The organism is Parasediminibacterium schistidii, assembly GCF_046546515.1.
Lineage (GTDB): Bacteria > Bacteroidota > Bacteroidia > Chitinophagales > Chitinophagaceae > Parasediminibacterium.
This window is the reverse complement of the sequence record NZ_JBKHKJ010000002.1, coordinates 1-57,671: the sequence shown is the minus strand read 5'-3', so window position 1 is coordinate 57,671 and position 57,671 is coordinate 1. Positions and strand designations below refer to the sequence as shown.

Below are 57,671 nucleotides of genomic sequence, written 5' to 3'. Positions count from 1 at the left end.
CTAACAAGGATGCTGAATGAAGATGAGTTCCTGTCTGATGGCGGCATACGGGCATTGTCTAAACGGTATGAAAAACAGCCTTATTCTGTTACTTTAGACGGAAGGCTTTATTCCATTGCCTACGACCCCGGTGATTCTACTTCTAACCTATTTGGTGGCAACTCCAACTGGCGTGGCCCCGTTTGGATGCCGATAAATTACCTCATTATCCGCTCTATCCGCAAGTATGCGAGTTTTTATGAAGATACGTTGACTGTAGAGTGCCCAACAGGTACTGGCAACATGATGAACCTGGAACAAGTAGCGGACGAGCTCACCCGCAGGGTAACCAGCTTGTTCCAAAAAGGGGAGTCGGGCAATCGTAGATCCAATGCAGAATACACTAGCTTTTACCGCCAGCCCGGCAATGAAGACTTGTTATTGTTTTACGAATACTTTCATGGCGACTCAGGCAAAGGCCTAGGCGCCAGCCACCAAACAGGATGGACAGCAGTGGTAGCAGATTTGATACACCAAATGTATAAGAAAACCCCGAGGCCAGATAGTGCGCCGATTGTAGTGGCAGAAGACGAGGATTGATGGTTTAGTTATTTTCGCTACGTTTCATACTCATTCGAATAAAAGAAGCATACTAAAAATGAAAAAAAACATTCTTATTGTCCCCGGAGATGGGATTGGGCAGGAAGTAACTGCCGTTGGTAAACTAGTATTAGACAAGATAGCTGCCCGTTTTGGGCATGAGTTTACTTATGACGAAGCCCTGATTGGTCACGTGGCCATTGAAGCAACAGGAAACCCATTGCCAGATGAAACATTGGCAAAAATGAAAGCAAGCGATGCTGTTTTGTTTGGTGCAGTAGGCCACCCCAAGTACGACAACGACCCCACAGCCAAGGTAAGACCAGAACAAGGCTTGCTAAAAATGCGCAAGGAACTAGGCTTATATGCAAACCTTCGTCCCATTAAATTATTTGACGAGTTGCTAAGTGCTTCCAGCATTAAGCCCGAAATATTGAAAGGTGCCGACATCTTGTTTTTCAGGGAACTGACGGGGGATATTTATTTTGGCGAGAAAGGCCGCAAAAACAATGGCGACACGGCTTATGATGTGGCAGAATACAGCCGCTACGAAGTAGAACGCATTGGCCGCAAGGCATTTGAAGCTGCCCGTACCCGTAGGAAAAAATTATGCTCTGTTGACAAAGCAAATGTTTTGGAAACCAGCCGTTTGTGGCGCGAGGTAATCCAAAAACTAGCGTTGGAATATCCTGACGTAGAAGTGGAGTACCAATTTGTAGATGCTTTGGCAATGATGTTGATAAAATCCCCAGCCCGTTTTGATGTAGTGGTTACCGCCAACTTATTTGGCGACATACTTACCGATGAAGCCTCGCAAATTGCAGGTTCCATGGGCATGTTGGCTTCGGCCTCTATTGGCGATGGCACTGGCGTTTACGAGCCTATCCACGGTTCTGCGCACGACATTACAGGCAAAGGTGTAGCCAACCCATTGGCTTCTATCTTGTCCGCAGCTTTGCTGCTAGATATTTCTTTTGGCATGAAAGAAGAAGCTGAACTGGTTATAGCCGCAGTGGATAAAGTATTGAAAGAAGGCTACCGCACCCGTGACATTGCCGATGCTGCCACAGCAGCAGACAAAATACTAGGCACAGCAGCAATGGGCAAAGAAGTATTGAAATTTTTATAAAGAGGGGAAGAGGTAATAGGTAAATAGGCAAGGAGATAGATTGGTTTGGTTTCTATTTTCTTGCCTATTGTTTTTATTGTAATTGGTTTAGAGGCCGTTTATAGCTTAATAATGAAATATGGACAATGTAAAAGCGTATCAAAATCTGGGTTAAAATTAAACAATTATTATAGCCTTAAAAAATTACGGCTCAAATACTTGTTTCCCATTTTTTGCCAAAATAAATTATCCGATTGTGATAGCAAATATTTGAATTGCACTCGAAATTTACGCATGTAATGCTTGCTTCTTTTTCTCAGTGCTTCTTTTAGCTTTCGAGCCTTTGTAGCAAAGCAAAAACTTTTATCCCTTTTCCCAAACAAACTATTTTTTTGTTCAATAGAAATACATAACCTTGCTTTTCATAAGCAAAAGCTTTTGGGCCTTTCCATTCAAAATTTCAAACACAAAATTTCAAATAATAAAAAATGCGTAAGCAAATTATCAATACCCCTCATGCACCAGCCCCAATAGGCCCTTATAACCAAGCTATACAAGCGGGCGACTGGGTTTTTGTCAGTGGGCAGATAGCCATTGATGCTGCAACAGGCAATTTAATACTGGATAATATACCAGCAGAAACAACACAGGTAATGGAAAACCTGAAAGCCATCCTCACAGAGGCCAATATTGGTTTTGCCAACGTGGTAAAAACCACCATTTTCCTAAGCGACATGGCTTTGTTTACCGAAGTAAACGAAGTTTATGGCAATTACTTCACAGGCGACTACCCCGCTCGTGAAACCGTTGCAGTGAAAGGATTGCCAAAAGGAGTAAACGTAGAGATTAGCATGGTAGCTATCGGGGCGAAGTAGAAATTTAGTTACTACTCAGGTGCAAGTTTGGTTAATCTGCCACAAAGGCACGAAGACACAAAGAGGCACAAAGTTTTAAGGGAAGAAGAAAAAAGAAAAAAGGAGAAAATGATGTTATCAATAGCTTCTAACCTTCTTTTTCTTCGTGCTTTTGTGCCTTCGTGGCTAAAAAAGCATATTCAATGCGGCGAGCTAGCAACAAAAATTTACAAGCCCCTCATTTGAGGGGTTTTTCAGTTGCACAGCTTATGCCATATTTGCAATATCAAAAGGAAAAAATAAGCACACGATAAAAATCAAAAAAAGCATGAAAAAATTTATCATCCCACTTTGTTTCTTGGCTGCGATTGCTGCTTGCAAAAAAAACGATTCTATTTCGGGGGGCAACACACCTGTTGGCAAAGTTGCACCAGATGGCTTTACTTATAAAACGACAAAGCCTGTAAACGTGGATGTTACTTTGCTAAGCAATACAAATAATGCTCTGAAAGGGGTGATGGTAAATGTGTATGGCTACCGGAATGGCAGCCTTGGCGGGCAGGTATTAACAGGCCTCACTGATAGCAGTGGCAAGTTGAATGCCAGCATATCGGTTTCTTCCTATTACGATACATTGGTGGTAGATGCCAATACCATAGGTGTTATCCGCAACGCGAAAGTTTTTTTAACTGGCAATGCCCTGAAATGTACAATAGGCGGCACAGAAGGGTTTGCTGGCAACGTAGCAGGCACTTTTTCAAAACTCGAAAGCCACGCACCCACTGTGTTCAATACTGGGCGTGGCGGCGTAGGTACGTTTAATATAAATGGTACAATAACCAATACCAATTTTGTTTACCCAATACCTACCCTTACAGGTGCAACTTCTGCAGATGCACTGGGCAAACCAACTTATCTAGAGCCAACAAATGACACCATTTCTTCTGATCTTTTGGCCAATCTTAGTTATTCATTGCCAGAAAGCAAGGCGTTGCCAGGTTCTAAAGGGCAGTCATATCTAGACAATAGTGCCACATCGGATATAATCATGTCTGATACTGCTACTGTTTGGTTAACCTTTGTATCGGAAGGGGCCGGAAACAGGAACACGTTGGGGTATTATACCTACCCTACTGGCAACCCCCCTACCAAGCTTGCTGATATCACCAACATTACTTATATTTTCCCTAATACTAGTTTTAAAGGGAGCGGGGGCAATTTGACCTCTGGCAACAAAGTAAAACTAGGCAACTTTGGCAAAGGCACAACCATTGGCTTTGTGTTGTTTTCGGATGGATGGTATTCCAGCAAAGGATATGGCTATGTAAATACAGCTGCAAAAGCATTCTTTACAGATGCTTATTTAAACCCAGAAACGTTGCCGGCGTTAAAAAAACATACCGTATTGTTGCAATACAAAAACCTTTTGCTTATTGGATTTGAAGACCTAGATAGGAGCGCAGCTAGTTGCGACCAAGATTTTAATGATGTGGTATATTATGTTTCTGCTAACCCTATCAGTGCCATACAAACGGCCAACGTAAAACCGGTGGATGTACCCGTGGATACCGATGGCGATGGCGTGAATGATGTATTGGATGCATACCCTAACGATGCTAAAAGAGCTTACAACACTTATTTCCCAAGTGCTACACAATATGGCACATTGGCTTATGAAGACAACTGGCCATTGCAAGGCGATTATGACATGAACGATTTAGTAGTGAGCTACCGGTATAAAATGGTACTGAATGCCAAAAGCCAATTAGTAGAAATAGATGCCGATTTCGCACCAATTGCAGCAGGGGCAAATTTTCAAAATGGTTTTGGTGTAAAATTCCCATTTACTACCGCTACTGTTCAAAGCGTTAGCGGGCAAAAATTGGCTAATGGATATATTAAGCTGAATGCCAATGGCACAGAAGCTGGGCAAACCAATGCAGTAATTATACCTTTCGATGGTGCTAAACAATTGATTAGTAACCCTAGTGGGGCATCATTTGTAAACACAGACCCTAATCAGGCAAAAGTAGTAGGCGACACGGCACATATTGCTATTGTTTTAACCGCCCCCATTACTTTAACGGATCCTTCAACATTTGATCCATTTTTAATTAGTAACTTGCGGCGTGATTATGAAGTACATTTGCCTGGCTTTGCCCCCACGGCACTAGCTAATGCTAAATTACTAGGCACAGGCAATGATGCGAGTGTGCCAGCTGCAGGAATTTATTATGTTACCAAATTAAATTACCCATTTGCCATTAACTTTGCTGATGGTTTTAATTATCCAGTAGAACAAGCGCCAATAAATACAAGTTATTTACACTTTTTCGACTGGACATTGTCTGGTGGCACGAATTATGCAGATTGGTATAAAAATAGTGCGGCAGGCTATCAAGTAGCTAGTAAAATTTATTCAAAATAATTTATTAAGCATATTTAGGTTTTGGTTTTGGTTTTTATAGGATAACGGCTGCCGGTTTCTACTGGCGGCCTTCTTTTTTTTGATGGCTTTTTCATTTGTATCGTAATCAAAAACGATACCCATCAAATCGGATTATTTAAATTTGTACTATACATCTTATTTAAAAATAGAAAGATTATGAAAATTGATATTGGGATACCCGAAAAAAATGCGCAAGCAGTGGCTTTTGAACTAAACAAAGTATTGGCAGACGAAGTATTGTTGGCTGCAAAAACACGCAACTATCATTGGAACGTGGAAGGGCCTAGTTTTATGGAGCTACATAAGTTTTACGAAGGGCTTTATGACGAGCTTGATGAAGTGATTGACGAAGTGGCTGAGCGTGTGCGGGCTATAGGCCATTATGCAGAAGGCAGGCTTGTGGATGTGTTAAAACTAACCAGCCTGCTTGAAAATGAATATACCAACGACTCCAAAAAACAATTGGCAGATTTGCTTAGCGACCATGAAACCATGATAAGGACATTAAGGAAGCTAATAACTGTTTTTGCCGATGATTATAAAGACCTAGGCAACAGTGATTTTGTAACTGGCTTGATGGAAAAGCACGAAAAAACGGCCTGGTTTATACGGTCTTATTTGAAATAAATTTGTTACTAATCACTACATAGGCAAATAGTAGATATAGGTAAGAAAAAGAAAAAGAGAGGAAACATAGTGTCTTTCTTGTGTTTTTAGTTCCAATATAGGAACATAAGAAAGCTAGAAATTAGGTAAATAACTAAGTTTTCTTTCTTTACTCGCTCAAAATTATTTATGCTAGGTGGTGAGTACTATCTTTTTGTAGTAATCCTTTGTGCTGCTTTGCGCCTTCAAGCCTTTGTGGCAAATCCCACTTAAGTTTTAGGTATAAACTTCTGTAATGTCTGCGAATAACTAAGGTATAATGTACTATTCGTACTGCTTGTTTTTTCGTAATCTTCTATCCTTACTATCCCAACACCGGGCGATACATATTGAACGATTACTTCAGTTGAGCTGCAGTCTGAATAATAAGTTATGTTTCTTATGCAGGAAAACCCATTGACAACCGTTTTAGTTGCAAATCCATATTGCAAAAAAACATGGATACAGGTAGGGGTAGTAAAATCATTTGATTTGCCTAGGTATTGGTTGTCTATGGTTGCTGTTTGGAAAAGGGTATAAGGCAATCCATTCGCGCTGTCCATCTGAAATATATAACCACTTGTTTGGTCTATGGCCGGGGCTAAATAGGCGTTTTTACCAAACCAACCAATGCTGTCGCAGAAATTGTAAAAAGTAATGCCTTGCAAGGATGAGGAGGTTGCCGTTTTGGCAGTAATAACAGCAGTGTCGGCAAATGTGCTGTCCACCACATTGGCACTTTTGAACACCGAGTCCTTATACACCCATTTATTGCCCGCTTTTACTGGTAGCAGCGTAGCCCCTGTATAGGCCGTGGAGTCGGTGGCGGGAGCTATCGGTACATAATTTGTTTTGGAACAGGATGCCATGCTAAGCACAAGTACTGCTAAAATAAATGATAATGCCTGTAATGTTTTTATACTTTTCATAACATTGTATTTTGCCTATTAGACACGCAAATATTACGCTGTGTTTACTATGCAATCGTTAAAGGGGCATTAAAATAGGGCAATGGCTTGTTACTACTCGGTGAACTTATACCACTAGTTAAATGATTTGCATGATTTTAATGATTAAAGCCCTGAATATGAAAGTGGCTTTATTGAAATGACTTCCGCAAGTAATTTTTTTTGTGTTTATCAGTACAATTCTTTTTTGGGTGCATAAAAGTTTTTCGCTTTTTAGTGAAAAAATACCCTACTATAATCCTGCCCGCCACTTATCCCAAAAAGCCGGAACAAACACCCCCAGGGGCAAGAAGATGGGATGCAAAACGAGGACACTTATACAATTTCTATACTATTGCTTTTTCTGGGTTTTTTATTAAAATAGTTTCAGTTTTGACAATTTTTGGTTTTTTTCCTATTTGCGATTTTTTGAAAAAACGTCCCCTCGCCTTTAAATCATTGATTATCAACAATAACGGCAAATTTTAATGCGTATTTTGTGCCTATTTTGTGCCTATTTTTTGAGTGATTCGTGCATACTTTTTGCGTATTTCATGCTCATTTTGTGCGTAATTTTTGCGTATTTTACAGCCATCAATACAAGGCTAATTTTTAAGCTAAAACTATCTTAATATTAATAAAAAAAGAACATTGATGCAAATACTAGTTGATAACTTGTAAAATGTGTTTAACCTAGGTTTTTAGCAAGGGCATTTCTGGCACAAAGATAAAGTTTTTAAAGATTAAGGAATATCGCCACAAAGCGAAAAACTTTTATGCACCCTCTTTTTTTGAGGTGCTATGAGTTTATATCTGTTATTTTAACTTAGGCTTTCTCCCATCATAGGGGCATTTTTGGGCACTCATGGGGGAATTATGCCCCCATATAGGATTATACTTTTGCATGTGTTATAAATCAACCCCAAATTTGCAGTATACGGCTTCTTGTTTTTTGTTGGCACAATCCCTGCTGTTGCCTTAACCTTGGTCCGTTACCCGTGGGATACTAATTTCAATACACAACTAAGAAATCATTATATGTTCATTTTTCACTCAAAAAAACACGAAAATACACACTTTTCACTCACGAATCACTCACTTTTCACTCATAAATCACTCACAAAACACTCATGAAACACTCACTCCAGAAAAACATAAATTACTGTATTTCAATGAGTTATGACAAAAATTGACCTCAAAATTAAATTTCGGGTTTCAAAAGCCAGCAAAACCAAGCGGGAAACGCCCCTAAAAATGAATCTTAAAAGTCTTGTCTTTCCCGTCAAGGTTGCAGGCAATGCTAGGTTGGTACCCACCAGCACCTCAAAAAAAATTAGACAAGAAATTATTTTTTCAACTATTTCCCCACAAACCCTTACCTTCGCCGTCCTTTCACAAATAGTGGTGATGGTGACTACTATAAAGTTGAAAAATATTTTTTGGGTCCGTAAAATTTTTAAACATGAAACAAACATTCCAGCCACATAAAAAGCGCCGTAAAACCGTGCATGGTTTCCGTAAGCGTATGCAAAGTGCCAATGGTCGCAAGGTATTGGCAAGCCGCAGGGCAAAAGGTCGCAAGAAACTTACTGTTTCTAGTGAAAAGGGTTTAAAATAAGATAGCAACATTTTTTATAAACCATATTTATAAAGACTGTCCCTGCAAATTGGGACGGTCTTTTTTTGTTGTTTTGCTTAAACGAAAAGGGCACCAAGGTTTTCGCAAAGAGCACGATGACAGTTAGTATATTGTGATTGTTTATTGATTTTGAAGGATTATATAAATTTATTTTGACAGACACACCTTTATATACTTTTAACAAGCAAGAAAAGCTAAAAAGCAGGAAACTGCTGGAAGCTTTGTTTGCCAATGGGAAAACATTCTTGGTCTTCCCAGTAAAAGTGTTGTACATGGTGGTGGAAGAACCGCTAGATTTTCCTGTAAAAGTGGGCGTTGGCGCAAGTAGCAAAAAATTTAAGCGGGCAATGGATAGGAACAGGATAAAAAGGCTGCTGCGCGAAAATTACCGCTTGCAAAAACAGCCCCTGCACCATTTTACTACTGCGCATAACAAGCAGGTAGCAGTTTTTTTGATGTATATAGACAAGGCATTGCCCGACAATAAATTGCTGCAGAAGAAAATGCCCATGCTTATTGATAAATTAATAACTGCGCTAGGTGAAAACAATACTGTGGCTCATTAGCCTGCCTTTTATAGTGCTGATAAAAGCATACCAATATATCCTGTCGCCAATTTTGGGGCCAAAATGTAGGTACACGCCAAGCTGCTCTAACTATACCTTAGAGGCACTTAGGAAATATGGGCCATTAAAAGGTGGATGGCTGGCCTTGAAACGCATAAGCAGTTGCCACCCATGGGGTGGGCATGGCCATGACCCTGTGCCATGAGTTATACTTAAAGAAGTAAAGAATTAGCCTACTTTTACCCCGTGAGAAAGTACAAGAAACCGGTTATCTTAGAAAATGTATTGGTAGAAAGCTATGCTGCCGAAGGCAAGAGCCTGGCACGGGTAGATGGGAAAGTGATTTTTATTGAAAGCACCGTGCCCGGTGACATTGTGGACATACAACTTGGCAAAAGCAAGAAAGACTGGGCAGAGGCATACCCCCTCGCCTTTAAAAAATATGCAGCAAACCGAGTAGCGCCTTTTTGCAAGCATTTTGGCGTATGCGGCGGCTGCCAATGGCAAATGCTGCCTTATGACCAACAATTGATATATAAGCAACAACAAGTAGCAGACAATTTATCCCGCATAGGCAAGGTACAATTGCCAGAAATGCTGCCCATTGCTGGGGCAACCCAAACTACTGGCTACCGCAACAAACTGGAATATACGTTTGCCACCCGCCGTTTTATACCCAAGGAAGAATTTCAACAGTTGCGGGCAGCTGGCACCGCTGCCGAGACAATAGAAAGCGAAACAGGTGCTGCTGGCTTCCACGCAAAAGGTCAGTTTGACAAGGTTGTGGCCATAGATATCTGCCACCTGCAAGAAGAACCCACCAACCAGATACGCAATTTTATTGTGGCTTATGCCAAGCAGCATGGATGTAGTTTTTATGACATTAAAAACCATGAAGGCTGGCTTCGCAACATGATGATACGCATGGCCACCACAGGCGAAATAATGGTGAACATGGTACTGGGTTTTGAAGACAAAAAAATGCGAGAAGGGTTGTTAAATGCATTGCTGCAACAGTTCCCTGCTATTACTACCTTGCTATACACCATCAACCTAAAGTTCAACGATAGCATTTACGACTTGCAGCCCATTGTGTATCATGGCAATGGCTACATTATTGAAAAACTGGAAGGCTTCCAATTCAAAATAAGCCCAAAGTCATTTTTCCAGACCAACACCAAGCAAGCAGAAAAGCTGTATGAAATAACCCGTGAGTTTGCCGAGCTGGATGGCGCACAAACGGTTTATGACCTGTATTGCGGCACAGGCAGCATTGGTATTTTTTGCAGTGAAAAGGCAAAAAAAATAGTTGGGGTAGAGTTAATAGAAGACGCCATAAAAGATGCGAGGGAGAATGCAGCGTTAAACAGCATAAACCACTCTTTTTTTACAGCAGGCGATGTTATAGACATTTGCAATGATGATTTCTTTTTAGAGCACGGCAGGCCAGATGTGGTTATTACAGATCCCCCCCGTGCAGGGATGCACGAAAAACTGGTAAAGAAATTACTAGATATAGCAGCCCCATTGGTAGTATATGTAAGCTGCAACCCTGCCACACAAGCAAGGGACTTAGCATTGCTGGACGAAAAATATATGGTAACAAAAATTCAGCCCGTAGATATGTTCCCCCATACACACCATATAGAAAATGTAGTGCAGTTGAAGTTGAGGCAGTCATAAGTCATAAGTAGTAAGCGGTAAGTTAGATAAGTGTAAAAGTATTAAAAATGCGGTGCATTTGCTACAAACACTACAGGGGTTGAACAATAGTAGCCATTGGTGAAACCCATGGTAAGCTGTAACTAGAAACCTTGCAACTTGTAACAATTAAAAATAAATATACCCCTACGGGGAAAATAGGTATGAAAGAATTTAGGCCGGGCAGATTTGAAGTGTTACCCATGGTGATTAAAAATTTACTCATCATCAACGGGTTATTTTTCTTGGCACAGAATACTATTGGTAACCAGTTTTCTTTTGACGATTGGTTTGCCCTCCATGCATGGAAAAGCCCATTGTTCAAACCATGGCAATTGGTTACACACATGTTTTTGCATGGGGATGTAGGGCATATATTTGGGAATATGTTTGCACTATGGATGTTTGGTTCCATACTGGAAAGCTTGTGGGGCGGGAAAAGGTTCTTAACATTTTACCTTATTTGTGGCCTAGGAGCAGCTTTGTTGCACTTGCTATTCTTGAATTATGACATTTCAAACCTCAACAGCCAATACATTCAAATAGCTTCCATGCATGTAAACCATCAGGCAGGAAGCATACAGGCTATGCTTGCATTTGCAGACTATCACCATGTCTCGGGCGATTTAGTAGAGTATCTTAGAAATAGCCCAGATGACGTTGCAGCCTCTGATAAATTGATGGAAACGCTTTCTGCTTATTATACATCCATTTTAAATACGCCCACCATTGGTGCCAGCGGTGCCATATTTGGCGTGCTGGCAGCATTCGTTTATTTATTCCCCAATACCTATTTATATCTGTACTTTTTTGTGCCTGTAAAGGCAAAATGGGCAGGCTTGGCTTATTTTGCTTATGAGTTGTTTTTTGCTGTGAAAAATTCTGCCGGCGACAATGTTGCACGCTGGGCCCACGTGGGTGGAGCAATAGTGGGCTTGTTAATTGTAATAACTTGGAATAAAACAAACAAAAAAACATTTTATTAGTATTAGCCACAAAGGCACAAAAACACGAAGAAGCACAAAGAAAAAAAGTTGGAAGGTTATATTACAACACAAAGCCCCTTATTCTTTTCTTTCTTTTTTGTAATTTTCTTCGTGCCGCTTTGAGCCTTAGTGGCGAAAAAAATACCGCCTATTTTTGTTTTAGCATTTGGGTAACCTTGCACTTGTTAACTTTACAAAAAAATAGTACACTGTGGGCTTTAGAGACAATAACAAGAGAAGAATGCCTTTGCTAGGGGAAGACAATAATGCCCTCACATGGCTCATTATCATCAACAGTACCGTGTTTATACTGCTCAATTTCCTTAAAATCGTTTACTTTTTTTCCGATATACCGCAAATATTTTTCCAGCACCAAATAATAGACTGGTTTTGCTTGCCTGCCTCGTTTGAAAAACTGGCTACCAGACCATGGACGGTATTTACTTATATGTTCAGCCATTTAGGCGTAATGGATTTAATAAGCACCCTCCTTTGGGTATGGGGTTTTGGCTATATACTTCAAGATTTAACTGGCAACACCAAGCTGATACCCATTTACCTGTATGGCGGTGTGGTAGGGGCATTATTTTTCTTGCTTACCAATAATATTTTCCCAGTGCTGGCGCAAAATGTTGGCAATGTGTCTATGATGGGTGCAGGCGCATCGGTAATGGCAGTAGCCGTAGGCACTACCACATTGGCACCAGACTATCGTATATTCCCATTAATTAATGGCGGCATCCCGCTTTGGGTACTTACCTTGGTTTTTGTAGCTATAGATTATGCCACCGTTGCAAGTAGTAGTGGGGGCATGGCAGTTGCCCACCTTGCAGGTGGGGCAATGGGTTTTATTTACATCAAGCAATTGGGCAAAGGGAACGATTGGGGGCAATGGATGTACAGTTTTGCAAACTGGATAGATGGCCTGTTTAACCCGGAAAAGAAACAAGCTGCTACGCCACAAAAAGATAAGTTGTACTATAAAAGCAACCAGCCCCCCTACACGAAAACGCCCAACCTTACCCAGCAAAAACTGGATGATATTTTAGACAAAATTAACCAAGAGGGCTACCACATGCTTACAGATGATGAAAAATTGTTCCTTAAAAAAGCAAGCAAAGAAGAATTTTAAAAATTAGTATGGCTAAACTTTATGCTTTTGTAAAGGCTGCAACCGTTATTGGCATTTCGGTGTACTGTTTTGTTTACCTGCTAAGCTGTGCAACGCCTTTTATAAACCCTATATACTGCTATTTTTTTACTTTCTTGGCTTTAGGTTTTCCTTATTTACTGACAGGCATGTTGGCTGTTTTGTTGTGCAGCCTTTTTTTTTATAGAAAGTATAGCTTTGTTTTTTTGTTTTTAATATTGTTGGGGTATAAAAATATCCTTGCCACCACAGGGCTGCACTTCCCCAAAAAGTACCATGAACAAAAAGAGACCGGGAGCATCAGGCTACTTTCGTGGAATGTAAATGATTTTATAAACAATGGAAGGTTGCACGATAGCATCAATAGCCCTAGAAGGCAAATAATGTCATTTATAAAACAATCAAATGCAGATGTTGTGTGCATGCAGGATTTTGAATCCTATCTAGAAAACGAATATTTTGTTTCCAATGTAAAATATATGGTTGACACACTTCACTACACTTATTTTTATATTTCTACCGATTATGATTTTCGATTAAACCATGACGTGGCGTATAAATACGGCACAGCTATTTTTTCTAAATATCCCATTATAGACTCTGACAGGTTCGCATACGCCAATAAGCATTACCCAGAACACCTGATGTATGCCACCATTAAAATAAATAATAAAGCAATAAGGTTTTATACTACCCATTTGCGGTCGATGAACCTGCACAGAGATGGAAAAAACCCTCAAATAACCGATTATTCTTTTTTCAAGGACGACACAACTGTTATTTTTTATAAAAGCAAATTCGAGAAATTGCGTTACTACGATTCAGTTCATGTTTTGCAGGCAAAGCTGATAAAAGAGCAACTAGACAAATGCACGCTGCCTTTTGTTTTTTGTGCCGATTTAAACTCGGTGCCATCTAGCTATGTTTACCAATATATAAGCCAAGGGCTAGATGATGCCTTTTTACAGAATCAAAGCGGCTGGGGCAATACTTACCCCGGCATTTCACCTTTTTTGCGAATAGATATAACGCTTTTGAGCAAGGAGTTGTATGCAAAGCAATACTATTGCCCAATGTTTCTCGCATCAGACCATTTGCCCGTTTTAACAGATATTGCTATATACAAGTAACGTTGTGAAAATAACCTTCCCATTTTAGCCCATAAGAAATTAATATCTCAGGGCTAAAGCCCCCTACAAAATCCCAGCTGCACTCATATACCGCCAATCGAAATTATCGGCTGCATGGGCAGCTTTTGCATTCAAGGGTGCATTCAGTGCAGCTTGGGTAAGGATGTTTTTAGCAACTAATTTCTTGCGGCTTTCGTGTACCATGTCTATAATGGCGGGTTGCTGCATCCATTGCTGCTGGGGCGGCTCGTAGCCTACTTTCCCTTTCCGCCAAGCTATACTAGCTGGCAATATGCCTTCCACGCTTTTCCTCAATATCCATTTAGTAAAGCCATCCCTCACTTTAAAAGTAGCCGGCAGCGAGAAAATAAATTCCACCAATTGGTGGCTTAAGAAAGGCAACCGCACTTCACGGCTATGTGCCATGGAGTTGCGGTCGGCATACCGCACCAATTCCTGCAAGCCTTGGGTAAAAGTGTTGTAATACAATATGTCTTCCAGTGTTTTTACCACTGGTTTTTGAAGGGTGTCTTTATTTTGGTAATGGTTGTAAAAATCTGGGTTGATGAAAGCATTGTGCTTTTGCCTGATAATAGCATTTTGCTGCAACTGCTTGGCTGCCCTTTCTGGGAAAAAAGCCGCAGCATAGTTTTTAATGCCCAAGCTATCCAAAAAATCATTTTGTTGCAACAACCGTTTTTCCCTTGCAAAGTTGGCATAGCCGCTGCGTAGTTGCTGCTGCAAAAACCATGGCATGTATTTTTTATAGCCGCCAAGCACTTCGTCTGCCCCCTGCCCATCTAGCAGAACGGTGATGCCTTGTTCCTTTGCTAGTTTATACACCATAAACTGGGTAAGTATGCTGCTGCTTTGCACAGGTTCTTCTTGATGGTGCATGAGTAAGCCCCAGTTGTCTATCCAGTCCTGCGTTGTTGGCGTTACAAAATGGCAATGCAAGTTTTTTTGTGGGTAGCGCTGTTGGAAATCATCGATAAACTGGCTTTCGTCTTGCTTAAACCCTGGGAATACAGCAGAAAAAGTATCCAACGAGCCAACACCACTGGAAAGCAAAGTAGCGGCAATAGCCGAGCTGTCCAATCCACCACTTAAAGATGTACCCAAAGGCACATCGCTCCGCAGCCTTCGCTTAATGGAAGTATTGAATAATTCTGTAAATAGCTCAATAGCATCACCCCCATCCCCTAAAGGGGGGTAAGAAATACCCCTAACCCCTGAAGGGGGATAAGAACCACCCAACTGACCACTGGCCACTGACCACTGACCACTTAATGAATACCACTTTTTCATCTGTACCTTCCCTTTGCTCGGCTGGATTGTTAAATAATGTCCGGCAGGCAGGGAAAGTATATTGCTGTAAAAGGTCTGTGTTTGTTTAATAGGGTTTTGGGTGTAGCCAAGTGTAAGGTAGTTGAGCATCATGGTGCCGCTCAACTGCTTTTCTATGCCAATTGCCCAAAGGGCTTTCATCTCGCTGGCAAATGCAAACTGCTCAAACTGCCCACGCTGCTGATATATGGCGTGGTAGTACAATGGCTTTTCGCCAAAACGGTCACGGGCTATCCATAATTCCTTTGTATTTGCATCGTATAATGCAAAGGCAAACATACCATCAAAATGATGCAGGCAGTCTTTGCCCCAATGGTCAAAAGCGGCTGGTATTACCTCGCTGTCGCTTAGCGTAGTAAAGGAATATCCATGCTGATGCAGGGTTTGCTTTATTTCTATATAGTTATAAATTTCCCCGTTGAAAACAAGGGTATAATGCAGGTAATTGAATGGCTGGGCAGCTGCATTGCTGGTATCTATTATGGCCAATCGGCGGTGTCCAAGGCAAATGGTGTTTTCCTCATTTGCCCAAAAACCTTCCCCATCGGGGCCACGGTGCTGCAAAGCATCCGCCATGGCCTGCACCTTTTTTGGCTGCACCAATGATGGGTAAGGGGATAAAATGCCTGCAATGCCGCACATGATAATCAGGAATTAAGAATTAGGAATTGAAAAAGCTTCGATCACTGATTGAGGAATTGAATATGTAAACTAACAAGAACTACAGCTATTACTTTCGGGTAGCTTAATTCTAAAATCCATCCAACTTACGCTTTTAGCAATCACTGATTTTGCATTTGAGACTTCAATCTAAGGGTTTTAAAACTTATGATTCATAATTCCTAATTATTAATTCCTAATTCCTAATTATTAAATTTATACCCCACGCTCCTCACAGAATGAAAGTGAACAGGGTTGCGGCTGTCTGGCTCGAAATGCTTGCGGAAATTGAGGATAAAATTATCAATAGTGCGTGTAGTGGGGTACACATTGTAGCCCCAAACTACTTGTAGTATCTTTTCCCTGGTTACTACCTCGCCTTTGTTTTCTACCAATAGCTTTAGCAGCATGGTTTCTTTTTTGCTTAGTTCTATTTGCTTGCCATCGTGGGTGGTGGCATGTTGTGCCTTAAAATCTATTGTGTTGCCACCAAAGTTATACAGGTCGCCAATGGTTTCTTTTTCCTGTATTTTTTGGTTTTTGGTAATCAGTTTTTCTACCCTTAGCAACAATTCCTCTAGGTTAAAAGGCTTAGCAAGGTAGTCGTCCGCTCCTTTTTTCAGGCCTAACACCCTGTCGGCACTTGTGTTTTTGGCACTAAGCATTAGTATAGGGGTGTCTAGGTTGTTTACCCGCATGGTTTCTGCTACGGTAATGCCATCTACTTCTGGCATCATCACGTCTAGCACCACCAAGTCAAAGTACTCATTGGCTATGGCTTTTAGTGCCTCGCTGCCATTGAAAGCACTGGTTACCTCATAGCCCTCCATTTCCAAATTTAACTTTAGGGCTTCGTGCAGGTTTTCCTCGTCATCTACCAATAAAATATTGCCTTTACCTTGGTTCATTGTGCCTAAATTTAATGTACGCAATCAAAAGAAATTTAACCACAAGGAACACAAAGGATTTACACAAAGTACACTAAGTAAAATTCATCATAGCTAGGAGTACGCTCCCCGTAAAGGAGGCTAAGAAACACAAGGCTATTCAAGAACCCTGCTATAATATTGGGATTTGGGAAATCCTTTGTGCCCTTTATTTGCTATTATCGCCTTGTGTACCTTGTGTTTCTTATTCCTTGTGAACCTTGTGGTTAAAATACCGCCCACAATATTTAAAATAACCCATTAAATATAACCGTAAATATACTTCCTTTTGGTTGGTTATTGCTTACTGCAATGGTGCCCTTGTGGCCTTGCACTATTTTTTTGCAAAGGTATAGGCCAAGCCCTGTGCCTTTCGTGTTCCTTAGTTTCTCGTCGCCGCTGCGGTAAAATTTTTCAAACACCCGCTTTTTTTCTTCTTCTGCTATGCCAATGCCTTCGTCTGCTACTTGCAGCAGCATTTTGTTGCCTTCTGCTTGTAGGGAAATGGCTACTGAGGCTTCTTTTGGGGTATATTTCAGTGCATTTTCTATCAAGTTGTTTACCAGCATTTGCAGCAGCAGCTCCTCGCCCATTATATGCAAGCCGTCAGTAATATTTACTGGTATGTTTCGGTTTGGGTAGCGATTTATAAAGTCTTTGGCACAATTAGCCACTATATTGCTCCAGTTTATTTCTACTTGGCTAGGCTTATACGCACCAGCATCTAATTGCGCAGCAAATAAAATATTGTTGCACAAGGTATTCAACCTGTTGGCTTCCTGCAAAGTATTGCCAATAAGCTTTTGTTGCTTGTCAATGTCCAGTTTCCGCTTTTGCAGGGTTTCAAGGTTCAGCATGGCAACTGCAATAGGGGTTTTTAGTTCGTGCGTTACCGCCATCATGAAGTTTTGTTGCTGTTGCGATAGCATCAATTGCCGCCGGGTAGCCCTAAACACAAACACGGCGCCTACAATTATCAACGCAAGAAAGGTGGAGCCTTCGCCAATGTATTGTGCTATTTTCCGCCCGCGGGCATCTTCGATAAGGGTTACTTTTTCTATGTAGTGGGGGTCGTCTTTTTTCAACTCTACCAGCCTCATGCTGGCCATCAGGCTGTTTTGGTTTTGCAGGGCAATAAACCACCAAACCAGTGCCGCAATCATGTACGAAAGCAATACCCAATATACAATGGTTACCATTGTAAGTTTTTGCCTCATGGATAATCTTACGGTCATGGCGTTGCTTTTTCTACCCGTATGCCTGCGCTTAATACAGATTCCAATGGGTTTTCCCTCATGATTTGCTGGAGGGTAAATTGGTAGTCGCCTTTTTTCAATTTCACGGGTGCTTGGGTAATACGCACCCAATGTGTGAATATATCGTCTATGCCGCTGCCCAGCCAGCCCTTGCCATTGTTGGCCAAAATAATTTCCAGTTGCTGGCTTACAGCAGCAGTACCAGGGGCTTTAGTGGTAACATTTAACCAAAGATTGTTGTAATGATAGGCATCTTCATGCTTTACCACAACAAAAATATTGTAGAGTGCGTTAGTATCTTTTATGGTAAAATTAAACACGGGCTTGTTATCGGTGGTCCATTTAAAAGCGGGGAAAGGCGTTGTTTTTTCATATACATCGATGGTGTTGCAAGCTGCTAAAACAAGGCAACAAGAAACAACAAGGGAAAAGAATAATCTCACTAATAAAAATTTTTCCAAAGATAGGGAGTTGTTAACTTGCGCTTAAAACAAGGCAGCATTTTTGGCATGAATATTATCTATATTTGACAATAGAATTCTAGTCAAAAAACATTATGAACAAGCAGCTTGGTAAAATAACGGTATTGGCAATTATAAGTGCCTGTTTTGCCATGGCTTGCCAGAAAGATTATAGCGTGGAGCATTATGTAGGTGGCACGACAACAGTGCCAGTAACAACTCCTTCTACCATTGCTCAAGGCAGCCTGCAGGACAACCTGGGCAACTGCCAAGGCGTTACCGTTCATGGCGACTATGTGAAAGATACGGCCCTTACAGACAATAACTATTTATCAGTTTCAGTAACTTTTAGCACAACGGGCAAATACAAGCTATATACAGATACGCTTAATGGCTATTGGTTTTCTATGGACTCTGCTGCTGCCACTAGCACCGGGCAGCAGGTGGTGAGCCTGAAAGGGCATGGTACATCTAACCAAGCATCTACTGCTATGTTCACAATATATTTCCGTTCATCTTCTTGTTCTTTTGCTATTACCACTGCCGCTTTGCTGCCGCATGTTTCTGCCGAGTCAGATTATTTTCCCATGACTGTTGGCAGCTACTGCACTTACGACACCGTAGAAACCAACCCCGGCAAACAAGATAGTATAAGATATAGTGTGCCAAATTTGCCACAAATTACCCTTGATGGCCAGCAATACAGGCAGTTTGTAGGCAGCAACAACGACAAAAGGTATTACAGGAAAGACGGTGCAGGCAAGTATTATGAATACTCAACAGAATTTAGCTCCTCCTTAGGAATAAAATTTGAATACAAGATGCTTGACGAGAGCGTGCCTGTTGGCGGCAGTTGGCAGACGCCTCAAATGAATGTGATATTTTCAGGGACTATATTAAAAGGAAAAATAACTTCTACTATTATATCAAAAGGTCTGTCTTCAGAATTTACAAGCCCCAATATTGACAGTGTAATAGAAGTGGATCAACAATTAAGCTTGCTAGGCACAGATGGCACAGACTATGGGGCCGGTGTTTCCGCTATTAAAACATACTTTGCCAAAAAGATTGGACTGGTGAAATATTATTCGCCGTCATCACCAAGTAATAGCTACCTAAAAGCACGAGGCTGGTATATTCAATAAAAATGGGCAACATAGTCATTAATTAAAAATCAATAGCCCCATTTACCCATTCCCCATCTAAAACGGCATTGTATTTTTTATAAAACTGGATTGCTGGCTCGTTCCAATCCAGCACTTGCCAGCACATCCGCTTAAAGCCTTTGCTTTTGCACTCCTCAATAATGGTTTCAAACAATAGCTTGCCTATGCCCTTGCCACGGGCTTGTTCTGTAACCAGCAAATCTTCCAAGTAAAGGCATTGCCCCTTCCATGTGCTGTAGCGTATATAGTACAATGCAAAGCCAATAATCGTTTCTTCGCCTGTACCTTCCAAAATGGTGGTTGCCACAAAAGCCCACCAAACAGGGCTGCTGCCAAAACCGCTTTCTTCAAAATGGGCAATAGTTACCGTTACTTCCTGCGGTGCTTTTTCAAAATTGGCCAGTTCTTGTATTAGTTCCAACAGCCGTTTACAATCTTCTTTTACAGCCTTTCGTATTGAAATTTTCATTTTTTATATATAGTTTATTATTCCCTTTATAAGTAACAAGTACCAGTACCAAATTATCTTACTACTATTTTATCCTTATTTCATAAAATACAATAGCAAGTTATGAGTTTGCATGGAAGAAATAGCAATAAGTTAATTATGGCTTTTTCTTCTTCGTGCTACTTCGAGTCTTCGTGCCTTCTTGGCGAAAAAACACTTCGCTTCTTTACCTTTACTGCATGAGCAAAGTAAAAACAGCTTTTTTTTGTAGCAATTGTGGGTACGAAAGCATTAAATGGCTGGGTAAATGCCCCTCGTGCAACGAGTGGAACACTTTTGTAGAAGAAGTGCTGGACAAAGGTACAAAAGAACAAAGCTGGCAAGGATATACCAAAGGTGGACGCAAAGCTGCCAAAGCCATTGCCTTGCAGGATGTAAAAGCATTGCAGGAAGTAAGGCTGGTAACCCAAGACGCAGAACTGAACCGTGTATTGGGCGGCGGCATTGTGCCAGGGAGCATTGTGCTGGTGGGTGGCGAGCCAGGCATAGGCAAAAGCACGCTTTTCCTGCAGCACGGCTTGATGATGAGCGGCACAAGGGTATTGTACATCAGTGGCGAGGAAAGCGAGCAACAAGTGAAAATGCGAGCCGACAGGCTAAAAATGGCCAACACTGACTTTTATCTTTTAACGGAAACCTCCGTGCAAGCCATTTTTGAAGAGATAAAAAAGCTACAGCCGCAACTAGTTATTGTTGACTCTATCCAAACCATCCAATCGAACCTTATAGATAGTTCAGCTGGCAGCATTAGCCAGATAAGGGAATGTGCGGCCGAGTTCCAGCGGTTTGCCAAGGAAACCAACACCCCTGTTTTCCTGATAGGCCATATAACCAAGGATGGCAGCATTGCCGGACCCAAGATACTGGAACACATGGTAGATACCGTGCTGCAGTTTGAAGGCGACCGCCACTATGCCTACCGCATTTTGCGTACCCTGAAAAACCGATTTGGCAGCACGTCGGAACTGGGCATTTACGAAATGACAGGCGATGGCATGAAAGTAGTATCGAACCCATCTGAAATATTGATTGCCCAACGGGACGAGCAATTGAGCGGCAGCGCCATAGCAGCCTCGCTGGAAGGGATGCGGCCATTGCTGATAGAAGTGCAGGCATTGGTTACCCAAAGCGTATATGGCACGCCTCAACGCACCGTAAGCGGGTTCGATTTGCGGCGGTTACAGTTATTACTAGCTGTTTTGGAAAAACGTGGTGGTTTCCAGTTCGGCACAAAGGATGTGTTTGTAAACATTGCCGGGGGCTTGAAAATAGAAGACCCTTCTACAGACCTAGCGGTTATTTGTGCTTTGCTCAGCAGCTACGAGGATGTGCCATTGCCGCCCCATGTTTGCTTTGCCGGGGAGGTGGGTCTAAATGGCGAGATACGTGCCGTGAACCGAATAGAACAACGCATAGCCGAGGCAGAAAAACTAGGTTTTGAAAAAATAATCGTGAGCAAATACAACAAGAAAAGTTTTGACCCAAAGTCGTTCAAGATACAAGTAGTAGCGGCAGGGCAAGTACATGAAGTGTATCAATTATTGTTTTAGGAGAGTTGGTTGATTTGTACGTTTTAAGTTATATGTTGTATGTTTTTGTGTGAAAAGATAAGGGTGCATAAAAGTCTTCTTACAAGAAATTGGCGTTTAGCTAAAAACAACCAATTAATATAAAAATTAGTGCTATTCGTGCATTCGTGGCAAATTGGTTGTATAGGAGTTTTTCGCTTGGGCTGCCTTTTTAGATTGTACTGAAACGTGCCCTAATTTATAAAAACCTTATCTTTGGTGTATAAATGCACCAGATACAAAGCATTTACAAAGCTAGTGTCCCGGCTGGAGTATCGTAGTTCTTTTTTTACTAATATTAAAATAGTAGTTTTTAAAAAATAAGGTATTATAATTCCTTATCAATAAATTATCACTTTATAATCATAAAATGATTAGTTCATTATCAGTTTCTTATCAATAGATAATTAATAAATGATAGTAAATTATCATAAAATAACACATTTTTTCTACTAAAAATTCGCTAATATTTATTGATAATCAATGAATTGCAAAATAAATGAGGATTTTTAAAAAAAAATCAGGAGCGGCCAAAAGACCCAAAATTGGCAAAACTGAAACTATCTTAATAAAAAACCTGGCGAAAATAATAGTATAAAAAATATATAACTGTCCTTGTTTTCTCCTTTATGTACCCAAAGATACCTGAGTAGTAACTTATTTTAAAAAATCATTACTTTTATAAAAAATAGTATGCCGGAAATAGTAATCAGGTACAAGCATAAAAAAAAGTTTACAGGCTTTGGAAGACTTGTCGAAATATTTTGATTTTAAATTAGTAAAAAATGAAAAATAGTAAAAAAAAGTAACAAAAAATCAGGGGTTCTCCTAAAAAAAATAGAGGAGGGGCTTAAGGATATACAATTGATAAGAGAAGGCAAGAAAAAAGCAGTAACCGTAGAAGAATTATTCAATGATAATGAGGCTTAATATTATTACTGCCTTCCACCAATTAATAGCTTGTTTAAATTACCATAGCAATCCCAATTAACTCCTAATTCCTAATTTATAATTCCTAATTAATGCCCAATGCTCACAACCATTAAATCCTATTTGTCCGATTTTACGCATCTCCTATACCCACACAACTGCGAAGGCTGCGGCACAGATGTATTGGACAATGGCAATTTTTTATGCGCCAAATGCTTTTACGAATTGCCAGAAACAGGCTTTTTTACTGTTGCCGACAACCCAGTGGAAAAGAAATTTTATGGACGGCTAAAAGTAGAACAGGCGGCATCGAGCTATTATTTTACCAAAAACAGCTTGTTGCAACGCCTTGTGTATGAACTGAAATACAAGGGCAATATGCAAATGGGCTTGTACCTAGGCAAGCTTGTTGGCTACCAGTTGCAAGACAACAACCGTTTTGATGCCATTGAAGCATTGGTACCCATGCCATTAAACGCAAAACGAGAAAAGAAGAGGGGCTATAACCAAGCACAATTGATTTGCGAAGGCATTGCCAGCGTTTGGCAAAAACCAATTATTAGCCATGCCGTTAGCAGGGCAGTGGCAACCACCACCCAAACAAAACAAAACATCAGCAGCAGGTGGGAGAATGTAGATGGGGCATTTGCCATTTCAAATGCAGACGCACTAAAAGGCAAGCACATTGCCCTGGTAGATGATGTGATTACCACAGGGGCATCTGTAGAGGCCTGTGGCAGCGAGATGGTAAAAATACCGGGGGTTAGGCTGTCTGTTATTGGGGTAGGGTTTACTATTTAGGTGAACAAAGCAAGCCCCTTCTTTTTTATTCCCTTGAATACCTATTTTTACCAAATGAAATTTGTTACTGCATTTGTTTTCATCATTTTAGTAGCTGCGGGTATTTCCTCTTGCAAAAAAGATAGTTTTATTACTAGTAGTAACGCACATCTAAGCATTTCGGACGATACATTGCATTTTGACACCGTGTTTACCACCACTGGTTCTACCACCCAGTTCTTCAAGATATTCAACAATAACAACCAAAAATTATCGCTTAGCAATGTTCAGTTAATGGGGGGAAGCGGCTCTTTTTTTAAGCTAAACCTAGATGGCACAGCAGGCACTTCATTTTCCAATATAGGAATAGATGCAAACGATAGCCTCTATGGATTTGTAACTGTGAGCATCAACCCAAATGCAGCCAACCTGCCGTTTATTGTGAGGGACAGCATAAAGGTTAGCTACAACGGCAATACCCGCTACTTACAACTAGATGCCTATGGGCAAAATGCAAATTTTTTAAGGAATACAACCATTAACAAAGACACTACTTGGACAAGCAACCTGCCTATTGTGATATTGGGAGGGGTTACTGTTAGCCAAGGTGCTACGCTCACCCTTCAACAAGGCACTAAGGTATATGTAAATGCTAATGCCCCTATCCTTATCAACGGCACTATGCAAGCCCTTGGCGACTCCACCGGGGGCATCCGTTTTCAAAGCGACAGGATAGACGACCCTTACAGGGATTACCCAGGGGGCTGGCCCGGCATTTATTTCAATGAAAAAAGTATTAATAATATTTTGAGATACTGTACTATCAAAAATGCTTACCAAGGGGTAATCGTACAATCACCTTCCAGCAATAGCAGCCCTAAGTTGGCGATGGTGCAGTGCATTTTCGATAATATTTACGATGTGGCCATTGGTGGCAGCAATACCAGCATCACAGCTACAAATTGCTTGGTTAGCAACTGTGGATATAATGTTTCTCTGATTAGCGGCGGCAACTATTCATTTACTCATTGCACCATGGTCAGCTATGCCAACAACTACTTAGACCATAAAAACCCAGTGCTTACGCTTAGCAATACCAATAGCGACAATTCTTCTATCAACCCGCTTGCTTGCACGCTTACCAACAGCATTGTATATGGCAGTGGGGGCTTGGTTGACGATGAATTGGCACTGGTAAACAATACAAGCACTGGAGCGGCATTTAACGTAACTATGACCAATGTATTGTACAAGGAAAAAAATGCAAATAATATTAATATAGCAGGGGTTACATTAACAAATTGTATCGCCAATCAGTCACCACTTTTCGATAGTATCAATACCGGCACTAGGTATTTTGATTTTCATTTTGCAAAAGGTGTTTCCCCATGTATAGATAAAGGCATTAATGCACGGGTAAAGGTAGATTTGGATCGCCACCCAAGGCCAGTTGGCCTGCCAGATATTGGTTGCTATGAAAAACAACCATAAAAAGTGATGAGAACAATGATTCTCTATTAGAAACAGAAATTGCTTTCCCATAAAAGCCTTTCATTTACCTTTGCAGCATGGAAGCATTATTGCAGCAGATAGAACAATACAAGAAGGAAATTGCCGCCGTGGAAGCCAGCACAGCAGAAGCAGTAGAAAATTTCCGCATCCAATACCTAGGTACTAAAGGGCTGGTAAAATCTGTAATGGGCGAAATGAAAAATGTGCCTAATGAGCAGAAGAAAGCTTTTGGCCAATTGCTAAACGAGTTCAAGTCCTTTGTTGAAAATAAATTTGAAGTACTGCAAGCCGCCATAACTAATACAGATGCAGGTACTGAAAACCAAATTGATTGGAGCCTGCCAGGCAGCCATGTGCCTGTTGGCACGCGCCACCCATTGAGCATGATAAGGAACCAAGTGGTTTCTATTTTTAAAAGCCTTGGCTTTGCCATTGCCGAAGGCCCAGAAATAGAGGATGACTGGCACAATTTCGGTGCCATGAATTTGCCAGAAGACCACCCTGCACGGGATATGCAGGACACATTTTACATCAACCAAAACCCTTCTTGGCTATTGCGCACCCACACTAGCAGCGTGCAGGCAAGGGTAATGGAAACACAAAAGCCCCCAATAAGGGTTATATGCCCTGGTCGCGTATATAGGAACGAAACCATCAGTGCCAGGGCACATTGCTTTTTCCACCAAGTGGAAGGGTTGTATATAGATGAACACGCCAGCTTTGCTGACCTTAAACAAACGCTTTACTTTTTTGTGCAGGAAATGTTTGGCAAAGATGTAAAAGTGCGTTTCCGCCCATCCTATTTCCCTTTCACTGAGCCAAGCGCAGAAATGGATATAAGCTGCCTGATATGTGGCGGCGATGGCTGCAACGTGTGCAAGCATACTGGCTGGGTAGAAATTTTGGGCAGCGGCATGGTACACCCCAAAGTATTGGAAAACTTTGGCATAGACCCCAACAAATACACAGGCTTTGCATTTGGCATGGGCATAGAAAGGATTTGCCAGCTGAAATACCGGGTAAACGACCTGCGTTTATACAGCCAAAACGATATACGCTTCTTGAAACAATTTACTGGGGTGGTGTAGAAAGAGTTTGAAATTTAAGTTATGCCAGCTTCGCATCCTGCTGGCAGCTATCGATATTTGGCATAATTTATAGTTATACCCATAAACTTGTTATTTCAATGTTTTTGTAATTACTTTATAGCTACAATAAAATCTGTGTATATGGACATAAGTAATAAGCCATAATTACCTTAATATAATTCTGAGAGGGTTTGGTTCTTGCCCCTCTCCTTTGGAGAGGGGTTGGGGTGAGGTCGCTTAAATAATATAGTATTAACTTAATTAAGTCTGCATATTTACCCGTAATACCAATAGGAAATTCCAAGGGAATAAGGCTAACAAAGACAGTGATAGAAAAATACAATAGTAAAGATACCGTGGAGCTGGTACTGGAAAAAGGCTATATCATATTGAAGCCTAAAAATGTTGCAAGGAAAGGGTGGGACAAGGCATTTAAACAAATGCACGACAATGGGGATGACAAACTATTGATTGACGATGTATTTGAAGATGAAAATTGTGAAGAATGGAGCTAAGGCAGTATCAAGTTGTTTTGGTGAACCTTGACCCAACAATTGGCAGCTAAATAAAGAAAACAAGGCCTTGCTTGGTTATTTCACCAGATGAGATGAACAGGTATTTGCAAACTATTGTGATTGCTCCTATGACTAGCAGCCCTAAATCGTATCCTACTAGGGTGGAAGTAAAAGGCAAAACAACCTCTAGCTGGGCAGTGTTGGATCAAATACGAACTGTGGACAAGGCTAGGATTATAAAAGTGTTTGATACCCTAAATGCAAGAGAGATTGCTAAAATAAAAGCAGTAATAAAGGAAACATATGTTGACTGATACTGCTTAGCACCACTCCCAAAATATCTTGCTCACTATCCCCCTTTTTTATTCTAGCTTTGAATGTTCTATTAATGCTTTGCCGTATGAAACGTTCCATCAAACAAATTGCCGTTTTGGGTAGTGGGGTTATGGGTAGCCGTATTGCCTGCCATTTTGCAGGTATTGGTGTGAAGGTACTGCTGCTAGACAGGGTGGCAGACAATGCCACTACTAGCAGCCTGCCTGCTGAAAGGAACAAACTGGTAAACGAGGCGTTGGCAACTGCACTGAAAAGCCACCCTAGCCCTATTTTTACACAAGAGGCAGCACAAAATATAACGACAGGCAATTTTGACGACAACCTAAAAGCAATTGCCACGGCAGACTGGATTATTGAAGTGGTAATAGAACGCCTAGACATTAAAAAAAGCATTTACGAAAAGGTAGAACTCTTCAGGAAGCAAGGCGCATTAATCACTTCCAACACATCTGGCATACCCATACACTTGCTAAGCGAAGGCAGGAGCGAAGATTTTAAAAAGCATTTCTGCGGTACGCATTTTTTCAATCCGCCACGTTACTTGCGGCTACTGGAGATTATACCAACACCCGAAACAGATGCTGAAGTAGTTGATTTCCTGATGCACTATGGCGATTTATACCTTGGCAAAACCACTGTGCTGTGCAAAGACACGCCAGCATTTATTGCGAACCGCATAGGCGTTTTTAGCATGATGAGCATTTTCCATGTCATGCAGCAACTGCACCTAAGCATAGACGAGATAGACGCACTAACAGGTCCCGTGATTGGACGGCCAAAATCAGCCACTTTCCGCACGGCCGACGTTGTGGGCATAGACACGCTGGTAAAAGTAGCCAACGGTATTGCTGGCAATTGCCCCAACGACGAGGCAAAAGCCATTTTTAACATGCCCTCTTGGCTGGGCGGCATATTGGCCAACAACTGGCTGGGCGACAAAACCGGGCAGGGATTTTTTAAAAAATTGCCCTCAAATACCAATGGCGAAAAAGAAATACAAGTGCTGGATTTGGAAACCATGCAATACAAGCCAAGGCAAAAAGTAAAATTTGCCACGCTGGATGCTGCCAAGCCCATAGAAAACCTAGCGCAACGCATACAAACAGTAAATGCTGGAAAAGATAAGGCTGGGGAGTTTTACCGCCAATTCCACCAGGCGTTGTTTGCCTATGTATCTCACCGCATACCAGAAATAAGCGATGAACTATACCGGATAGACGATGCAATGAAAGCTGGCTTTGGCTGGGAGCTAGGCCCATTTGAAACATGGGATGTTTTAGGCGTAGCCGAAACAAGCCAGGCAATGAAAGCCGCTGGCATAGCCATAGCCCCATGGGTGGAGGAGATGCTGGCAAAAGGGATAGCTAGTTTTTACAAGGTAGAAGCGGGCAAAAAATGGTTTTACGATGTAGCCGCCCAAGCGTACAAACCTATTCTTGGCAGCGAGGCTTTTTTAATACTAAAAAACAATAGCGACAAAACAGTTTGGAAAAACAGTGCCTGCAGGTTGTATGATATTGGCGATGATGTAGTAGGTCTGGAATGGAGCAGCAAGATGAACACCATTGGTGGCGAAGTGCTGGAAGGGATACAAACAGCTATTGCCATAGCAGAAGAGCGGTTTAAAGGCTTAGTGATAGCCAATGAGGGCACTAACTTTAGCGCCGGGGCAAACGTGGGGATGATTTTTATGTATGCCATAGAGCAGGAGTATGAAGAGCTAGACATTGCCATCCGCCAGTTTCAAAATACCATGATGCGGGTACGCTATTCTTCCATACCAGTGGTTACTGCACCGCACGGGCTAAGCCTTGGCGGCGGTTGCGAGATAAACCTTCATGCAGACAAGGTTTGCGCTGCCGCAGAAACCTATATTGGGCTGGTGGAATTAGGGGTTGGCTTGATTCCTGGCGGTGGCGGCACGAAAGAATTTACGCTAAGGGCAGCAGCAGATCTGCACCCGGACGAGCCAGAAATAAACACGTTAAAAAAACGCTTTTTTGATATTGCCACGGCCAAAGTAGCTACTTCTGCTTACGAGGCATACAACATGGGCATCCTTAGGAAAGGGCATGACGATGTGGTTATTAATTATAACCGCCGCATTGCAGCGGCAAAAGATAGTGTAGTAACTATTTACAACCAGGGCTATACCAAGCCTATACAACGCACAGACATAAAGGTACAGGGAAGGCTGGCACTCGGTGCATTGCTTGCAGGAATCAATGGCATGTGGCGGGCAGGCTATGCCACGGAACATGATGCGCTAGTAGCCAGAAAACTGGCGTATGTGATGTGCGGCGGCGACCTTAGCGAACCCACATTGGTAGCGGAGCAGTATTTGCTCGATTTGGAACGTGAGGCTTTTTTATCGCTTTGTGGCGAAAGAAAAACACTGGAAAGGCTGCAAAGCGTATTGAAAACGGGGAAACCGATTAGGAATTAAGTTTGATTTTTTGCCACGAAGGCCAGTTTTTTAGCCACGAAGGCACGAAGGCTCAATGTGGTACGAAGGAAAGAAAGAAGAAATAAACATCCCTATCCCCGTCATTTCGACGAAGGAGAAATCTAACCTAATCTAGTAATGACTATTTTTATGATGGGCTTATCCTTAATAAACTGGAGGTATCTTTATGATATTAGATTTCTCCTTCGTCGAAATGACGGGGATGAAGAAAGCGAATGGATAGTCTTCAATGGTTAGAAAAAGTATGCCTATTCTTAATAGCCTACTCAATACGCTTTAAACTTCATTCTTATGCGCGTTCGCATTTAGTTCCGTGGCGGCTACAACACAGGCAGCTTTGCTATTCCAACCCACAAATTTACAATTTTGGCAACTATTTCCATAAATTCATCCACTTCTACCGATTTGGTAATAAAGCAACTGGCAAAGTTTCTATAGGCATCCTTCACGTCTTTGTCAAAAGAAGATGTGGTCAATATAATTACGGGTATATGCCTAAGCCTTTCGTCGCTTTTTATATGCAGCAGCACTTCATGCCCGTTTTTACGGGGCAGGTTTATATCCAGCAAAATTAAATTGGGCATTTCAGCATCTGCATATCCCCCTGCCTTGTCTAGGAAATCTGTAGCTTGCTCACCATCTGTAACCACGCTTACATGAATGTCTGGGTTGGCCTCGCTCAAGGCTTCTTTGGTCAGCAATATATCCCCGGCATTGTCCTCTACCAATAAAATATGGACTGGCTTCATTTACCTGTTTTTTAAAATTGTAAAATAGAAAGTACTCCCCTCGCCCTCTTTTGATTTTACCCAAATGTTGCCACCCAATATTGTAATAATTTTTTTTGTAACTGCAAGCCCTATACCAGTACCAGAAAATTCATCTTTATTGTGCAGTCGTTGGAATATCACAAAAATGCGTTCAAAGTAATTTTCTTTAATCCCAATGCCGTTGTCGGTTACAGAAAATTGCCAATATGATGCCAAATCCTCGCACTTAATTATAATATGTGCAGCAACTCCTGTTTTGGTATATTTTAATGCGTTGTTGATGAGGTTCAGGAATACCTGCCGCACCAGTACTTTAGGCGCATGGATGGTAGGCAGTTCCCCAATTTCTATGGTGGCTTGCTTTTCCTCTATATGGCTTTTTAGCAATCCAAGCGTTTCGTTTACCAGCGTATTCAGGCTTATGTCCTGTGTGCTTTCCTCTGCCCTTCCTATCCTCGAAAACTCGAGCAAGTCTAAAATAATCTGCCGCATCCTTTTGGCGCCATCAATAGCAAAGTCAATGTATTTTTTTCCTGCTTCGTCCAGGCTGGTGCCATATTTTTTTTCCAGCAGTGTAAGGAAGCTGGTTACCATGCGCAAAGGTTCCTGCAAATCGTGCGAGGCTACAAAGGCAAAATGCTCTAGTTCCTTGTTGCTCACGGTTAATTCCTTTGCATTCTTCTCCAGTTGCGCATTTAATTCAATCAACTTTTGAGATGCCGTTTTCAATTCTGTAATATCTTTCGATAAGCAGGCAACGCCTGTAACCACCCCATCTTTATCCTTGATAGGGGAAAATGACACGATGCTGTAAAACACCTTCCCTATTTGAGGGTTAAACGAAGAGTCGCCTACGCTAAAGCTCTCGCCTGCAAATGCCCTTTGGTAATAATTGTCCCAATTTTTTAAAACATCTTCCGGAAAAGCATTTTTGCTTATTACATCCCCTTCTTTTAGCTGCTCGCCTGTTATCGTTTCAATCAAACTCCTAAAAGCTGTATTCACGGCTATTACTTTGCCTTGTCTGTCTATTGACCATATTAGGTCGTGGGTATTATTAATAAGGGAGTCAAGGTTTTGCTGCACTCTTACTATTTCATTAATATGTTCCCTTTGCAGGGTCATGTCTTGTGTGGCCCCGATCATTTGTATGGCTTTGCCTTGTGGGCTACGCACAATATAACCTTTGCCGCACACATAAGCATATTTGCCGTCGGTTTTCAGGAAACGGTATTCATGCTCCCAGTACGATTGTTCTGGATCATTAAACACGGCTTGCTGCGAGGCATGGAATTGCTCCAGGTCGTCAGGATGTATCAATGAAAAAAAATCATTTGCAGTGAATACATCTTCCGGCGGATAACCAAACATATTGGCAAACCCGTTGCCGCTCCTTATTACCTTGCCAGTAACTATGTCCAGGTCCCAGATAGCGTCGTTGGTGGCTTTGGCTACCATGTTGTACCGCTCGTTGCTTTTATAAATCTCGTCCTCGGATTTTTTCTTTTCTGTAATGTCGCGGGTTATTTTAGAAGCCCCAACAATGTTGCCCGTGCTATCGAAAATGGGGGAAACGGTAATGGACACATCTATATGGGTACCATCTTTTCTTAGCCTTTCTGTTTCGTAATGTTCTACAGATTTACCTTTTTTTACCTGACTGGCAATTTCTACCTCTTCTGCCAACAACCCCGGAGGTATTATGATGGATATATGCTTGCCAATGGCCTCGTTTTGGGAATAGCCAAAAATTTTCTCGGCACCTTTGTTCCAACTAGTGATGGTGCCATCAATCGATCTACTAATAATGGCATCGTCTGAATAATTGACGATAGACACAAACAAAGCCTGCTGTTCCATGGCTTCTTTTTGCTTTATTTCAAATTGTTTCCGCTCGGTTACGTCCCTTTCTATCGATATCCAATGCGTGAACCAGCCCGTTTCATCGGCTACAGGGCTTACAGAAAAATTGATCCAAAATTCTTCGCCTGTTTTTTTGTAATTGATGGTGGTTATTTCGCAAGGCTGCCAATTCCTTAATGCTATGCTTAATTTTTTTAACTCGCCCCTGTCCGATTTTGGCCCTTGCAATAGCCTGGGTGTTTTGCCAATAACCTCATCGGAGGTATAGCCCGTCATTCTGGTAAACGCTTCATTTACATAAATAATTCGGGGACCTGGCATATCAACTGGTTCTGCCTCGGTTATTATTATTGAGTCATTGGAATTGGTAATAACAGATTCAAGCAATTTCAGCCTTTGTTCTTCCTTCTTCTGAAGGGTTACATCCCTCTGTATAGCAACCCAGTGTGTAAACCATCCTTTTTCATCTGCAATAGGCGTAGCAGAAATATTCATCCAGAACGCCTCGCCATTTTTTTTGTAATTTAGTACTGTAACTTCACATCTTTCCCATTTCCGGATAGATGTACTAAACTTTTTAAGGTCTTCTTTATTGGTTTTCTCTCCTTGTAATATTCTGGGGGATTGGCCAATTGCTTCTTCCCTAGTATAGCCCGTTACCTTGGTATAGGCATCGTTTACATAAATAATCCTAGGGCCAGGTTCGTCAAAAGGTTCTGCATTTGTAATTACAATAATATCCTCGGTATTTGCAATGGCCGTTTCAAGTAATTTTAAATGCTGTTCTGCCTCTTTTGCACTGGTAATATCGCGCATAGAGCCTACCATCCTTATGGCTTTTCCATGTTCGTCCCTTACCACAAATCCTTTATCGCTTACATGCGCATAGCTGCCATCGGCTTTTAGGTAGCGGTACTGGTCTTTCCAATTGGTTGCTTTTCCATCAATCACCTCATAAATGCCTTTTAAAACCCTTTCTATTTCTTCGGGATGTATATAATCTGTCCAGGAGCTAATGTCTTCTTTTATATCTTGTATTTTATGCCCAAAACTAGTTTCTATCCCTTCGCCCCAAAAAATGGTTTGGGCTACCAAATCCCAGTCCCATATAGCACTGGATGTAGCTTTGGTTACATATTCGTACCGTTGTTTGCTCTCCTTTGTTAGCTGCAATGCTATTTCCTTTTCCGTAACATCAGTTACCGTATTCAATATAAGTGCCACATTGCCGTTGTCGTCAAACACAGGGGTGTTTTCTGGTGCCCAGTACTTCACGGCAAATTTGTTTGTGCCACTAATGGGTATTTCGTATTTCAGGGTGGCCATCTTGTGTGGGCAGCCTGTGTTGATAACCTTTAAAAAAGACTGGGTTATGTTATACATCCCGTTTGCTGTTTCATCTTCTGGGTTGTCTGGAAAAACTTCAAAAAGGCCACGGCCTATTAGGCTGCCCTCGTTTGTGGCTGTTGCAGTAAAATAGGCTGCATTTGCGCCCACTATGGTAAAATGCGGGGCATCTGGCATTAGCAGCAAGCTAGGCAGGGGAAGCGCATTGAATATTTTAATAAAGTTGTCGTTTCCTAGCATTGCGGGTTAAAATTAAATAAATAAGGGCAATCAATGTTTTTGAACTACGTAAAACCAGTTAGTATGCAATGCTTTATACAATAGGCGGCAGTTTTTTTTAGTTACGCTAATGTATAGCTTCTTTCGTGAAAAACATGGTAAAAAATAATAATAAAAAGTGTTTCCCTATCCAATTTCCTGCACATGGTACTAAGCAATCTAGCTTACATGGGCAAATGTACAGTTGCCTTTTTCTTGAACAGATAACCCTTTGCCGTTTATGGTATTGTTATACCAATGATTAAATGATGCTAAAGCCTTATGCCATCCTTTCTTTTTACCATGCAAATATGATGCAAATATTTTCTATATAAACCCCCTGAAATAAATGGGGTGCATTTAGCAAAAGCAATCATTTATCATTCTTCTGAGAAGAAAAAACAAAAGTAGCGAAGATTTGAAATGGGCTTTTTTTCTTCTTTTCCGGTGGTTTATTTTTTTTGCCACTTCCCTTTTTTGCCTACAACTCTTTGATATTCAGTTGTTTATGTTTTTTTTTAGCCTCATTTTTTATGATAATTTAAGTGAATTTTATGATAATTTATCGATAATGGAATGATAGTATTATTATAGTAAAGTGATAGTTCATTGATAAGAAACTGATAAGATTTTGATGGTGGATTATCATTTTCCTCAACCAAATAACACCTTGTGCAGGAGCTAAAGCTAAGATGGCTAGTTCCTCCTTCAATGTAAAATTGGCATGGATAAGTATATAGCCCAAAATAAAAATCCTATATGGGGGAAATATGCCCCCATGCGCATCCCATATTTCCCCCATATAGGATTGTCCTTTTGCACAGATACTAAATCAAACCCAACTTTGTAGTATATAGTCCCTTGTTTTAACCCAAATTTTTGCAGTTGACTTCGTTATGAAAGGCATAAATACAATAAAGAAAAGCATTTGAGCCGATTTTTTGGCTGAAAACATAGAGAACTATGGTGAAGCCAAAAATTCAAGCAAGTGCTTGTGTTTGAAGTAGTTGGGGCTTGAAATAGATTTCAACTGCAAAATCTGGGTTTAATTAGCACAATCCCTGCGGTTGGCCTCGTCTTGGCTCGCTGCCCCGTGGGGCTTATTTTTAATATACAAAAAAGATATCATGACAGTTTACATCCATGCTCAAAAACACTCACTTTTCACTCATAAATCACTCGCTTTTCACCCACAAATCACCCACAAATCACTCAAAAAACACTCACATTTCACTCACAAAACACTCATTTTAAAAAACAAAAAAGCACTGTATTTCAATGAGTTATCACCAATTAAGGCTTAATATTTAAAATCAAGGTCAAAATGCAATGCCAAACAAGTCGGTCAACGCCCCTAAAACTGGGCATAATCCGGGTTTAAGAAGGTTGTTACTTTTGTTATTTCCTCAAGGGTTTATTTCTGGTGAGGAAATATTTACTTACTATGCAGGTATTATTTCACCATAAAGTAAAGAGTAGCCCTTGCTTTTTTACTAAAGTGTGAGTAGCAACTAAAAATATTACAGCAGGTTTAAAATTTAGTATTGCATTTAACGTATGTAATGATTAACTTCGTCTCCCCCGTAAAAACACTGCAATACTTTTTAAGCCCTTTTTTGTTAAAAAAGTATTGCAAGTGCAAAAAAAGATTTAACTTTTGGCTTTTGAAAGATGCCCTGCTAGGTGGGGCTTAATATGACGATAAAATAATTATGGCTACTACCAAAAAAAGCACCGCAAGCGCTGCCTCAAAAAAAGTAAGGACTTCACCCAAGAAAATTGCTGATGAAGATATTGTTATAAAGGAATTGACCAATAGCGATGGCAGCAAGCCCGATATTTATTTGGGCTTAAAGAAATATTTTGGCTTTACCGAGTTTAAAGGAACCCAAGAAAAAAGCATCAACAGCCTGCTGGAAGGCCACGATACTTTTGTAATAATGCCCACGGGCGGCGGCAAAAGCTTGTGCTACCAGTTGCCCGCTTTGTTGTTGCCGGGTTGCAGCATCATTGTGTCGCCACTGATAGCTTTGATGAAAAACCAAGTGGACTTGGTGAGGGGCTATAGCGAGCAGGACAATATTGCCCACTTCCTCAACTCCTCTTTAAACAAGGCACAGATAACTGCTGTAAAGGAAGATTTGCTGGCTGGCAAAACAAAGTTGCTGTATGTGGCGCCAGAAACGCTGACCAAACAGGAAAACCTTGACTTTTTCAGCGACCTTACCATATCTTTCTTTGCTGTGGACGAGGCACACTGCATCAGCGAATGGGGGCACGACTTTAGGCCAGAATACCGCAGGCTTAGGGAAATGATGAACATCATCAATGCAGAAATCCCTGTGATTGCCCTTACCGCAACAGCTACCCCAAAAGTACAAAGCGATATAGAAAAGAACCTAGGCTTGCGCAAGCCTAACATTTATATATCTTCTTTCAACCGTGCCAACCTGTTTTACGAGATACAGCCTAAGCTGCAAAAAGAACAAACTGTAAAAAGTATTGTAAAGTTTATTTCTAGCCACAAGGGCAAGAGCGGCATTATTTATACGCTTAACCGAAAAACAACTGAAGAGTTAGCAGAAGTGCTGGTGGCCAACAACATAAAAGCCGTGGCCTACCATGCCGGCCTTGACCAAAAGCTGCGTGCAGAACGGCAAGACCAGTTTTTGAACGAAGACGTGCATGTGATAGTAGCCACCATAGCCTTTGGCATGGGCATAGACAAGCCAGACATACGCTTTGTAATACACTTTAACATACCTAAGTCGATAGAAAACTACTATCAGGAAACTGGCCGTGCCGGGCGTGATGGGCTGGAAGGGATATGCGTGCTGTATTATTCCCATAAAGACGTATCTAAACTAGAACACTTGATGCGCGACAAGCCACTAAGCGAAAGGGAAGTGGGCGCGCAACTGATAGATGAAACCGTGGCGTATGCCGAAAGCAGCGTATGCCGCCGCAAGGTACTGTTGCACTATTTTGGCGAGGACTGGGGTGAAAAAAACTGTGGCAACTGCGACAACTGCAAGCACCCTAAAGACAAAATAGAAGCAAAAGCAGATGTGGTAAAAGCCCTAAAAGTAATAAAAGCCTTGGACGAACGCTTTACTACCGACTATACCGTGAGCATGATCATGGGCAAGCTAACGCCACAGATAACCATGTACCGCCACGAAAAATTGCCAGTATTTGGCATAGGCAAAGACAAGGAAAGCCACTTGTGGAACAGCCTTATAAGGCAAATGCTATTGGAAAACTTAATAAGGAAAGACATAGAAGAATATGGCTTGCTGAAAATGACCGAGAAGGGCGAGCAATTCTTGCTGAAACCCACTACGTTCAAGATAGTGCTGAACAATATCTTTAAGGATGAGGGTGATGACGATGACGATGACGCAAGCGATGCGGCAGCCCAAACAGGAGGCGGTGCAGACGAGAAATTGTTTGAGATGCTAAAAGCACTGCGGCAGAAAGAAGCGAAAAAGAAAGCATTGCCTCCATTCGTGATTTTCTTGGAAAACTCGTTGCAAGACATGAGCACGCATTACCCAACTACTTTGGCGGAACTGGAAAAGTGCCAGGGCGTAAGCAAGGGCAAGGCCATAAAATATGGCAAGCCTTTCGTGGAGCTGATTGCTGCTTATGTAGAGGAAAACAACGTGCAGAAACCCGATGATTTTGTGATGAAAACAGTGGCCAACAAAGCCAGCAACAAAATATACATCATTCAAAATATCGATAAGAAGATACCGCTAGAAACCATTGCCAAAAACAAAGGCTTGAAGCTAAACGAGTTGCTGGAAGAAATGGAAACCATCGCAGCAAGCGGCACTAAGCTGGGGCTGGACTATGCCATAGACGACTGGCTAGATGAATATGACCAAGAGGATATTATAGAATATTTTAAAGGCTGCGAAACCTCTTCACTGGATGTAGCCCAAAAAGAACTAAGCGACAACGACTATACCTGGGAGCAATTGAAAATAATGCGCATTAAGTTTTTGAGCGTTTATGGCAACTAGAGAGTTGTAATTTTATAAAAAAATGGCTGGGGTTGCTTTAGTAACCCCAGCCATTTTTTTTACTTGTTACTATGTAAATCGTCACAAAGGTTCTAAAACACTAAGTAGTACTTAATAGAAAAAAGGTTAAAGGATATTTGATAACATAAAGCAGTTTCTTTATTCCTTTTCTTCTGCTTTATTTACTTCGTGCCTTTGTGGCAGATTTTCAAAATTATTTTTCTATCCCCAATAATTCCACTTCAAAAATCAAGGTAGAGCCAGGGGCTATGCTTGGGCCAGCTTGTTGGTCGCCATAGGCAAGATCTGATGGGATAAATAATTTCCATTTGCTGCCTACTGTCATTAGCTGAACAGCTTCTTGCCAGCCTTTGATAACGCCATTCAAAGGGAAAGTAATCGGTTCGCCCCTGTCAACAGAACTATCAAACACAGTACCGTTTAGCAACGTGCCATGGTAGTGGCATTTTACCTTGTCGGTCAAAGTAGGGTGCGTGGTATCGGTTCCTGTTTTCATAACTTCATATTGCAAACCGTCTGCCAATACTACTACGCCTTTGCGTTTTGCATTAGCTGCTAGGAATGCCTCACCTTCTTTTTTAGCTACAGACGACTTTGCTGTCATGGCTTTCTTTTGGTATGCACCTAGGCAACCGTCCAACAATGAATCTGGCAAAGCTAGTTTTTTCGTCTGCAAAACATCACTAATTGCTCGTTGCAACAATGACTGGCTTATGCCTTCAAAACCTTGTGTCTTGATATTCTGGGCAATGCGCACACCCAATGCATAGCTTGCACTGTCTGCGTTGTTTTTAAATACAATTGCAGGGCCAGCGGCAGGTGCAGCTTTTACAGTGGGCTTTGCAGATGTAGTGGTGGTAGCTTTAGTAACAACAGTTTTTTTAACCTGTGCGTTCATGTTCAATGCAACAATGGTAGTTGCTAAAAAAAGGGCTGATTTTTTCATCTTTTAAAATGTATAATTGTTTATTAATTCACTAATTTGTCAATGGCACTGTGTACCTTTTGAAACCCAAACATAGCAAAGGTTTCTTCCATCATTGCATTTATTTCTTCATTGCATAAATTTCCTATGGATCCCTCGTGCGTGTGCTGAATATCAATGGTATATTCAAAGGCATTCTTTTCAATTGCCATGCCAACTTGCTTATAGGCATCCCTGAATGGGATACCTTGCAAAACAAGCTTATTTACCTCTTCCACGCTAAAAATATATTTATATTTTTCGTCGGTAAGGATAGGTTGCTTTACTGAAATATTGCTTAGCATTAAGGCTGCCATACTTATGCAGTCTTTTAGGGTACTAAAAGTAGGGAACAAGTGTTCTTTTAGCAATTGCAAATCCCGATGGTAGCCACTTGGTAAATTGGTGGTCATCATGGTGATTTCGTTGGGCAAAGCCTTGATTCGGTTGCAGTGGCTACGAATCAACTCAAATACATCTGGATTCTTTTTATGCGGCATGATGCTGCTACCCGTTGTAAGCTCCTGTGGGAACGAAACGAAATCGAAATTTTGGTTTAGGTACAGGCACATATCCATGCTAAGCCTTGCTAGTGTTTCCGCCACATTTGCCAAAGCCTGTGCGGTAATGCGCTCTGCCTTGCCACGCCCCATTTGGGCATAGACTACATTATAGTTCAAATTGTCAAAGCCCAATAATTCGGTTGTCAGCTTCCTATTGATAGGAAAAGATGAACCATAGCCCGCTGCCGAACCCAAAGGGTTTTTATTGGCTACTTTATAAGCGGCTTGCAGGGTAACCATATCGTCAACCAAACTTTCTGCATAAGCACCAAACCACAAACCAAAAGAAGATGGCATGGCTAGTTGCAAATGCGTATAGCCTGGGAACAAATGATTTTTGAAGGCTTCACTCTGCTGCTGCAATAGTTGGAAAAAAGGAACAATAGCATTTACCAATGATTCTATCTCGCTTCGCAGGAACAGTTTAATATCTACCAAAACCTGGTCGTTTCGGCTACGGGCAGAATGTATTTTTTTGCCCATTTCACCCAAGGATGCCGTTAACAAAAATTCTATTTGGGAATGGATGTCTTCTACCCCCTCTCCTATCTTAAAGCTATCATCTTGCGTTTGTTTGTAGATGGCTTGCAGTTCTTTTACAATAATATCTTTTTCCTCATTGGTTAATAAACCAATAGTTGCCAGCATGGTTACATGGGCAATTGAACCCAATACATCGTAAGGAGCCAATAACAAATCCATTTCACGGTCTTTGCCCACGGTAAAGGTTTCTACTTCTTTCAGCGATGCGATGTCTTTTTGCCAGAGCTTCAAAATAATGATGAGTTATGAGTTATGAGTTATGAGTTTAAAGAACTTTTGCGCTCAATAAATTACTCATTATTGTCTATAGGATTAATTATTTGGAGATTTGGGATATGCTTAAAGTCATTTGTATTGCGGGTGTATAAAATATGGTTATTTAACATAGCAGTGGCAGCAATCATAGCATCTGCAATACTCATTTTCTTTTGTTTTTTCAGGCTGGTTGCAAATTCAATAATATTTTCATCAATATTATATATGTACATCCATTGGATTGCTTTTTTATAATAGAGTTCCTCTTCTTCGCTAATATTGTGATAACCAATCGTTTCAAGGATTGTAATAGCCGAAATTGCTGCAAAAATGTCTCTATCAAAAATTAAATCTTTTAAGAAGGCATATTGAGGCTGAAAACTATAAATTAATATGTTAGAGTCAAGTAAAATCATGTTGCATTAATCCCTAAAAGGAAGTTTTCTGTCTTTTCTTACTTCACGTTGATACTCCGCCGCATCCCCAAAAGAGGAACAGTTGTCTTTTCCACCCAAAGCATTTAACTCTTGCATAAATTTATCATAATCCAAGGCTGAAGGTGGCGTATAGGAAGTTCCAGTGCGAATTTTAGAGGAACGCCAATGGATTTTCCTTTCATTCATCAGTGGGATTAAAACATCTAAGTCTTCTTTATTTTCAATATCTACAATTAATGTTGTCATAGTCATGTGCATTTGATTGCTAAAATACGGTTTTTATTTGGGCTAAATAAATGTCAATGCTTAAAAGGTTCTCGCAGTTGTTAGTTAAACCTCACCCCAACCCCTCTCCAAAGGCGAGGCGCAATGCAAAAAACCTTTATGTATCTTAAATGTCGATGCTTAAAGAACTAATTGGTCTAGCAATGCCACATAAGTTTTTATCCCATCTTCTATCTCAGCAACATATATATATTCATCTGCTGTATGGCTGCGGGCACTGTCGCCTGGGCCCATTTTAAGGGTAGAGAAAGGCATTAAGGCTTTGTCGCTGGTTGTTGGTGAGCCGTAGTAACCTTTGCCCAAGGCAATACCTGCTTTTACCAATGGGTGGTCTAAAGCTATGGAGGTAGATTTCATCCGGGTTGTGCGTGGCTTGAACTGGCTTTTAAGGTTGTGCTTTAAGGCTTCGAGAATTTCCTCAAAAGTATATAGTTCGTTTACACGTACGTCTATCACAAACTTGCATTGCGACGGCACTACATTGTGCTGCTTGTTTTCTGTTTCAATAACTGTAACCGTAAGCCTTGATTCGCCCAATAAATCGCTCACTTTTTCAAACTGGTAGTTGCGTATCCAATTAATATCGTCTATTGCTTTGTACAAGGCATTTTCGCCCTCGTTGCGGGCAGCGTGGCCGGCACGGCCTTGGGCAGTGCAATCTATTACCATCAACCCACGCTCGGCAACAGCCATTTCCAGCTTGGTAGGTTCGCCCACGATGCCGAAGTTGATATTGCCTAGGTAAGGCAATACTAATTCTATACCATTTACCCCACTTATTTCTTCTTCAGCACTAGCGGCAAAAACCACATTGTATTTCAGGTTTTCCTGATGGTAGAAATGAAGGAAAGTGGCAATTAAGGAAACAAGGCAGCCACCTGCATCGTTGCTACCTAAACCAAATATTTTGCCGTCTTTTTCCAAAGGGGTAAATGGGTCGATTGTGTAGCCTTTATTGGGTTTCACGGTATCGTGGTGCGAGTTTAGCAGGATGCTTTCCTTGGCTAGATCGTAATGCTTGTTCTTGGCATAAATATTATTGCCCACACGGGAATATGGAATGCCATGTTGCTCGAAAAAAGAGCATAAAATTTCGGCTGTGTCGTTTTCTTCCTTGGAAAAAGAAGGTGTGGCAATCAACAATTTCAAAAGCCTGATGGCTTCTTCTGTAATATGTTTCATAGTATCTTTCCTTTTTAGACCTCACCCCAACCCCTCTCCAAAGGAGAGGGGCAAAAAGCAGGCTTAGTTATTTGTAATTGTTGTGCCTGCTTCCCCGGTAATTAATTGTCCTAACTGTTCTGCTTTGCCAATGATAACTTTGCTTACGCCACTTTTGATGGCTGCAAAAGCATTGTCTAGCTTGGGTATCATGCCAGCAAAAATTTTAGGTTCGCCAGTGCCATAAGCAGGCATTTTTAATTCCTTGTAATATTTGTGCGTTAGCGAATGTATTACCGAGCTTTCATCGTTCACATCCAGCAACACGCCACTTTTCTCAAAAGTATAGATCAATTCCACATCGTACAAACTGCTTAATGCTTTTGCTGTTTCCTGGGCAATGGTATCTGCATTGGTATTGAGCAATAACCCATTGCCATCGTGCGTAATAGGTGCCAGTACCACGGCAATATCCTGGTGCAATAAACTTTGCAGCAAATCGGTGTTTACTTCATCCACATCGCCTACAAAACCATAATCAATTTCAGAGAACTCTATCGGTGGGCGTTTGTGGGCTTTGATAGCATTTCCATCTGCACCACTAAGACCTATTGCATTGCAGCCATTGGCTTGCAACTGGGCAACGATGTTTTTATTGATAAAGCCAGCATACACCATGGTTACAATTTTTAGTGTCGCTGCATCAGTAATGCGCCTGCCTTCTACCATTTGTTGCTCAATGCCCAACTGTGCAGCCAGTTTAGTAGCCAGTTTGCCTCCGCCGTGGATTAAAACTTTCAACCCCTGCACCGCAGCAAAATCCTTGATAAAAGCAGCTAAATTCTGCTCGTTATCAATGATGTTCCCGCCTATTTTTATAACGTATAATTTATTCAGCATTATTATCCACTAATGATTTAAAAGTTAGTTTAAATTGTTTTAGGTCTTCCTTATCCAATTTCCCAATTTCAGCTATTACTTTATTGTTTTCGATAGTTACAATCCTGCTCACTTTTATAATGGAGATTGCCCTCAAATTATTCTTTTTGCTAGGCTGGACTATTAATTGATATTTTGAAAAGGTTTTCGGCACAACAGAACTTATCATGCAGACTAAAACATCCCTATACCCATCTTCTGTTATAGTAACCACAACTGCTGGCCGAGCCTTTTCTTCTATTAAATTGCTAAAGGGGAAATTTACAATTACAATATCACCTGTCTGCATCTACTTCTTTTTAAGATAATCTTGATATAAATCTTCTTTATCATTCAATAGATAATCTTGCATGTCCATATTTATATTTTGAAGTGATAATAATCGTTGCTCTTCTTCATTATCGGCTTCTTCAATAAACGTAATTAGTACTTTTTGCTTCTTAACTGCATTTACCTGTTGAAGTAATTCTATTTTTCCATTTTCATATACACCCCTAACTGTCATCATTAGTAAAATTTATGATATTAAAGCTTCAAAGTTAATATTTCTGAAAGTACCGCTTGAGCTGCCCAAACCCTATTTCCGGCTTGTGTAGTAACGATGCTGCTCGTACTATCCAATATTTCATCGCTTAGTTCTACATTCCGCCTTACGGGGAGGCAGTGCATTACTTTGGCATTGTTCGTTACGGCTAATTTTTCTTGTGTCAACATCCATTTCGGGTTGTTTTCATATACTTTGCCGTAGTCGTTATACGTGCTCCAGTTTTTTACATACACAAAATCGGCATCTTTCAATGCTTCGTCTTGGTTGTGGGTAATGGTTGCCCCTTTGGTAAATTGCTCATCCAATTCATAATTCTTGGGGTGCGTAATTACAAAGTCGGCCTCGCCCCATGCGTTTACCCATTGGGCAAAACTATTGGCCACGCATTGTGGCAATGCTTTTACATGCGGCGCCCATGTAAGCACCACTTTGCATTTTTGCTTAGCTATGGGGTTGGCCAACAGGTGTTCCTGCATGGTCATAATATCCGTGAGTGACTGCAATGGGTGCAAGGTTGCACTCTCTAGGCTTACAACGGGCACACCAGCATATTTGATGAATTGGTTGATGTACATTTCGCTGTAATCGTCCTGCTTGTTTTGCAAGCCAGGGAATGTCCTGATGGCAAGTATATCGAAATAGCTGCCCATGATGGGGGCTGCATCTTTTATATGTTCCACTGTATTTCCACTCATGATGGCACCTTCTTCAAATTCCAATGCCCAGCCTTCCTTGTCCACATTGAATACAATGGCTTCCATACCCAGGTTTTGTGCCGCAACCTGCGTGCTAAGGCGGGTACGCAGGCTTGGGTTTAGGAACAACAAGCCAATACGCTTGTCTTTACCCAAAGCCCTGTCTATAAAAGGGTTTTGCTTATAAGCCAGTGCCTTTGCAGTAAGGCTATTGATAGCCAGCCCAATAGTGGAGTGGGCAGGTGTTAATACATCGTTTATTGAAATAAATTGTTTCATTGTAAATATTTTTATTAACCGCAGAGGTCGCCAAGTTTTCGCGCGAAGTAAGCGCAGAGGATTTTAAGATAAATTGCCTATTAAACCTATAGAGTCTTTCCTTGCAATGTTCCTTTGTGTTCTCTGCGTAAACCTTTGTGCCTTTGCGGTTAAACTTTCTTTTCTAAAAGAGCAATTGCTTCCTTCAAAGCAGCTAAAAATTCGTCTGCATGTGCTTTTGTCAATGCTAATGAAGGCAATAAACGTATCACATTGGGCTTTGCCTCACCAGTAAAAATATGGAACTGGCCAAGAAGGGTTTTCTTGAGGTCTTTTATATCTTCCGGTACATCAAAGCCAATCATCAAGCCCCTGCCACGCACATTTTTAATAGCGTTTATTGCCTTTAATTCGTTGATGATATAATCGCCCAATTCTTTTGCGTTGTTTAATAAATCTTCTTGCTCAATTACTTCCAATACAGCCAAGGCAGCAGCGCAAGCCAAGTGGTTACCACCAAAAGTAGTGCCCAACAAGCCAAATTTTGCCTGGATGTGGGGTGCTATCAAAATACCACCAATGGGGAAGCCATTGCCCATGCCTTTTGCCATGCAATAAATATCGGCATTTACGCCTGCATAGTCATGTGCGAAAAATTTACCGCTACGGCCATAACCACATTGTACGCTATCGGCTATATATACAGCATTGTGTTTATCGCACAGGCTCCTGATCAATTGTAAAAAGCTTTCGGAAGCTATATTGATACCACCAACACCTTGTATGCCTTCGATGATAACAGAGGATATATCGCTGCAGTGGGCTTCAAAACAAGCAGCTAAAGCTTGCTCATCATTAAAAGGAAGGAAGATGATGTTTTCAGTTTCGTTTACAGGGGCAACTATAGAAGGATTGTCCGTTGCTGCCACCGCCAAGGAAGTACGGCCGTGGAAAGATTTTTTAAAGGATACGATCTTCTTCTTGCCATTGTGGAAACTCGCCAATTTTAAGGCGTTTTCATTAGCTTCGGCACCACTGTTGCAGAGGAACAATTGATAATCGTCTTTACCACTTACTTTACCCAACTTGTCTGCCAATTGTTGCTGGATAGGTATAATGATGGAATTGGAGTAAAAGGCTATTTTTTCCAATTGCTCTTCAATCTTTTTTACCCAGTGTGGGTGGGTATGCCCAATACTGATAACTGCATGACCGCCATACATATCTAGGTATTGAGTGCCATTATCGTCCCAGACATTACTACCTAAAGCTTTTGTGATGGTTATGTTATTAAGGGGGTATACATTGAATAAGTTCATAATAGGTATGAGGTTTAGGGTTTAAGGTTTAGGGGGATTCGCCGAATTGCTATTCCTGAGAAATTTCAAAAAAGAAAGAAGCATTGCTCTAACCTCATTAATTAATTTATTTGCGGTATTGTATTCTTCTATTGTTATATAATTACACTCAAATGCTGCGAAGCAACAATAATCGGCTTCATTTGCAGAACCCAAAGAGTTATCCAAAAAATGAGCAAAGTCTTTATTCGTGAACCTTCCGCAACCTTCAACTATATTTAAGGGTACTGATAAAGCCGCCCTTAGAAGTTGTGATGTTAACTCATATCGTTCTTCTTTTGGAAACTTTGTGGCTATATTTTTTTTGATATAAATGTACATTTCATGGGATTTTTTCCAGACATCCAATTTTTTGTAATCACGCATTATTCAAAGTTTAATAATGAATATGAATGTAACAAACCTTATACTTCCTAATCTACCACTCATCCCTCATTTCTTTTTGAATTCTTAATGGGCATTCCTTTAGTTTAATTACACCACAATATTTTTTGTATCCACGCCTGTCCTTTTATGTCATTTTTTGAAAATACGTTGCACTTTCTTTTGGCCTTCGTCTTTTTTTAATATTATAACCACAATATATTTTATTGAAAAGACTTGTTCCCTACTGCACCAATACCTTATACCTTAAACCCTATACCCTACACCTTATATTACCTTAAAAAGCCGCCGCTTTCAACTTCAATCCCAACGTCTCCTCAAACCCAAACATCAAATTCATATTTTGTAACGCTTGCCCAGATGCCCCTTTCAGCAGATTATCAATTACCGAATGAACTACTACTTTGTCTTCTATTATTTCTATGTTCACCACGCATTTATTGGTATTGACAACCTGTTTTAAATGGATGGGTTCGAGGGATATTTTTGTAAAAGGTTCATTTTTGTATGCTTCTTTAAATACTTTCAGTATTTGTTCTTTACCCCAAGTGCATTTGAATGTAGAGCTTACGAAAATACCTCTCGCAAAATCACCTCGCCAAGGCACAAAATTCAGGGATATGTCATTGCTTCTTATGCTGTCTTCTGCCTGTATCAACGATTGTTTTATTTCTGCATTGTGCTGGTGCGTAAGGGTTTTATAGGCCTGTATGTTGTTGCTCCGCCAGCTAAAGTGCGATGTGGGGCTTAGGCTTTGCCCTGCACCAGTGCTGCCTGTAATGCCTGTGGTATAAATTTCCTGCTGGTAAAAAGCCCCTTCTTTTGCAAAAGGCAGCAACCCTAATTGTATAGCTGTTGCAAAACAACCAGGGTTGGCTATACTGTCTGCTTTTTTTATGAGTTCACGGTTCAATTCAGGTAGGCCGTAGATAAATTGGCGGCCTTTTAAATTTGCATCTTCTTTCAAACGGAAATCGTTGCCTATGTCTATTAATTTTACATCAGCAGCAATCTCATTGCCCAACACAAACTTCTTGGCTTCGCCATGACCTGCGCAGAAAAACAATACATCTATATATTCTGTGGTTAATGGAGGGCAATCGGCCACAAATGTTATTTCAGTTTCGCCTATCAAATCCTGATGGACTTTACTTAGCAAGTTGCCCGCATTGCTGCCGCTTTGCACAAACACAATTTCTACCAGTGGGTGGTTGATGAGTAACCTTATCAATTCCCCGCCTGTATAACCTGCCCCGCCTATTATGCCTGCTTTAATCATTTCTTTCAATTATATCAATGATTTTATTGTAATATTCTTCTTTACTTTTTGCTGTTACTGAAATAGTTTCAACTTGATTAGCTTTAAGTAATTCTAGTTTTTCTTTTGACTTTACTTCATAACTACTTGGGTAATAATATTTAATAGAATTATTAATTGTCTCTTGTTCTCCATTTTGTTGCAATACTTGTCTTGCGCGGTAAGTGAGAAGCCACCATAAATCTATTTCCACAGTGTCTAAGGATAGTCCGACAATATGAATATCTTTTGTGAAAAAAAGATTTAGCCAAGAATATTCATCAATTCCAAGTTTATTTTTCCTAGCCTTACCCCCGCCTATTTTTTCATTATCCAAATCTTTTCCTGATACGACATATTGTCTCATACGTTGCAATTGTCCACAGTAATGCTCGTAACCTAAAGTTATTGATTCTGCAGTATTGCATTCGCCATGAATATGCCAAATCCTACTTTTGTTTACTACATTATGCCTATAAATATTGTACTTTTTTTCTTTTTTAAAACCAAAATTCTCCAACTTGTCGTATTCAAATCCCTTACTTCTTTGCAATGCGTACTCATAGTTTGTAGTCATTATATCATTAATCTCTAAACTCATTATTCTTTCATGTATTGCATTGTGGTTAATTTCTTTAGTTTGTTGAGCAATAAACTCTTTTAATTCTATTTCTGAAGCATTGTTTTTTTTGAGTGATTTCAAATATATCTCTTCATATAAAAAAGGAAATGGTTTAGATCTTAAATTATTAGTGTCTATTAAATTATTAATATCTAAGTGCTTAATGATTGTTTTTAGCAATTCTTCCCAACTTTGAGTATTATTAATATTATTAACATCGTTACCAACTAATATTGAATAATCTGATTTCATTTCTAGATATTTTAATGATTATCAATACTTAGTCAACTTCATATTGTGAAATGCATTCATAACATTAAGTGTTAACTTCTTTCTCTCCTCAGAGGTAAAAAATTTTACTTTTATTAAGAAAATGGGAATGAATTGTTTTTTTTCTTCGAATATGACCACATCAAAATTTTGGTTTTTATTAATATAGTAACAAAAATCATTGCCAATATAGGTTATAGTCTTACCATCTATATCCTTTCTGAGAATTTCGGTTTCCTTAGTGACCCCAGAGAATGAATAAGACATCTTCTTCAACTGTTCATCTTTGTAAACTTTAAAATCTGATTTATTTGTTATTACGAAATAATCTTTGTTGTCAGCTATCTCCATAACACCATAATTAGGATATGCTTTTGTAGTTTGAGCAATAGTAATTATTGGTAAAAGAAATCCGATTAAAATAGTTAAGTATATTTTCATATTATAGATTAAGTCTTCTAAGAAAAGACCTATTCGAAAATTAGTACGACTTATTTTCATTACTCTCTTTTACCTTGTTCCAAATACTTGTTTGATTGCCGAATATTTTGCTGAATCCTCTCACGTCCTCGCCTGTAAAGCCAGTGTTCATTTCACCATACTTGCCAAACTTGGCACTCATTAGGTCGTAACTGCTTTCTATGCCTATTATTTGGAATCGGTAAGGCATTAATTGTACAAACACTTCACCAGTTACTTGTTGCTGGCTATTGGTAAGGTAGGCTTCTATGTCCCTCATTACCGGATCCATGATTTGCCCTTCGTGGAGCCAGTTGCCATAAAACTGAGCCAATTGATCTTTCCAGTTCAATTGCCATTTGGTTAATACATGTTTTTCCAAAGCATGGTGGGCTTTTAGGATGACCATGGGGGCAGCGGCTTCAAAACCTACACGGCCTTTAATGCCTATGATGGTATCACCCACATGTATATCCCTACCTACACCATAACCACCAGCAATTTCCTGCAAAAACTGGATGGCTTTTGCTGGATGGTCGAATTTTGTATCGTTTACTGCTTTTAACTCGCCTTTTTCAAAGCTTAGTTTTACTTCTTCCGTATCGTGCTTGGTAACTTGCGTAGGCCATGCGCTTTCGGGCAACATGCCTTTGCTGTTCAGTGTTTCTTTTCCGCCAACACTTGTACCCCACAAGCCTTTATTGATGCTGTACATGCTTTTTTCAAAGTTCATGTCCACATTTTTGCTTTTTAGGTAGGCTATTTCTTCCTCCCGGCTTAGTTTCAAGTCACGTATAGGGGTAATGATTTCTACACCGGGTATCATGATATGGAAAATCATATCAAACCTTACCTGGTCGTTACCTGCACCAGTACTGCCATGGGCTACTGCGGTAGCATTAAGTTTTTTGGCATGTGCTGCAATGTGCAATGCTTGGCTAAGGCGTTCTGCACTTACGCTTAATGGGTAAGTATTGTTTTTTAGTACATTACCGAAAATCAAGTATTTGATAATGCTGTCGTAATAACCCTCTACTGCGTTTACAGTGGTATGGGTTTTTACACCCAATTTATAGGCATGCACCTCAATTTGGGTTAATTCTTCATCGCTGAAGCCGCCAGTGTTTACGATGATGCTATGCACATCGAAGCCCCTGTCTTCCGTTAAATATTTTACACAGTAAGAGGTATCTAAACCTCCGCTAAAACCAAGTACTATTTGTTTTTTTTGATCCATGATTATAGAGACTATACCCGCATCCCCAAGGGGATACCTAGGGATTATTAAATAATATATTTAATGAAAAAAGAAACTGAAAAAAGCTTTTAACGTATGCCCGGTTGGCTTGCCTTCTTTTTTATAAAACCATTTCAATAATTTGCTTTGCTTGATGGCGTTGAACCTTTCGTACAATTTGGAATGTTCTTGAAAATTCTCTGAAGTTTCTTTAGGTGCATAATGGTCTTTAGGGTCAAAGAGCATGGCCGTGCACATGCAGTTTTTCCTTCCCTTGCTCATGAGTATATCGTAGTTCACGCAGCTTTTGCAGCCTGACCAAAATTCCTCATCGTCCGTCAATTCGCTATATGTTACGGGTTCGTACCCAAGATCGCTATTGATTTTCATCACGGCAAGGCCGGTAGTCAAGCCAAAAATCTTTGCCTCGGGGTATTTTTCCCTGGATAGGGCAAATATGGTTTCCTTTATTTTTTTGGCTACGCCGCTTTTCCTGAATTCTGGTGCTACAATAAGCCCGCTGTTGGCAACAAACTGACCATGGCTCCATTCTTCAATGTAGCAAAACCCTACCCATTGGCCAGACGGCTTTAAAGCTATTACCGCCTTGCCTTCTAGCATTTTTGCTGCAATATATTCTGGGCTACGTTTAGCAATGCCTGTACCCCTTGCCATAGCAGAGGCTTCCATTTCGTCTGTTATCCTGATTGCATAGTGTGTGTCAATATGATTGGCTACACGAACAATTATATCCTGATGTTCCACCGTATAAAAAAAGTTATAAAATTCTAAGAAGATTGTTGATTGGTGCCTGCACTTATTTTACAATAAAAGTGCCGATAAATTCGGGTATGTTTCACTGATAGGGGCAACTGGCAATTGCTCGGCCTATCAGAAACCAGGACGTGGTCGGGGAGTGGCAATAAAAGCAGGCACAACAGTAGTAAACTGACATGCTTTGATATATGAAGATTTGTTTTTCAACTGCTTTTTAATTTGATAATTATTTTGAGAGTGTAAAAGTATAAAGATTATATGTATTTATGGCTAAATATTTCCAAAAAAGAAATATTGCCATTCCTATGGTAATGTTTTGGATAACAAAGGCTATCTGGTATTAATAAATGCTATCCCCTGCCTTGTAAATCCTTTGCTAATTTTTTACCACTAAGCTGGCATATCTTTGTGCTGTTAATTTTATAAAATGAGCAAAAAAATCCTGTTTTTATCTGTCCTAGCCATTTGTAGCTTTATACAACTACAGACCGCTACGGCACAATGCAGCATCTGCACCAAAACTGCCCAGCAACTAGGCGAGGGCCCAGCACATTCTTTAAATTCAGGTATCCTATACCTCATGTTTGCCCCATTGGCCATCATGGGCTACATAGGCATGAAATGGTGGAAAAAGGAAAAAGAAATAATGAAAAGCTAATAATAACAAAATTTGTGCTTCTTAGTGCCTTTCTGTCTTTGTGGCACTTAATTCTTTTACCCTTCTGTTTCCGGATTGTTGCTCTTGTCAATAAACGCCAGTATTTCTTCTCGCCCTTTGTTTTTGGTGGCACTCGTTACAAAACCTTGGGGTAAAAACTGCCAGGTTTCCCGCATGGCATCCAAAAAAGCTTTTACGTTCCGCTCTACAGCACCTGGTTTTTCCTTGTCCGATTTGGTAAAAGCCAACGTGAAAGGCACTTTCCACAAGGCAAGCTTGGTCAAAAATTCAAGGTCTATTTTTTGTGGGCTGTGACGGCTGTCTATCAATACAAAAACATTTACAAGGTTCTCCCTTTTGCGCAAATAGTTTTCTATCATTTGCTCCCAGCGCCGGCGCGAGCTTTGCGATATTTTGGCATAGCCATAGCCTGGCAAATCTACCAAATACCACTTTGCCCGTGGGCTTTTTATAGTGGATATACTTTCTATGGCAAAATGATTAATCAACTGGGTTTTGCCAGGGGAGGAGGATGTCTTGGCCAATTTCTGGCTGTTGCAAATAGAATTGATAAGCGATGACTTGCCCACGTTGCTGCGGCCGATAAAAGCATATTCTGGCCTGTCTGCTGCTGGGCATTGGGCAACATCGGGGGAGGAGATTACATAGGTAGCTGTAAGTACTTGCATGGTGTAAAGATAGGGTTATAGGCCATGAGTTGTAAAGTATAGCCTAAGTACATCGGGTCAAGTATGTGAATTTATTTAATAGAATTGTTATTCTAAACCTTATATCGAGTATTTTAACCACAAGGTTCGTAAGCAATAGGAAACAAAAGGTGCACAAGCTTATCGACATATAATAGGGCATATAGCATTAGCACAATCTCCAATACTATGCAGGGCTGCCGTATAGCCCTTGTATGCTCACTTTTCTTAAAATAAAAACAGCCAGATTGGGTATTTCCCCAACCTAGCTGCTACACTATAAAAACAACAATTTCTACCTAGAACCCAACCACGGCTTCTACCACATAGCCATAAAACTTTCCTGTTGACCTATAATCTGCACTTGGGAAGTTGTTATATTGCTGGTTTACATATTCTGCTTTCAGCAAAACGTTTTTGGTTAAAAACCAGCCACCAGCCGCAGCAAATCGATTGATGGTAACATCATCTGTATATACAATTGGCCCTGCACCAGTCCCGCCGGCATTGTTCAGTAGTGCTGCTTTCACGCCATTGTACTTAAGGCCTAAGAAAAGGTTTTCTGTTGCACCAAACCTGTAAATCCCTTCCACTGCATATTGGTTTGCATTGCGTGTAGATGTTTCTTTAGCATTGCGGCCAGAAGATGTTTCCAACGTGCCAAACAATTCAAAACCACTTGCTTTCAAGAAACCATTTAGCATAAAGGCATTTATCTTTTTGCTAAAACCGGGATTGAACCTGCCAGAGAAAGCCAAAGGTGTACCTGCTCCTGTGGTACTGCTAGGGTTGGCAGCATTTTGCTCCATCACAAATTGGTAATTGGAGCCTGACCTGTCGCCGCCAAACAAAGTGTTGCCGCCACTGCTTTGGTTACCGTAATAAGAACCTGTAACCCTTACACGGATATTATCTGCCAATTTTTTGTCAAAGCCTGCTTTTAACAGGATGGTGGGCGATTTGTGCAAGTCGCCATCTGGGTTGCCAGCGGCATACAGCGAATCTATATTCCCTTTTATCATCCCATTGGTAAGGCCAAACATACCAAACAAGCCATTTTTCTTCACATATACCTCGCCACCAATTTCAGTAGCAAATTCATCCATCACGTTGCCTTCCATGAATGGGTTGTACAAAGCCTGTCCACCATCAGACCTGCGGTAGTGTTCATCTCCATAGTCCACTTCAAAATGCCCAACTTTTATAGTGGTTACTTTCATGATATTGCTCCATATTTCCCCTTTAAAAGGCAATTTGTCAAACTGTATGTACCCGCCTTTTACCCATGTTTCGTTGTGGTGCTTGGTTGATAAATAAGATGTTACATTCAAACGGATACCGTCTGCCAATTGAACATCCATATTCAAGTTGGCTTGTGCTGTTTGAAAACCAGCGGTAATTACTTTCAGTTGGTTACCGGGAGTGGATACACCGCCTGCAAAAGAGCCTATGTTGTTTTTTAACGCACCTGAGTTTTCATGCTTTAAATTCTGGAACTGCTGCGTAAACCCTGCACCAAACCTTACTTTTAGCCCAGTAAAAATGGCTGTGTCATTTTTACTGTCTTCAAAAACATTGATGCCGCTTTTGTCATACGCCCTAAGGTAGGCAATTTTAGGCTGCTGTGCCATTAACATTGCGGGTAATAGCCCTAGCAATACGAGTGTGCTTATTTTAATATTTGAATTTTTCATTTGTTTGTTTTTTGTATCAGTTATTAAATGTTTTTTTCGCCACAAAGACACGAAGGCTCAAAGAGGCACTAAGCAGAATTATGAATTATTAATTATGAATTAGGAGTTATTGAGGTTTGTTATTACTCACCATATAGTAAAACTGTAAGCCTTACCTTTTTACTATATGATGATTTGTAATAACCTTTTTTCCTTCGTGCTGCTTCGTGCCTTTCTGCCTTTGTAGCTAATTTTATTTATTCAGGGTAACATCAAATTTCAATACGATGTCGTTGCCTGTTTTAATAGCACCCATCATAAACGTGGGCGGTTCCATATTAAAATCACTCATGCTCAGCTTTTTCATCCCGTTTACGGTGATGCTTTTATCGGCATTCATTTTATAATTTGTAACAAGTGCCGCATCCGTTGTGGCCCCAGCTATGGTTAGTTTGCCCGTGCTTTTAATTACGCCATCCTGCCCCACGGTAGCAGATGTAAGGGTATAGGTAATGTTGGGGTTGGCACTGGTTTTTAACGATTTATAGGCATTTTTATCCATGCCGCTATGGCCACTTTTCAGCCCTTCGGCAGGTATGGTAAGGTACAGGCTTTTCAATCCTGTTGGCTTGCCTTCATCGTTCAATACAAAAACGGCCGTGCATTGCCCTTTTGCATCTTTCATGTCCCAGTCGTGCAGGGTAGAAGTGCCGCTTATCAGGATGTTCAGATCGTCCTTGGTGCCAAACTTCACCTGTGCCATAGACATCGATGCTATCATTGGGGTGAAAAGGAGGAGTAGTGCCCCTTTTTTACTTAACCATTGTAACGGTTTCATAATTGTTGTTTTTAAAATGTGATGGCTTTAATAACTGATGTGCCAGCTTTAAAACCGAGTGCAAGGTAAATTCAGGATTCGGGTGCTTTTATGACCCAAGCCCTTTGTGTACATGATAGAAATCATGTTTGCTTAATGCTTAATTATTTTATTTTGATGCTGGGCAAAGGTCTGCCAGGTGCATGCGGCTTTGTTACACCATTGAAGGAAAGGGTTACATCATTCACACATTTAGGGAGTAGTATTGGTTTGCTAGTTTGGTTGTTCCTTCGACTTTTAGCCGATGTGAGAATGTTACAACATTTCATCGCAATTGTATAACCCCATTCCATGCTATTGAGTCCACCTTTGCCGTTTGCAGGCGTGGTGTGATGCCGTCAACTTGCGCCATCTCTCGATTATTCACGGAAACTTGCGGTTATCCCATCAATAAAGCAAACTATTATGCCTACTAATCACTTTGACATTAAAGGATTGACCAACCCAGAAGTGCTGGCGGCAAAAGAACAATACGGGGCCAACCAATTGCAGTATAAAAAAGTAAACGGGTTTGTACAGGCCATTATCAGCATAGCCCAGGAGCCAATGGTTATCCTGCTCTTTTTTGCCTCTGCTATTTATTTTTTCAGCGGCAAAACGGGGGATGGTATTTTCCTGGCTTTTGCTATTGTGTTCGAGATTACTATTTCCCTGTATCAAGATTCTAGGAGCCGCAATGCCTTGGAAAAACTAAAAGACTTTACCAAACCCACTTGCAAAGTGATCCGCAATGGGGAGGTAATGGAAATAAAAAGCGAGGAGGTGGTAGTGGGCGACAGCCTGATGGTAGAGGAAGGCGCGCCTGTGATGGCAGATGGCACCATTGTGCATTCCAACGATTTTTCTGTGAATGAATCCATACTTACCGGGGAAGGCTTGCCTGTTTATAAGGACGAAGGCAAGGAGGATAAATTTGTTTTTAGTGGCACCACAGTGGTTAGTGGGCTGGCCATTGCCACCGTTTCCGCCATTGGCAACGAGACCAAGCTGGGCAAAATTGGCAAAAGCCTAGAAAGCATTGCCGAGGAAAAAACACCGTTGGAGCTACAGATAAACAATTTTGTAAAGAAAATGGTAATGGCAGGGGCGGTTGTTTTTGCCATCGTATGGGGCATCAACTTTGCGCATTCGCGGCTATTGTTCGATAGTTTGCTAAAAGCCCTAACGCTTGCCCTAAGTATTATGCCGGAAGAAATACCAGTGGCTTTTACCACTTTCATGGCACTAGGCGCTTGGCGGCTGATGAAAATAGGCATCGTGGTAAAACAAATGAAAACGGTGGAAACGCTCGGCAGTGCCACGGTAATATGCACCGACAAAACTGGCACCATCACGGAAAACAAAATGAGCCTGGCAAAAATATTCGTGCTGGCTTCGCAAGCCATTTCATCCCCAGAAGAAAATATAAGCGATGAAAGTAAAGCCTTGATACGACTAGCCATGTTTGCCAGCGAGCCTATCCCTTTCGACCCCATGGAGCTTGCCTTGCATGATGCTTATGCAAAAACAATGGGGCAGGACGAGCGGCCAGCATACAAAATGGTGTATGAATACCCATTGGGTGGCAAGCCCCCCATGATGACCCATGTTTTTGAGGATGGCACGGGCAAGCGTATAATAGCTGCCAAGGGTGCGCCAGAGGCATTGATGCAAGTAAGCAATTTGTCAGTGGAACAGCAGCAGCAAATAACAACCGCTATCAATACCCTAGCCGTAGAAGGCTATCGCTTATTGGCCATTGGCGAAGCAATATTTGATGGCAACAATTTCCCAGCTACCCAGCAGGAGTTTAAGTTTGCTTTCAAGGGAATCGTGGCTTTTTACGATCCCCCCAAGAAAAACATAAACGCTGTACTGCAATCTTTTTACGAAGCAGGGATAGACGTAAAAATTGTTACAGGCGACAATGCCGCTACCACCACCGCCATTGCCAAGCAAATTGGCTTTAAGGGCTATGAAAAAAGCATCACCGGGGATGAACTGATGCAATTGCCCGACAGAGACCTTCAACAAAAAGTATTGGATACCCAATTGTTTACCCGCATGTTCCCCGAGGCAAAGCTGAAAATAATAAACGCCCTTAAGGCGGGCAACCAAATAGTGGCCATGACAGGTGATGGTGTAAACGATGGCCCAGCCCTGAAGGCTGCACATATAGGCATTGCCATGGGCAAAAAAGGAACGGAAATAGCTAAGCAAGCCGCATCGCTAATTTTGGTAAATGACGATTTCTCTAAAATGGTAGATGCCGTGGCCACGGGAAGAAAAATATATGCCAACCTGAAAAAAGCCATCCAATACATTATATCCATCCACATACCCATTATACTCACGGTTTTTGTGCCGCTGGCATTGGGATGGGTGTACCCCAATATTTTCTCCCCGGTGCATATTATTTTCCTGGAACTAATTATGGGGCCTACCTGTTCTATCATTTACGAAAACGAACCGATGGAAAAAAATACCATGCTGCAAAAGCCCCGCCCGTTTACAGATACTTTTTTCAACTGGAAAGAGTTGGCAACCAGTATTGTGCAGGGGCTGGCCATTACCATTGGCACATTGCTGGTTTACCAGTTGTGCGTGCGCCGTGGCTTTAGCGAAACGGCAACACGCACCATGGTTTTTACAGTCCTGATAGCGGCCAATGTATTTCTTACCCTTATAAACCGCTCATTTTATTATTCCATCATCGCCACGCTGCGGTACAAGAACAATTTGGTGCCGCTGATTATTGGCATTACCGTTTCTATTACTGCCTTGCTGATATACATAAACCCCCTATCGCATTTCTTTGAATTTGAACCTTTGAGCCTGCCCCGTTTAGGCGTATGTATAGCCATTGCTTTTGTATCGGTAATATGGTACGAGGGGGTAAAATGGATGGCGAGGAGGAAGGGGAAGAAGTTGTAGATGTTGCCCTGGTTTTCCTTCGCTTTCATCAGCAATCGTCATATCGACGAAGGAGATATCTAACCGAATGAGTGATGATTTTTATTGGCGAAGCTATCAACGTTGATTATTGAATGAAACTGGCGGGTATTTGGTGAGATGTTTCGTACCTCTACCTGACGGGGTGGTGGTGTGCAACGGGTTTCCTTTGCTTTCTGAAAGTTTCGTCTTTGCAACTTCCCGAAAGTTCAA

General features: G+C 40.9%; 50 protein-coding genes (1 of these 50 running past the window's edge). 23 read left to right on the top strand and 27 right to left on the bottom strand.

Annotated features, from left to right (window positions below):
• The 5 genes from ACHFIY_RS01620 to ACHFIY_RS01600 all read left to right on the top strand — a co-directional run.
• A protein-coding gene (locus tag ACHFIY_RS01620; RefSeq protein ID WP_410844297.1) for an MGH1-like glycoside hydrolase domain-containing protein crosses the window boundary here: on the top strand, nt 1–579 show its 3' portion. The gene continues 2,085 nt to the left of window position 1, outside the view; the window shows 579 of its 2,664 coding nt (coding positions 2,086–2,664); its start codon lies beyond the left edge, outside the window; its stop codon occupies nt 577–579.
• A gap of 58 nt (nt 580–637) precedes the next feature.
• Nucleotides 638–1,708 carry a 3-isopropylmalate dehydrogenase gene (gene leuB / locus ACHFIY_RS01615; RefSeq protein WP_410844296.1) on the top strand — a complete coding sequence of 357 codons (1,071 nt, stop codon included), beginning with the start codon at nt 638–640 and terminating at the stop codon, nt 1,706–1,708.
• Nucleotides 1,709–2,175: 467 nt separating this feature from the next.
• Complete coding sequence (locus tag ACHFIY_RS01610; protein WP_410844295.1) at nt 2,176–2,562, top strand: Rid family detoxifying hydrolase; 387 nt, start codon at nt 2,176–2,178, stop codon at nt 2,560–2,562.
• Between the two features lie 307 nt (nt 2,563–2,869).
• Entirely contained in the window at nt 2,870–4,969 is a 2,100-nt protein-coding gene (locus ACHFIY_RS01605) for an LruC domain-containing protein (protein WP_410844294.1), read from the top strand.
• 177 nt (nt 4,970–5,146) lie between these two features.
• Complete coding sequence (locus ACHFIY_RS01600; protein WP_410844293.1) at nt 5,147–5,617, top strand: Dps family protein; 471 nt, start codon at nt 5,147–5,149, stop codon at nt 5,615–5,617.
• Between the two features lie 248 nt (nt 5,618–5,865).
• On the opposite strand, the gene ACHFIY_RS01595 is transcribed toward ACHFIY_RS01600, so the two are convergent.
• Complete coding sequence (locus tag ACHFIY_RS01595; RefSeq protein ID WP_410844292.1) at nt 5,866–6,564, bottom strand: hypothetical protein; 699 nt, start codon at nt 6,562–6,564, stop codon at nt 5,866–5,868.
• A gap of 1,480 nt (nt 6,565–8,044) precedes the next feature.
• On the opposite strand from ACHFIY_RS01595, the gene rpmH reads away from it, so the two are divergent.
• The 7 genes from rpmH to ACHFIY_RS01560 all read left to right on the top strand — a co-directional run bounded on the left by rpmH (nt 8,045) and on the right by ACHFIY_RS01560 (nt 13,754).
• Nucleotides 8,045–8,200: a 50S ribosomal protein L34 gene (gene rpmH / locus ACHFIY_RS01590; protein WP_379015212.1), complete on the top strand. Its 156-nt coding sequence runs from the start codon at nt 8,045–8,047 to the stop codon at nt 8,198–8,200.
• 173 nt (nt 8,201–8,373) lie between these two features.
• Nucleotides 8,374–8,787 carry a ribonuclease P protein component gene (locus ACHFIY_RS01585; protein ID WP_410844291.1) on the top strand — a complete coding sequence of 138 codons (414 nt, stop codon included), beginning with the start codon at nt 8,374–8,376 and terminating at the stop codon, nt 8,785–8,787.
• Nucleotides 8,762–8,992, top strand: a complete 231-nt coding sequence (yidD, locus tag ACHFIY_RS01580; protein WP_489685634.1) for a membrane protein insertion efficiency factor YidD — start codon at nt 8,762–8,764, stop codon at nt 8,990–8,992. The genes ACHFIY_RS01585 and yidD overlap by 26 nt, the downstream gene beginning before the upstream one ends.
• Nucleotides 8,993–9,033: 41 nt before the next feature.
• Nucleotides 9,034–10,470: a 23S rRNA (uracil(1939)-C(5))-methyltransferase RlmD gene (rlmD, locus tag ACHFIY_RS01575; RefSeq protein ID WP_410844290.1), complete on the top strand. Its 1,437-nt coding sequence runs from the start codon at nt 9,034–9,036 to the stop codon at nt 10,468–10,470.
• A gap of 182 nt (nt 10,471–10,652) precedes the next feature.
• Nucleotides 10,653–11,474, top strand: coding sequence for a rhomboid family intramembrane serine protease (locus ACHFIY_RS01570; RefSeq protein WP_410844289.1), 822 nt, complete (start codon nt 10,653–10,655; stop codon nt 11,472–11,474).
• Nucleotides 11,475–11,715: 241 nt separating this feature from the next.
• Nucleotides 11,716–12,606, top strand: coding sequence for a rhomboid family intramembrane serine protease (locus tag ACHFIY_RS01565; RefSeq protein WP_410844288.1), 891 nt, complete (start codon nt 11,716–11,718; stop codon nt 12,604–12,606).
• 8 nt (nt 12,607–12,614) lie between these two features.
• A complete protein-coding gene (locus ACHFIY_RS01560; protein ID WP_410844287.1) occupies nt 12,615–13,754 on the top strand; it encodes an endonuclease/exonuclease/phosphatase family protein in 1,140 nt (379 codons plus the stop codon).
• Nucleotides 13,755–13,817: 63 nt separating this feature from the next.
• Here ACHFIY_RS01560 and asnB read toward each other — a convergent pair whose 3' ends face one another.
• The 4 genes from asnB to ACHFIY_RS01540 all read right to left on the bottom strand — a co-directional run bounded on the left by asnB (nt 13,818) and on the right by ACHFIY_RS01540 (nt 18,386).
• Nucleotides 13,818–15,743, bottom strand: coding sequence for an asparagine synthase (glutamine-hydrolyzing) (gene asnB / locus ACHFIY_RS01555; protein ID WP_410844286.1), 1,926 nt, complete (start codon nt 15,741–15,743; stop codon nt 13,818–13,820).
• A gap of 221 nt (nt 15,744–15,964) precedes the next feature.
• Complete coding sequence (locus ACHFIY_RS01550) at nt 15,965–16,669, bottom strand: response regulator transcription factor (protein WP_410844285.1); 705 nt, start codon at nt 16,667–16,669, stop codon at nt 15,965–15,967.
• Nucleotides 16,670–16,935: 266 nt separating this feature from the next.
• A complete protein-coding gene (locus ACHFIY_RS01545) occupies nt 16,936–17,922 on the bottom strand; it encodes a sensor histidine kinase (protein WP_410844284.1) in 987 nt (328 codons plus the stop codon).
• Complete coding sequence (locus ACHFIY_RS01540) at nt 17,919–18,386, bottom strand: gliding motility lipoprotein GldH (RefSeq protein WP_410844283.1); 468 nt, start codon at nt 18,384–18,386, stop codon at nt 17,919–17,921. Before ACHFIY_RS01540 ends, ACHFIY_RS01545 begins: the two co-directional genes overlap by 4 nt.
• Before the next feature lie 113 nt (nt 18,387–18,499).
• Here ACHFIY_RS01540 and ACHFIY_RS01535 point away from each other — a divergent pair, with 113 nt between their 5' ends.
• On the top strand, nt 18,500–19,549 hold the full coding sequence (locus ACHFIY_RS01535) for a hypothetical protein (protein WP_410844282.1): 1,050 nt from the start codon (nt 18,500–18,502) through the stop codon (nt 19,547–19,549).
• A gap of 22 nt (nt 19,550–19,571) precedes the next feature.
• Here the strand turns inward: ACHFIY_RS01535 and ACHFIY_RS01530 are convergent, their stop codons facing one another.
• On the bottom strand, nt 19,572–20,039 hold the full coding sequence (locus ACHFIY_RS01530) for a GNAT family N-acetyltransferase (RefSeq protein ID WP_410844281.1): 468 nt from the start codon (nt 20,037–20,039) through the stop codon (nt 19,572–19,574).
• A 218-nt stretch (nt 20,040–20,257) separates the two neighbouring features.
• Between ACHFIY_RS01530 and radA the strand changes: the two genes are divergently transcribed.
• The 7 genes from radA to ACHFIY_RS01495 all read left to right on the top strand — a co-directional run bounded on the left by radA (nt 20,258) and on the right by ACHFIY_RS01495 (nt 29,253).
• Nucleotides 20,258–21,628, top strand: coding sequence for a DNA repair protein RadA (gene radA, locus ACHFIY_RS01525; protein WP_410844280.1), 1,371 nt, complete (start codon nt 20,258–20,260; stop codon nt 21,626–21,628).
• Nucleotides 21,629–22,675: 1,047 nt separating this feature from the next.
• On the top strand, nt 22,676–23,377 hold the full coding sequence (locus tag ACHFIY_RS01520) for a ComF family protein (protein ID WP_410844279.1): 702 nt from the start codon (nt 22,676–22,678) through the stop codon (nt 23,375–23,377).
• A gap of 54 nt (nt 23,378–23,431) precedes the next feature.
• Entirely contained in the window at nt 23,432–24,847 is a 1,416-nt protein-coding gene (locus ACHFIY_RS01515; RefSeq protein ID WP_410844278.1) for a hypothetical protein, read from the top strand.
• 77 nt (nt 24,848–24,924) lie between these two features.
• Nucleotides 24,925–25,956 carry a phenylalanine--tRNA ligase subunit alpha gene (gene pheS / locus ACHFIY_RS01510; protein ID WP_410844277.1) on the top strand — a complete coding sequence of 344 codons (1,032 nt, stop codon included), beginning with the start codon at nt 24,925–24,927 and terminating at the stop codon, nt 25,954–25,956.
• A 326-nt stretch (nt 25,957–26,282) separates the two neighbouring features.
• Complete coding sequence (locus tag ACHFIY_RS01505; RefSeq protein WP_410844276.1) at nt 26,283–26,471, top strand: hypothetical protein; 189 nt, start codon at nt 26,283–26,285, stop codon at nt 26,469–26,471.
• 50 nt (nt 26,472–26,521) lie between these two features.
• Nucleotides 26,522–26,785: a type II toxin-antitoxin system PemK/MazF family toxin gene (locus tag ACHFIY_RS01500; protein ID WP_410844447.1), complete on the top strand. Its 264-nt coding sequence runs from the start codon at nt 26,522–26,524 to the stop codon at nt 26,783–26,785.
• Nucleotides 26,786–26,871: 86 nt separating this feature from the next.
• Nucleotides 26,872–29,253 (top strand): 3-hydroxyacyl-CoA dehydrogenase NAD-binding domain-containing protein, encoded by a 2,382-nt coding sequence (locus ACHFIY_RS01495; protein ID WP_410844275.1) that lies wholly within the window; start codon nt 26,872–26,874, stop codon nt 29,251–29,253.
• Nucleotides 29,254–29,594: 341 nt separating this feature from the next.
• Here the strand turns inward: ACHFIY_RS01495 and ACHFIY_RS01490 are convergent, their stop codons facing one another.
• Both ACHFIY_RS01490 and ACHFIY_RS01485 read right to left on the bottom strand, forming a co-directional pair.
• Nucleotides 29,595–30,023 carry a response regulator gene (locus tag ACHFIY_RS01490; RefSeq protein ID WP_410844274.1) on the bottom strand — a complete coding sequence of 143 codons (429 nt, stop codon included), beginning with the start codon at nt 30,021–30,023 and terminating at the stop codon, nt 29,595–29,597.
• The gene (locus tag ACHFIY_RS01485) at nt 30,024–33,494 is read right to left on the bottom strand and encodes a PAS domain S-box protein (protein WP_410844273.1); all 3,471 of its coding nucleotides are present in this window, start codon (nt 33,492–33,494) and stop codon (nt 30,024–30,026) included. It lies immediately after the preceding gene.
• Between the two features lie 1,730 nt (nt 33,495–35,224).
• On the opposite strand from ACHFIY_RS01485, the gene recQ reads away from it, so the two are divergent.
• A complete protein-coding gene (recQ, locus tag ACHFIY_RS01480; RefSeq protein WP_410844272.1) occupies nt 35,225–37,540 on the top strand; it encodes a DNA helicase RecQ in 2,316 nt (771 codons plus the stop codon).
• A gap of 214 nt (nt 37,541–37,754) precedes the next feature.
• Here recQ and bamJ read toward each other — a convergent pair whose 3' ends face one another.
• From bamJ to ACHFIY_RS01400, 16 genes are all read right to left on the bottom strand, one after another.
• A complete protein-coding gene (gene bamJ / locus ACHFIY_RS01475; protein ID WP_410844271.1) occupies nt 37,755–38,507 on the bottom strand; it encodes a BamJ family beta-barrel-assembly machinery protein in 753 nt (250 codons plus the stop codon).
• Nucleotides 38,508–38,530: 23 nt separating this feature from the next.
• Nucleotides 38,531–39,862 (bottom strand): argininosuccinate lyase, encoded by a 1,332-nt coding sequence (gene argH / locus ACHFIY_RS01470; RefSeq protein WP_410844270.1) that lies wholly within the window; start codon nt 39,860–39,862, stop codon nt 38,531–38,533.
• Nucleotides 39,863–39,921: 59 nt separating this feature from the next.
• The gene (locus ACHFIY_RS01465) at nt 39,922–40,302 is read right to left on the bottom strand and encodes a type II toxin-antitoxin system VapC family toxin (protein WP_410844269.1); all 381 of its coding nucleotides are present in this window, start codon (nt 40,300–40,302) and stop codon (nt 39,922–39,924) included.
• A gap of 6 nt (nt 40,303–40,308) precedes the next feature.
• Entirely contained in the window at nt 40,309–40,569 is a 261-nt protein-coding gene (locus tag ACHFIY_RS01460) for a hypothetical protein (protein ID WP_410844268.1), read from the bottom strand.
• 159 nt (nt 40,570–40,728) lie between these two features.
• A complete protein-coding gene (locus ACHFIY_RS01455) occupies nt 40,729–41,790 on the bottom strand; it encodes a M20 family metallo-hydrolase (protein WP_410844267.1) in 1,062 nt (353 codons plus the stop codon).
• A 63-nt stretch (nt 41,791–41,853) separates the two neighbouring features.
• On the bottom strand, nt 41,854–42,669 hold the full coding sequence (gene argB, locus ACHFIY_RS01450; protein ID WP_410844266.1) for an acetylglutamate kinase: 816 nt from the start codon (nt 42,667–42,669) through the stop codon (nt 41,854–41,856).
• Nucleotides 42,659–42,997 (bottom strand): type II toxin-antitoxin system PemK/MazF family toxin, encoded by a 339-nt coding sequence (locus ACHFIY_RS01445; protein ID WP_410844265.1) that lies wholly within the window; start codon nt 42,995–42,997, stop codon nt 42,659–42,661. The genes argB and ACHFIY_RS01445 overlap by 11 nt, the downstream gene beginning before the upstream one ends.
• Nucleotides 42,998–43,216, bottom strand: a complete 219-nt coding sequence (locus tag ACHFIY_RS01440) for a hypothetical protein (protein ID WP_410844264.1) — start codon at nt 43,214–43,216, stop codon at nt 42,998–43,000.
• Nucleotides 43,217–43,233: 17 nt separating this feature from the next.
• Nucleotides 43,234–44,229 carry a Rossmann-fold NAD(P)-binding domain-containing protein gene (locus ACHFIY_RS01435; protein WP_410844263.1) on the bottom strand — a complete coding sequence of 332 codons (996 nt, stop codon included), beginning with the start codon at nt 44,227–44,229 and terminating at the stop codon, nt 43,234–43,236.
• Nucleotides 44,230–44,378: 149 nt separating this feature from the next.
• Nucleotides 44,379–45,527, bottom strand: a complete 1,149-nt coding sequence (locus tag ACHFIY_RS01430; protein ID WP_410844262.1) for an aspartate aminotransferase family protein — start codon at nt 45,525–45,527, stop codon at nt 44,379–44,381.
• A 21-nt stretch (nt 45,528–45,548) separates the two neighbouring features.
• Nucleotides 45,549–45,932: a four helix bundle protein gene (locus tag ACHFIY_RS01425; RefSeq protein ID WP_410844261.1), complete on the bottom strand. Its 384-nt coding sequence runs from the start codon at nt 45,930–45,932 to the stop codon at nt 45,549–45,551.
• A 295-nt stretch (nt 45,933–46,227) separates the two neighbouring features.
• A complete protein-coding gene (gene argC, locus ACHFIY_RS01420; protein WP_410844260.1) occupies nt 46,228–47,229 on the bottom strand; it encodes an N-acetyl-gamma-glutamyl-phosphate reductase in 1,002 nt (333 codons plus the stop codon).
• Nucleotides 47,222–48,121, bottom strand: a complete 900-nt coding sequence (locus ACHFIY_RS01415; protein WP_410844259.1) for a hypothetical protein — start codon at nt 48,119–48,121, stop codon at nt 47,222–47,224. The genes argC and ACHFIY_RS01415 overlap by 8 nt, the downstream gene beginning before the upstream one ends.
• A gap of 21 nt (nt 48,122–48,142) precedes the next feature.
• Complete coding sequence (locus tag ACHFIY_RS01410; protein ID WP_410844258.1) at nt 48,143–48,580, bottom strand: hypothetical protein; 438 nt, start codon at nt 48,578–48,580, stop codon at nt 48,143–48,145.
• Nucleotides 48,581–48,620: 40 nt separating this feature from the next.
• On the bottom strand, nt 48,621–49,835 hold the full coding sequence (locus tag ACHFIY_RS01405; protein WP_410844257.1) for an argininosuccinate synthase: 1,215 nt from the start codon (nt 49,833–49,835) through the stop codon (nt 48,621–48,623).
• Nucleotides 49,836–49,895: 60 nt separating this feature from the next.
• On the bottom strand, nt 49,896–50,600 hold the full coding sequence (locus tag ACHFIY_RS01400) for a GNAT family N-acetyltransferase (protein WP_410844256.1): 705 nt from the start codon (nt 50,598–50,600) through the stop codon (nt 49,896–49,898).
• Nucleotides 50,601–51,039: 439 nt separating this feature from the next.
• On the opposite strand from ACHFIY_RS01400, the gene ACHFIY_RS01395 reads away from it, so the two are divergent.
• Complete coding sequence (locus ACHFIY_RS01395; protein WP_410844255.1) at nt 51,040–51,270, top strand: hypothetical protein; 231 nt, start codon at nt 51,040–51,042, stop codon at nt 51,268–51,270.
• 56 nt (nt 51,271–51,326) lie between these two features.
• Here ACHFIY_RS01395 and yihA read toward each other — a convergent pair whose 3' ends face one another.
• From yihA to ACHFIY_RS01380, 3 genes are all read right to left on the bottom strand, one after another.
• Nucleotides 51,327–51,959 carry a ribosome biogenesis GTP-binding protein YihA/YsxC gene (gene yihA / locus ACHFIY_RS01390; protein WP_410844254.1) on the bottom strand — a complete coding sequence of 211 codons (633 nt, stop codon included), beginning with the start codon at nt 51,957–51,959 and terminating at the stop codon, nt 51,327–51,329.
• A gap of 317 nt (nt 51,960–52,276) precedes the next feature.
• Complete coding sequence (locus ACHFIY_RS01385; RefSeq protein WP_410844253.1) at nt 52,277–53,671, bottom strand: hypothetical protein; 1,395 nt, start codon at nt 53,669–53,671, stop codon at nt 52,277–52,279.
• Between the two features lie 232 nt (nt 53,672–53,903).
• Nucleotides 53,904–54,488, bottom strand: a complete 585-nt coding sequence (locus tag ACHFIY_RS01380; RefSeq protein ID WP_410844252.1) for a YceI family protein — start codon at nt 54,486–54,488, stop codon at nt 53,904–53,906.
• A 444-nt stretch (nt 54,489–54,932) separates the two neighbouring features.
• On the opposite strand from ACHFIY_RS01380, the gene ACHFIY_RS01375 reads away from it, so the two are divergent.
• Nucleotides 54,933–57,440, top strand: a complete 2,508-nt coding sequence (locus ACHFIY_RS01375) for a cation-translocating P-type ATPase (protein WP_410844251.1) — start codon at nt 54,933–54,935, stop codon at nt 57,438–57,440.
• Nucleotides 57,441–57,671 lie beyond the last annotated feature (231 nt).

Coding starts and splice junctions, on each gene's coding strand:
- leuB (WP_410844296.1), top strand. CDS start 638: ATGAAAAAAAACATTCTTATTGTCCCCGGAGATGGGATTGGGCAGGAA.
- ACHFIY_RS01610 (WP_410844295.1), top strand. CDS start 2,176: ATGCGTAAGCAAATTATCAATACCCCTCATGCACCAGCCCCAATAGGC.
- ACHFIY_RS01605 (WP_410844294.1), top strand. CDS start 2,870: ATGAAAAAATTTATCATCCCACTTTGTTTCTTGGCTGCGATTGCTGCT.
- ACHFIY_RS01600 (WP_410844293.1), top strand. CDS start 5,147: ATGAAAATTGATATTGGGATACCCGAAAAAAATGCGCAAGCAGTGGCT.
- ACHFIY_RS01595 (WP_410844292.1), bottom strand. CDS start 6,564: ATGAAAAGTATAAAAACATTACAGGCATTATCATTTATTTTAGCAGTA.
- rpmH (WP_379015212.1), top strand. CDS start 8,045: ATGAAACAAACATTCCAGCCACATAAAAAGCGCCGTAAAACCGTGCAT.
- ACHFIY_RS01570 (WP_410844289.1), top strand. CDS start 10,653: ATGAAAGAATTTAGGCCGGGCAGATTTGAAGTGTTACCCATGGTGATT.
- ACHFIY_RS01565 (WP_410844288.1), top strand. CDS start 11,716: ATGCCTTTGCTAGGGGAAGACAATAATGCCCTCACATGGCTCATTATC.
- ACHFIY_RS01560 (WP_410844287.1), top strand. CDS start 12,615: ATGGCTAAACTTTATGCTTTTGTAAAGGCTGCAACCGTTATTGGCATT.
- asnB (WP_410844286.1), bottom strand. CDS start 15,743: ATGTGCGGCATTGCAGGCATTTTATCCCCTTACCCATCATTGGTGCAG.
- ACHFIY_RS01550 (WP_410844285.1), bottom strand. CDS start 16,669: ATGAACCAAGGTAAAGGCAATATTTTATTGGTAGATGACGAGGAAAAC.
- ACHFIY_RS01545 (WP_410844284.1), bottom strand. CDS start 17,922: ATGACCGTAAGATTATCCATGAGGCAAAAACTTACAATGGTAACCATT.
- ACHFIY_RS01535 (WP_410844282.1), top strand. CDS start 18,500: ATGAACAAGCAGCTTGGTAAAATAACGGTATTGGCAATTATAAGTGCC.
- ACHFIY_RS01530 (WP_410844281.1), bottom strand. CDS start 20,039: ATGAAAATTTCAATACGAAAGGCTGTAAAAGAAGATTGTAAACGGCTG.
- radA (WP_410844280.1), top strand. CDS start 20,258: ATGAGCAAAGTAAAAACAGCTTTTTTTTGTAGCAATTGTGGGTACGAA.
- ACHFIY_RS01520 (WP_410844279.1), top strand. CDS start 22,676: ATGCTCACAACCATTAAATCCTATTTGTCCGATTTTACGCATCTCCTA.
- ACHFIY_RS01515 (WP_410844278.1), top strand. CDS start 23,432: ATGAAATTTGTTACTGCATTTGTTTTCATCATTTTAGTAGCTGCGGGT.
- pheS (WP_410844277.1), top strand. CDS start 24,925: ATGGAAGCATTATTGCAGCAGATAGAACAATACAAGAAGGAAATTGCC.
- ACHFIY_RS01495 (WP_410844275.1), top strand. CDS start 26,872: ATGAAACGTTCCATCAAACAAATTGCCGTTTTGGGTAGTGGGGTTATG.
- ACHFIY_RS01490 (WP_410844274.1), bottom strand. CDS start 30,023: ATGAAGCCAGTCCATATTTTATTGGTAGAGGACAATGCCGGGGATATA.
- ACHFIY_RS01485 (WP_410844273.1), bottom strand. CDS start 33,494: ATGCTAGGAAACGACAACTTTATTAAAATATTCAATGCGCTTCCCCTG.
- recQ (WP_410844272.1), top strand. CDS start 35,225: ATGGCTACTACCAAAAAAAGCACCGCAAGCGCTGCCTCAAAAAAAGTA.
- bamJ (WP_410844271.1), bottom strand. CDS start 38,507: ATGAAAAAATCAGCCCTTTTTTTAGCAACTACCATTGTTGCATTGAAC.
- ACHFIY_RS01465 (WP_410844269.1), bottom strand. CDS start 40,302: ATGATTTTACTTGACTCTAACATATTAATTTATAGTTTTCAGCCTCAA.
- ACHFIY_RS01460 (WP_410844268.1), bottom strand. CDS start 40,569: ATGACAACATTAATTGTAGATATTGAAAATAAAGAAGACTTAGATGTT.
- ACHFIY_RS01455 (WP_410844267.1), bottom strand. CDS start 41,790: ATGAAACATATTACAGAAGAAGCCATCAGGCTTTTGAAATTGTTGATT.
- argB (WP_410844266.1), bottom strand. CDS start 42,669: ATGCTGAATAAATTATACGTTATAAAAATAGGCGGGAACATCATTGAT.
- ACHFIY_RS01445 (WP_410844265.1), bottom strand. CDS start 42,997: ATGCAGACAGGTGATATTGTAATTGTAAATTTCCCCTTTAGCAATTTA.
- ACHFIY_RS01440 (WP_410844264.1), bottom strand. CDS start 43,216: ATGATGACAGTTAGGGGTGTATATGAAAATGGAAAAATAGAATTACTT.
- ACHFIY_RS01435 (WP_410844263.1), bottom strand. CDS start 44,229: ATGAAACAATTTATTTCAATAAACGATGTATTAACACCTGCCCACTCC.
- ACHFIY_RS01430 (WP_410844262.1), bottom strand. CDS start 45,527: ATGAACTTATTCAATGTATACCCCCTTAATAACATAACCATCACAAAA.
- ACHFIY_RS01425 (WP_410844261.1), bottom strand. CDS start 45,932: ATGCGTGATTACAAAAAATTGGATGTCTGGAAAAAATCCCATGAAATG.
- argC (WP_410844260.1), bottom strand. CDS start 47,229: ATGATTAAAGCAGGCATAATAGGCGGGGCAGGTTATACAGGCGGGGAA.
- ACHFIY_RS01415 (WP_410844259.1), bottom strand. CDS start 48,121: ATGAAATCAGATTATTCAATATTAGTTGGTAACGATGTTAATAATATT.
- ACHFIY_RS01410 (WP_410844258.1), bottom strand. CDS start 48,580: ATGAAAATATACTTAACTATTTTAATCGGATTTCTTTTACCAATAATT.
- ACHFIY_RS01405 (WP_410844257.1), bottom strand. CDS start 49,835: ATGGATCAAAAAAAACAAATAGTACTTGGTTTTAGCGGAGGTTTAGAT.
- ACHFIY_RS01395 (WP_410844255.1), top strand. CDS start 51,040: ATGAGCAAAAAAATCCTGTTTTTATCTGTCCTAGCCATTTGTAGCTTT.
- yihA (WP_410844254.1), bottom strand. CDS start 51,959: ATGCAAGTACTTACAGCTACCTATGTAATCTCCTCCCCCGATGTTGCC.
- ACHFIY_RS01385 (WP_410844253.1), bottom strand. CDS start 53,671: ATGAAAAATTCAAATATTAAAATAAGCACACTCGTATTGCTAGGGCTA.
- ACHFIY_RS01380 (WP_410844252.1), bottom strand. CDS start 54,488: ATGAAACCGTTACAATGGTTAAGTAAAAAAGGGGCACTACTCCTCCTT.
- ACHFIY_RS01375 (WP_410844251.1), top strand. CDS start 54,933: ATGCCTACTAATCACTTTGACATTAAAGGATTGACCAACCCAGAAGTG.